Annotated in this window: 56 protein-coding genes and 3 tRNA genes (1 of these 59 running past the window's edge); 34 read left to right on the top strand and 25 right to left on the bottom strand. The window is 30.2% G+C overall.

Going from position 1 to position 57671, the window contains the following annotated elements; genetic code table 11:
• The 4 genes from HGB55_RS05690 to HGB55_RS05675 form a co-directional block, all read left to right on the top strand.
• Positions 1 to 302, top strand: partial view of a PD40 domain-containing protein gene (locus tag HGB55_RS05690; protein WP_168815516.1) — the final stretch only. The gene continues 799 nt to the left of window position 1, outside the view; only the last 302 of its 1101 coding nucleotides appear in the window; its start codon lies off the left edge, out of view; the stop codon is at positions 300 to 302.
• A gap of 11 nt (positions 303 to 313) precedes the next feature.
• Complete coding sequence (locus tag HGB55_RS05685) at positions 314 to 1300, top strand: Gfo/Idh/MocA family protein (RefSeq protein WP_168815514.1); 987 nt, start codon at positions 314 to 316, stop codon at positions 1298 to 1300.
• A gap of 65 nt (positions 1301 to 1365) precedes the next feature.
• The gene (gene lepA / locus HGB55_RS05680) at positions 1366 to 3162 is read left to right on the top strand and encodes a translation elongation factor 4 (RefSeq protein WP_168815513.1); all 1797 of its coding nucleotides are present in this window, start codon (positions 1366 to 1368) and stop codon (positions 3160 to 3162) included.
• Between the two features lie 23 nt (positions 3163 to 3185).
• Positions 3186 to 3259 (top strand) — tRNA-Ala (locus HGB55_RS05675).
• Positions 3260 to 3311: 52 nt separating this feature from the next.
• On the opposite strand, the gene HGB55_RS05670 is transcribed toward HGB55_RS05675, so the two are convergent.
• Positions 3312 to 3662 (bottom strand): 4Fe-4S binding protein, encoded by a 351-nt coding sequence (locus HGB55_RS05670; RefSeq protein ID WP_168815511.1) that lies wholly within the window; start codon positions 3660 to 3662, stop codon positions 3312 to 3314.
• A 187-nt stretch (positions 3663 to 3849) separates the two neighbouring features.
• Between HGB55_RS05670 and HGB55_RS05665 the strand changes: the two genes are divergently transcribed.
• Both HGB55_RS05665 and HGB55_RS05660 read left to right on the top strand, forming a co-directional pair.
• Positions 3850 to 5706, top strand: coding sequence for a 2-oxoacid:acceptor oxidoreductase subunit alpha (locus HGB55_RS05665; RefSeq protein WP_168815509.1), 1857 nt, complete (start codon positions 3850 to 3852; stop codon positions 5704 to 5706).
• A complete protein-coding gene (locus HGB55_RS05660; RefSeq protein ID WP_168815507.1) occupies positions 5706 to 6719 on the top strand; it encodes a 2-oxoacid:ferredoxin oxidoreductase subunit beta in 1014 nt (337 codons plus the stop codon). The genes HGB55_RS05665 and HGB55_RS05660 overlap by 1 nt, the downstream gene beginning before the upstream one ends.
• 11 nt (positions 6720 to 6730) lie before the next feature.
• On the opposite strand, the gene HGB55_RS05655 is transcribed toward HGB55_RS05660, so the two are convergent.
• The 6 genes from HGB55_RS05655 to HGB55_RS05630 all read right to left on the bottom strand — a co-directional run bounded on the left by HGB55_RS05655 (position 6731) and on the right by HGB55_RS05630 (position 11439).
• Positions 6731 to 7771: a glycosyltransferase family protein gene (locus tag HGB55_RS05655; protein WP_168815505.1), complete on the bottom strand. Its 1041-nt coding sequence runs from the start codon at positions 7769 to 7771 to the stop codon at positions 6731 to 6733.
• 32 nt (positions 7772 to 7803) lie between these two features.
• The gene (locus tag HGB55_RS05650) at positions 7804 to 8670 is read right to left on the bottom strand and encodes a UDP-2,3-diacylglucosamine diphosphatase (protein ID WP_168815503.1); all 867 of its coding nucleotides are present in this window, start codon (positions 8668 to 8670) and stop codon (positions 7804 to 7806) included.
• A 107-nt stretch (positions 8671 to 8777) separates the two neighbouring features.
• Positions 8778 to 10592, bottom strand: coding sequence for a sodium:proton antiporter (locus HGB55_RS05645; RefSeq protein WP_168815501.1), 1815 nt, complete (start codon positions 10590 to 10592; stop codon positions 8778 to 8780).
• Positions 10593 to 10651: 59 nt separating this feature from the next.
• Complete coding sequence (locus HGB55_RS05640) at positions 10652 to 11122, bottom strand: CYTH domain-containing protein (RefSeq protein ID WP_168815499.1); 471 nt, start codon at positions 11120 to 11122, stop codon at positions 10652 to 10654.
• Positions 11123 to 11247: 125 nt separating this feature from the next.
• A tRNA-Arg gene (locus tag HGB55_RS05635) sits at positions 11248 to 11319 on the bottom strand.
• Between the two features lie 46 nt (positions 11320 to 11365).
• A tRNA-Asn gene (locus HGB55_RS05630) sits at positions 11366 to 11439 on the bottom strand.
• Positions 11440 to 11745: 306 nt separating this feature from the next.
• Between HGB55_RS05630 and HGB55_RS05625 the strand changes: the two genes are divergently transcribed.
• From HGB55_RS05625 to HGB55_RS05605, 5 genes are all read left to right on the top strand, one after another.
• Positions 11746 to 14487 carry a 2-oxoglutarate dehydrogenase E1 component gene (locus tag HGB55_RS05625; RefSeq protein WP_168815497.1) on the top strand — a complete coding sequence of 914 codons (2742 nt, stop codon included), beginning with the start codon at positions 11746 to 11748 and terminating at the stop codon, positions 14485 to 14487.
• Positions 14488 to 14603: 116 nt separating this feature from the next.
• Entirely contained in the window at positions 14604 to 15815 is a 1212-nt protein-coding gene (gene odhB / locus HGB55_RS05620; RefSeq protein ID WP_168815495.1) for a 2-oxoglutarate dehydrogenase complex dihydrolipoyllysine-residue succinyltransferase, read from the top strand.
• A 124-nt stretch (positions 15816 to 15939) separates the two neighbouring features.
• Positions 15940 to 16314, top strand: coding sequence for a hypothetical protein (locus HGB55_RS05615; protein WP_168815493.1), 375 nt, complete (start codon positions 15940 to 15942; stop codon positions 16312 to 16314).
• Between the two features lie 39 nt (positions 16315 to 16353).
• Positions 16354 to 18729 carry a TonB-dependent receptor gene (locus HGB55_RS05610; protein WP_168815491.1) on the top strand — a complete coding sequence of 792 codons (2376 nt, stop codon included), beginning with the start codon at positions 16354 to 16356 and terminating at the stop codon, positions 18727 to 18729.
• A 76-nt stretch (positions 18730 to 18805) separates the two neighbouring features.
• Complete coding sequence (locus HGB55_RS05605; protein ID WP_168815489.1) at positions 18806 to 19540, top strand: transporter; 735 nt, start codon at positions 18806 to 18808, stop codon at positions 19538 to 19540.
• On the opposite strand, the gene HGB55_RS05600 is transcribed toward HGB55_RS05605, so the two are convergent.
• Entirely contained in the window at positions 19537 to 19989 is a 453-nt protein-coding gene (locus HGB55_RS05600; protein ID WP_168815487.1) for a retropepsin-like aspartic protease, read from the bottom strand. The two genes, HGB55_RS05605 and HGB55_RS05600, sit on opposite strands and share 4 nt — an antisense overlap.
• Positions 19990 to 20039: 50 nt before the next feature.
• On the opposite strand from HGB55_RS05600, the gene HGB55_RS05595 reads away from it, so the two are divergent.
• The gene (locus tag HGB55_RS05595; RefSeq protein ID WP_168815485.1) at positions 20040 to 20807 is read left to right on the top strand and encodes a TatD family hydrolase; all 768 of its coding nucleotides are present in this window, start codon (positions 20040 to 20042) and stop codon (positions 20805 to 20807) included.
• Positions 20797 to 21279 carry a methylated-DNA--[protein]-cysteine S-methyltransferase gene (locus tag HGB55_RS05590; protein ID WP_168815483.1) on the top strand — a complete coding sequence of 161 codons (483 nt, stop codon included), beginning with the start codon at positions 20797 to 20799 and terminating at the stop codon, positions 21277 to 21279. The genes HGB55_RS05595 and HGB55_RS05590 overlap by 11 nt, the downstream gene beginning before the upstream one ends.
• Before the next feature lie 63 nt (positions 21280 to 21342).
• Here the strand turns inward: HGB55_RS05590 and HGB55_RS05585 are convergent, their stop codons facing one another.
• Positions 21343 to 22884, bottom strand: a complete 1542-nt coding sequence (locus HGB55_RS05585) for a glycine--tRNA ligase (protein WP_168815481.1) — start codon at positions 22882 to 22884, stop codon at positions 21343 to 21345.
• A gap of 109 nt (positions 22885 to 22993) precedes the next feature.
• Positions 22994 to 23878 (bottom strand): hypothetical protein, encoded by an 885-nt coding sequence (locus HGB55_RS05580; protein WP_168815479.1) that lies wholly within the window; start codon positions 23876 to 23878, stop codon positions 22994 to 22996.
• Positions 23879 to 24043: 165 nt separating this feature from the next.
• Here HGB55_RS05580 and HGB55_RS05575 point away from each other — a divergent pair, with 165 nt between their 5' ends.
• The 3 genes from HGB55_RS05575 (at position 24044) to HGB55_RS05565 (ending at position 27329) form a co-directional block, all read left to right on the top strand.
• On the top strand, positions 24044 to 24781 hold the full coding sequence (locus HGB55_RS05575) for a ComF family protein (RefSeq protein WP_371807805.1): 738 nt from the start codon (positions 24044 to 24046) through the stop codon (positions 24779 to 24781).
• Positions 24782 to 24854: 73 nt separating this feature from the next.
• On the top strand, positions 24855 to 26453 hold the full coding sequence (locus HGB55_RS05570; protein WP_168815477.1) for an Ig-like domain-containing protein: 1599 nt from the start codon (positions 24855 to 24857) through the stop codon (positions 26451 to 26453).
• 117 nt (positions 26454 to 26570) lie between these two features.
• Positions 26571 to 27329 (top strand): glutamate dehydrogenase, encoded by a 759-nt coding sequence (locus HGB55_RS05565; protein ID WP_168815475.1) that lies wholly within the window; start codon positions 26571 to 26573, stop codon positions 27327 to 27329.
• On the opposite strand, the gene HGB55_RS05560 is transcribed toward HGB55_RS05565, so the two are convergent.
• The 3 genes from HGB55_RS05560 to HGB55_RS05550 are packed head-to-tail and all read right to left on the bottom strand — an operon-like array spanning position 27321 to position 30206.
• Positions 27321 to 28466, bottom strand: coding sequence for a cystathionine gamma-synthase (locus HGB55_RS05560; RefSeq protein ID WP_168815474.1), 1146 nt, complete (start codon positions 28464 to 28466; stop codon positions 27321 to 27323). The genes HGB55_RS05565 and HGB55_RS05560 overlap by 9 nt on opposite strands.
• Positions 28467 to 28510: 44 nt before the next feature.
• The gene (locus HGB55_RS05555) at positions 28511 to 29749 is read right to left on the bottom strand and encodes a sodium:proton antiporter (protein ID WP_168815471.1); all 1239 of its coding nucleotides are present in this window, start codon (positions 29747 to 29749) and stop codon (positions 28511 to 28513) included.
• 1 nt (position 29750) lies between these two features.
• A complete protein-coding gene (locus HGB55_RS05550; RefSeq protein ID WP_168815469.1) occupies positions 29751 to 30206 on the bottom strand; it encodes a DinB family protein in 456 nt (151 codons plus the stop codon).
• 78 nt (positions 30207 to 30284) lie between these two features.
• Here HGB55_RS05550 and HGB55_RS05545 point away from each other — a divergent pair, with 78 nt between their 5' ends.
• Both HGB55_RS05545 and HGB55_RS05540 read left to right on the top strand, forming a co-directional pair.
• Positions 30285 to 30617: an arsenate reductase family protein gene (locus HGB55_RS05545; RefSeq protein ID WP_168815467.1), complete on the top strand. Its 333-nt coding sequence runs from the start codon at positions 30285 to 30287 to the stop codon at positions 30615 to 30617.
• A gap of 107 nt (positions 30618 to 30724) precedes the next feature.
• A complete protein-coding gene (locus HGB55_RS05540) occupies positions 30725 to 31627 on the top strand; it encodes an outer membrane beta-barrel protein (RefSeq protein WP_168815465.1) in 903 nt (300 codons plus the stop codon).
• A gap of 63 nt (positions 31628 to 31690) precedes the next feature.
• Here HGB55_RS05540 and HGB55_RS05535 read toward each other — a convergent pair whose 3' ends face one another.
• Genes HGB55_RS05535 through HGB55_RS05520 form a run of 4 tightly spaced genes read right to left on the bottom strand, consistent with a single transcriptional unit; the run spans position 31691 to position 34712 of the window.
• Entirely contained in the window at positions 31691 to 32161 is a 471-nt protein-coding gene (locus tag HGB55_RS05535; RefSeq protein WP_168815463.1) for a DUF4252 domain-containing protein, read from the bottom strand.
• Between the two features lie 58 nt (positions 32162 to 32219).
• A complete protein-coding gene (locus HGB55_RS05530; protein WP_168815461.1) occupies positions 32220 to 33326 on the bottom strand; it encodes an LOG family protein in 1107 nt (368 codons plus the stop codon).
• Positions 33327 to 33359: 33 nt separating this feature from the next.
• On the bottom strand, positions 33360 to 33962 hold the full coding sequence (locus HGB55_RS05525; RefSeq protein WP_168815459.1) for a DUF4254 domain-containing protein: 603 nt from the start codon (positions 33960 to 33962) through the stop codon (positions 33360 to 33362).
• Between the two features lie 27 nt (positions 33963 to 33989).
• On the bottom strand, positions 33990 to 34712 hold the full coding sequence (locus HGB55_RS05520; RefSeq protein WP_168815457.1) for a hypothetical protein: 723 nt from the start codon (positions 34710 to 34712) through the stop codon (positions 33990 to 33992).
• Between the two features lie 181 nt (positions 34713 to 34893).
• Here HGB55_RS05520 and HGB55_RS05515 point away from each other — a divergent pair, with 181 nt between their 5' ends.
• From HGB55_RS05515 to HGB55_RS05500, 4 genes are all read left to right on the top strand, one after another.
• Complete coding sequence (locus HGB55_RS05515) at positions 34894 to 35511, top strand: thymidine kinase (RefSeq protein WP_168815456.1); 618 nt, start codon at positions 34894 to 34896, stop codon at positions 35509 to 35511.
• Positions 35501 to 36610: an alanine racemase gene (gene alr, locus HGB55_RS05510; protein WP_168815454.1), complete on the top strand. Its 1110-nt coding sequence runs from the start codon at positions 35501 to 35503 to the stop codon at positions 36608 to 36610. The genes HGB55_RS05515 and alr overlap by 11 nt, the downstream gene beginning before the upstream one ends.
• Before the next feature lie 64 nt (positions 36611 to 36674).
• Positions 36675 to 37079 (top strand): large-conductance mechanosensitive channel protein MscL, encoded by a 405-nt coding sequence (gene mscL / locus HGB55_RS05505; RefSeq protein ID WP_211047353.1) that lies wholly within the window; start codon positions 36675 to 36677, stop codon positions 37077 to 37079.
• Positions 37080 to 37214: 135 nt separating this feature from the next.
• Positions 37215 to 38420 carry an IS256 family transposase gene (locus tag HGB55_RS05500; RefSeq protein ID WP_168815449.1) on the top strand — a complete coding sequence of 402 codons (1206 nt, stop codon included), beginning with the start codon at positions 37215 to 37217 and terminating at the stop codon, positions 38418 to 38420.
• Between the two features lie 170 nt (positions 38421 to 38590).
• Here HGB55_RS05500 and HGB55_RS05495 read toward each other — a convergent pair whose 3' ends face one another.
• The 6 genes from HGB55_RS05495 to HGB55_RS05470 form a co-directional block, all read right to left on the bottom strand.
• A complete protein-coding gene (locus HGB55_RS05495) occupies positions 38591 to 39142 on the bottom strand; it encodes an MOSC domain-containing protein (protein WP_168815447.1) in 552 nt (183 codons plus the stop codon).
• A 4-nt stretch (positions 39143 to 39146) separates the two neighbouring features.
• A complete protein-coding gene (locus HGB55_RS05490) occupies positions 39147 to 40643 on the bottom strand; it encodes a GH3 auxin-responsive promoter family protein (protein WP_168815445.1) in 1497 nt (498 codons plus the stop codon).
• 2 nt (positions 40644 to 40645) lie between these two features.
• Positions 40646 to 41515, bottom strand: a complete 870-nt coding sequence (locus HGB55_RS05485) for a M23 family metallopeptidase (protein ID WP_168815443.1) — start codon at positions 41513 to 41515, stop codon at positions 40646 to 40648.
• A gap of 86 nt (positions 41516 to 41601) precedes the next feature.
• A complete protein-coding gene (gene nadD / locus HGB55_RS05480) occupies positions 41602 to 42183 on the bottom strand; it encodes a nicotinate (nicotinamide) nucleotide adenylyltransferase (protein WP_168815441.1) in 582 nt (193 codons plus the stop codon).
• Entirely contained in the window at positions 42180 to 42755 is a 576-nt protein-coding gene (gene gmk / locus HGB55_RS05475) for a guanylate kinase (RefSeq protein WP_168815439.1), read from the bottom strand. The genes nadD and gmk overlap by 4 nt, the downstream gene beginning before the upstream one ends.
• A gap of 12 nt (positions 42756 to 42767) precedes the next feature.
• Positions 42768 to 43625: a YicC/YloC family endoribonuclease gene (locus tag HGB55_RS05470; RefSeq protein WP_168815437.1), complete on the bottom strand. Its 858-nt coding sequence runs from the start codon at positions 43623 to 43625 to the stop codon at positions 42768 to 42770.
• A 139-nt stretch (positions 43626 to 43764) separates the two neighbouring features.
• Between HGB55_RS05470 and HGB55_RS05465 the strand changes: the two genes are divergently transcribed.
• On the top strand, positions 43765 to 44802 hold the full coding sequence (locus HGB55_RS05465; protein WP_247649185.1) for a glycosyltransferase family 9 protein: 1038 nt from the start codon (positions 43765 to 43767) through the stop codon (positions 44800 to 44802).
• A 44-nt stretch (positions 44803 to 44846) separates the two neighbouring features.
• On the opposite strand, the gene lysM is transcribed toward HGB55_RS05465, so the two are convergent.
• The gene (gene lysM, locus HGB55_RS05460) at positions 44847 to 45314 is read right to left on the bottom strand and encodes a peptidoglycan-binding protein LysM (RefSeq protein WP_168815436.1); all 468 of its coding nucleotides are present in this window, start codon (positions 45312 to 45314) and stop codon (positions 44847 to 44849) included.
• A 123-nt stretch (positions 45315 to 45437) separates the two neighbouring features.
• Between lysM and upp the strand changes: the two genes are divergently transcribed.
• Complete coding sequence (gene upp, locus HGB55_RS05455) at positions 45438 to 46088, top strand: uracil phosphoribosyltransferase (protein ID WP_168815434.1); 651 nt, start codon at positions 45438 to 45440, stop codon at positions 46086 to 46088.
• On the opposite strand, the gene HGB55_RS05450 is transcribed toward upp, so the two are convergent.
• The gene (locus HGB55_RS05450) at positions 46083 to 47006 is read right to left on the bottom strand and encodes a DUF6427 family protein (RefSeq protein WP_247649184.1); all 924 of its coding nucleotides are present in this window, start codon (positions 47004 to 47006) and stop codon (positions 46083 to 46085) included. The two genes, upp and HGB55_RS05450, sit on opposite strands and share 6 nt — an antisense overlap.
• Before the next feature lie 40 nt (positions 47007 to 47046).
• Between HGB55_RS05450 and HGB55_RS05445 the strand changes: the two genes are divergently transcribed.
• From HGB55_RS05445 to HGB55_RS05400, 10 genes are all read left to right on the top strand, one after another.
• On the top strand, positions 47047 to 47244 hold the full coding sequence (locus HGB55_RS05445) for a hypothetical protein (protein ID WP_168815430.1): 198 nt from the start codon (positions 47047 to 47049) through the stop codon (positions 47242 to 47244).
• Between the two features lie 49 nt (positions 47245 to 47293).
• Complete coding sequence (gene trmB / locus HGB55_RS05440) at positions 47294 to 47965, top strand: tRNA (guanosine(46)-N7)-methyltransferase TrmB (protein WP_168815428.1); 672 nt, start codon at positions 47294 to 47296, stop codon at positions 47963 to 47965.
• A 17-nt stretch (positions 47966 to 47982) separates the two neighbouring features.
• On the top strand, positions 47983 to 48318 hold the full coding sequence (locus HGB55_RS05435) for an MGMT family protein (protein WP_168815426.1): 336 nt from the start codon (positions 47983 to 47985) through the stop codon (positions 48316 to 48318).
• 111 nt (positions 48319 to 48429) lie between these two features.
• Positions 48430 to 49554: an Mrp/NBP35 family ATP-binding protein gene (locus HGB55_RS05430; RefSeq protein ID WP_168815424.1), complete on the top strand. Its 1125-nt coding sequence runs from the start codon at positions 48430 to 48432 to the stop codon at positions 49552 to 49554.
• Between the two features lie 7 nt (positions 49555 to 49561).
• On the top strand, positions 49562 to 49810 hold the full coding sequence (locus HGB55_RS05425; RefSeq protein ID WP_168815422.1) for a NifU family protein: 249 nt from the start codon (positions 49562 to 49564) through the stop codon (positions 49808 to 49810).
• A 102-nt stretch (positions 49811 to 49912) separates the two neighbouring features.
• Positions 49913 to 50719, top strand: coding sequence for a DUF3108 domain-containing protein (locus tag HGB55_RS05420; protein WP_168815420.1), 807 nt, complete (start codon positions 49913 to 49915; stop codon positions 50717 to 50719).
• A gap of 78 nt (positions 50720 to 50797) precedes the next feature.
• Entirely contained in the window at positions 50798 to 52063 is a 1266-nt protein-coding gene (locus tag HGB55_RS05415; RefSeq protein WP_168815418.1) for a peptidoglycan DD-metalloendopeptidase family protein, read from the top strand.
• Positions 52064 to 52066: 3 nt separating this feature from the next.
• Complete coding sequence (gene pgi, locus HGB55_RS05410) at positions 52067 to 53638, top strand: glucose-6-phosphate isomerase (RefSeq protein WP_168815416.1); 1572 nt, start codon at positions 52067 to 52069, stop codon at positions 53636 to 53638.
• Positions 53639 to 53848: 210 nt separating this feature from the next.
• Complete coding sequence (locus HGB55_RS05405; RefSeq protein ID WP_168815414.1) at positions 53849 to 56365, top strand: carboxypeptidase-like regulatory domain-containing protein; 2517 nt, start codon at positions 53849 to 53851, stop codon at positions 56363 to 56365.
• Positions 56366 to 56385: 20 nt separating this feature from the next.
• Positions 56386 to 57489, top strand: coding sequence for a hypothetical protein (locus HGB55_RS05400; protein ID WP_168815412.1), 1104 nt, complete (start codon positions 56386 to 56388; stop codon positions 57487 to 57489).
• Positions 57490 to 57671: the final 182 nt, after the last annotated feature.

The following is a 57671-nucleotide window of genomic DNA, read 5'->3' as shown; positions in this document are numbered from 1 at the left end:
TTTGCAATGTTGACGGAAGTGACTTGCGAAAAATTACCGATTTAGGAAGTGCAAACTGGGCACCATTTTTTCATCCTTCAGGCAAAAAAGTCATTTTTTCATCAAATCACAAATCTAAAAGAAGTTTTAATTTATTTATGATTAACGTTGATGGAACAGGTTTAGAACAAATAAGCTACGATGCTGTTTTTGATGCTTTTCCAATGTTTTCACCCGATGGTAAAAAGCTCGTATTCTCATCAAACAGAAATAATAACGGAACACACGACACCAATTTATTTATAGCAGATTGGGTTGACTAAAAATATAAATCATGTTAAAAACATACAATTGGGCAATTTTAGGTTGTGGTAAAATTGCTAAAAAATTCGCTTTAGAATTGAAAGCATTACCAAATGCAACATTATACGCAGCTTCTTCAAGAAATTTAGAAAATGCTAAAAGTTTTGCAAATGAATTTGGTTTTGAAAAAGCTTTTGGCTCATACGAAGAAATGGTAAAAGACCCTAAAGTTGATGTTGTTTATATTGCAACGCCTCATTCATTTCATTTTGAACATACGTTGCTTTGTCTCAACAACAAAAAAGCTGTTTTATGCGAAAAGGCTTTTGCCATGAACTCTAAAGAAGTGAAACAAATGATTGAAACTTCTAAAAAAAATAATACCTTTTTAATGGAAGCTTTTTGGGTGGCTTTTAGACCTAAATTCAAAAAAGTATTGGAAATAATAAATACTGAAGATTTAGGAAAGTTAAAATTCGTTAAGTCCGATTTTATGTATTATGGAGAATACAATCCTGAAAGCAGACTTTACAATCTTGATTTAGGTGGCGGATCGTTGTTAGACATTGGTATTTACCCTATTTTTACTTCGCTAATGCTTTTAGGAAAACCCGAAACTATAAAAACACTGCCAAGTTTTAGCCCTACAGGTTCCGAAAAAAGTATTTCTATGCTTTTTGGCTATAAAAATGGTGCTTATGCTGTTTTAACATCCAGTTTTGAAACTAGCTATAAAAACGATACCGAATTATGTTTTGAAAAAGGATATATAAAATACGACAGGTTCTCTAATGATTCTATCCTTTTAAACCTTAACGGCACTACTAAACAAATTGATTTTAATGCCGGTCCAAATATGGGGTATCAATTTGAAGCCATTCATGTAATGGAATGTTTGGATAAAAACCTTATTGAAAGTCCTGTTTTAGATAATAAATTTAGTTTAGACCTAATGGAAATTTTAGATGCTGTAAGAAAAGATGCATCAATTGTTTACCCAAACCACGACTCGTTTTAATTTTCATTTTTAGAACAAATATTTGGTTATATTTGCGCCAAATAAAGTAGACAGGAATACGAAGAATGAAAAATATTAGAAATTTTTGCATTATTGCACATATCGATCACGGTAAAAGCACTTTAGCCGATAGATTATTAGGCTTTACCGGTACAGTAACTGCACGTGAAGAACAAGCTCAGTTATTAGATAATATGGATTTAGAGCGTGAGCGTGGTATCACTATAAAAAGTCATGCCATTCAAATGGATTATATATATGAAGGCGAAAAATATATATTAAATTTAATTGATACTCCGGGTCACGTAGATTTTTCATACGAAGTTTCCCGTTCAATTGCTGCCTGCGAAGGTGCTTTATTAATTGTTGATGCTGCACAAAGCATACAAGCACAAACCATTTCCAATTTATATTTGGCATTAGAGCACGATTTAGAAATTATTCCTGTTTTAAATAAAGTTGATTTACCTAGCGCAAATCCTGAAGAAGTTACAGATGATATAGTAGATTTAATAGGCTGCAATCCTGATGAAGTAATTCATGCCAGTGGAAAAACCGGTTTTGGTGTAGAAAATATTTTAAAAGCCATTATTGAAAGAGTTCCGGCGCCAAAAGGAGATATCAACGCTCCATTACAAGCACTTATTTTTGATTCTGTTTATAACTCTTACAGAGGTGTTGAAACTTATTTTAGAGTAATGAACGGTGAAATAAAAAAAGGGCAACGTATCAAATTTATGGCAACTAAAAGAGAGTATTTTGCCGATGAAGTTGGTACATTAAAATTAAATCAAGTTGCAAAACAAAGCATAAAGGCAGGTGATGTAGGCTATTTAATTACCGGTGTTAAAACTGCCAGTGAAATTAAAGTTGGCGATACCATTACTGATGCTTTAAATCCAACCAAAAATAGAATTGAAGGTTTTGAAGATGTAAAACCAATGGTATTTGCCGGTATTTATCCTGTAGATACTGAAGATTATGAAGAACTTCGTAATTCTATGGAAAAATTACAACTAAACGATGCTTCTTTAGTGTTTGTTCCAGAGAGTTCTGCAGCATTAGGATTTGGTTTTAGATGTGGTTTTTTAGGAATGTTACATTTGGAAATTATTCAGGAACGTTTAGAACGTGAATTTGATATGACAGTTATTACAACTGTACCAAACGTATCATATCATGCCTTTACAAATAAAAATCCTGATACTGTACTTTTAGTAAATAACCCTTCCGATTTACCGGAACCTTCTAAATTAAATCGAGTAGAAGAACCTTTTATAAAAGCCACAATAATTACTAAAGCTGATTTTGTTGGCCCTGTAATGAGTTTATGTATTGAAAAAAGAGGACAAATAACCAACCAAACCTATTTAACACCTGAAAGAGTTGAGCTAACTTTTGAAATGCCTTTAGCTGAAATTGTTTTCGATTTTTACGATCGACTAAAAACAGTATCAAAAGGGTATGCCTCATTTGACTATCATCCAACAGGAATGAAAGCTTCAAAATTAGTTAAAGTTGATATTTTATTAAACGGACAATCGGTTGACGCGCTTTCAGCATTAATTCACGCAGACAATGCATATAGTATTGGTAAAAAAATGTGTGAAAAATTACGCCAGTTAATACCACGCCAACAATTTGATATACCTATACAAGCAGCAATAGGTGCTAAAATTATATCACGTGAAACTGTTAAAGCATTGAGAAAAGATGTAACAGCAAAATGTTACGGAGGTGATATTTCTCGTAAACGTAAATTGTTAGAAAAACAAAAGAAAGGTAAAAAACGTATGCGCCAAGTAGGTAATGTTGAAATTCCTCAAGAAGCGTTTATGGCCGTTTTAAAACTAAACGATTAATTTTTTACTTTTACAATATTATTGGGGATGTAGCTCAGTTGGCTAGAGCGCTTGGCTGGCAGCCAAGAGGTAGTGGGTTCGAGCCCCATCTTCTCCACAAAAAAAGCACCGAAAAATTGGTGCTTTTTTTATCTGTTTTTAAAACAAACTTATTCTCCGTGTAACCAAGCTTTTTTAGCAAGTAATTGTTCTTCGGTTTCTTCGTGGTCTTCATCAGGCACACAACAATCAACCGGACAAACAGAAGCGCATTGTGGCTCGTCATGAAAGCCCTTACACTCAGTACATTTATCAGTTACAATAAAATAAAATTCATCTGATAATGGTTCGTGCATTTCATCAGCATCAGCATCACCGCCACTAGGTAAAGTAATTGATCCGCTTAATGAAGTTTCGTCTGAATATGCCCACTCACTATCTGGTTCATAAATCGCATTATTAGGACACTCTGAAATACAAGCATCGCAGTTAATACATTCGTCGGTTATTTTAATAGCCATGTTTAAAAAATTTAATATTTATTTATTTCTTATTTACTTGTATTACAAAATTAGTCATTTTTACACAAGTGTATGTGACAAAAGTCATTTACCAGTTTAAAAAGTAAAATTATATTTGATAACTTTACATAAAAGTATAAAACTATTTTTAATAAAATAAAAAAACATTTAATAACTAGCATATATTATGATTACAGCTAAAAAAAATCACCAGCCGAAAACATTGGAAGCGGTAGTTATCCGATTTGTTGGTGATTCAGGTGATGGAATGCAGTTAACAGGAACTCAATTTTCTGACACTTCTGCAATGTTTGGTAATGACATTGCCACATTCCCTAATTACCCATCAGAAATTAGAGCTCCACAAGGAAGTTTATATGGAGTTTCAGGCTTTCAAGTTCATATTGGAAGTGTTGAAATTAGCACACCCGGTGATAATGTAGATTTATTGGTTGCAATGAATCCGGCAGGCTTAAAAACGAATCTACATGCTGTAAAACCAGGACATACAATTATTGTAGATACTGATGCTTTTACAAAAAAGAATTTAGAAAAAGCTCTTTATGAGACCAACCCTCTAAGAGATGGTAGTTTAGAAAATTACAGAGTTATAGAAGTAGATATGACTTCTTTAACAAAAGAGGCTTTAAAAAATGTTGAAGGATTAGATAATAAATCCATTACTCGAAGTAAAAATATGTTTGCTTTAGGTATGGTTTATTGGATGTATGGAAGATCCAAACAACATACCATCGACTTTTTTAATAAAAAATTCAAAACTAAACCTCATTTAATAGAAGCGAATACTAAAGTTTTAAATGCCGGTTACTTTTTTGCCGAAACCTTAGAATTAATTCCAAATTCATATACAATTTCTCCTGCAAAAATGCCTTCAGGTTCCTATAGAATAATTATGGGTAATACAGCTACTGCATGGGGATTTTTAGCTGCTGCTGAAAAATCAGGATTAGAATTATTTTTGGGTTCTTATCCAATTACCCCGGCAACAGATATTTTACATGAACTGGTAAAACATAAACATTTTGGTGTAAAAGCTTTTCAGGCAGAAGATGAAATTGCAGGAATTGCATCAGCAATTGGAGCTTCTTTTGCCGGTGATTTAGCCATTACTACAACATCAGGACCTGGATTAGCACTAAAAGGTGAGGCTTTAGGTTTAGCAATGATGATAGAATTACCTTTAGTAGTTGTTGATGTGCAAAGAGGTGGTCCTTCTACAGGTTTACCAACTAAAACTGAACAATCTGACTTGCTACAAGCACTCTATGGAAGAAATGGTGAAAGCCCTGTAATTGTTATAGCTGCAAGTACACCTGCCAATTGTTTTAATTATGCTTATATGGCTTCAAAACTTGCCTTGGAACACATGGCTCCTGTTATACTTTTAACCGATGGTTACATTGCAAACGGTTCAGCTCCTTGGAAAATTAAAACTGTTTCTGAAATGCCTGATATTAACCATAAAATGGTTAAAGAAGCGAAAACTGATTGGCATCCATACAACAGAGATGAAGAAACTTTAGCTAGAGATTGGGCTATACCTGGTACACCTGGTTTAGAACATAGAGTTGGTGGCTTAGAGAAAGACAGTTTAACAGGAAATGTTTCTTATGTTCCAGAAAATCATGAGTTAATGACCAAAACAAGAGCCGAAAAAATTAAAAGAGTTCAAAATTATATTCCGAATTTAAATGTTGAATTTGCTCAAACCGGCGACTTATTGGTTGTGGGTTGGGGAGGAACTTATGGTACACTTTTATCTGCGGTAAAACAATTAAACGAAGAAGGCTGTAAAAATATTGGTTTTGCACATTTCAATTACATAAACCCATTACCAAAAAACACTAAAGAAGTTTTTAGTAAATTTAAAAAGGTTATTGTATGCGAATTAAATAATGGTCAATTTGCAAATGTTTTAAGAATGAATTTTAGTGGTATTGAATTTTTACAATTCAATAAAATTCAAGGTTTACCATTTGGAAATACTGAATTAATGGATAAATTTAAACAATTAGTAAAATAATGGAAACGACAGCAGAAAAAAAATATACGTTTAAAGATTTCACAAGTGACCAAGAAGTTAGATGGTGTCCGGGTTGTGATGACTATGTTATTTTGAGATCTATGCAAAAAGCTCTTCCTGAAATGGGTGTAAAAAGAGAAGATGTGGTATTTATTTCAGGTATTGGTTGCTCTTCACGTTTTCCATATTATATGAATACTTATGGAATGCACAGTATTCATGGTAGAGCTCCCGGAATTGCATCTGGAGTTAAATTGGCAAACCCTGATCTAAGCGTTTGGATTATGACAGGTGATGGTGATGCTATGGCAATTGGAGGAAATCATTTTATACATATTTTAAGAAGAAATATCGATTTAAATATTGTATTATTTAATAATGAAATTTACGGATTAACCAAAGGTCAATTCTCTCCAACATCATTAGTTGGACAAAAAACAAAATCATCTCCTTACGGAAATACACAACCACCATTTTCTCCAGGTGAATTAGCTATAGGAGCTCAAGCTCGTTTTTTTGCCAGAATTGGAGGTAATAACCCTAAAGATATGACTCAAATATTTATTGAGGCACATAAATTTAAAGGAACATCATTAATTGAAGTTTTACAAAACTGCGTAATTTTTAATGATGGTTGTTATACGAAATATACCGATAAAGATGTAAAAGAAGATAAACAAATTTATTTGGAGCATGGAAAACCAATGATATTTGGTAAAAACAAAGACAAAGGTTTAGTATTAAATGGTTTAAAATTAGAAGTAGTAACTATTGGCGAAAATGGTATAACTCAGGAAGATATTTTAGTACACAATGCTAAAGAACAAGATCCTACTTTACACCAAATGCTTGTTAGATTAGCATATCCATTAGCTACAGGTATTATCAGAAGTTTTGATGATGTAACTTTAGAAGAAAGAGAAAATGCATTAACTGCTCAGGTTAAAGCCAATTCTAATTTTAGGAAGACAGATGATTTGTTCTTTTCCGGAGAAACTTACGAAGTAAAATAAATTTTAAGCGCCTATTGGTCTACACTAATAGGCGTATTTTTTATACTAATAACATCTCTTTCTTCAGCTATGTAATCATATAAAATATGATCAATAATTTGCTGTGTTTCATTAGGAAATTCTAATTCAATTTTCTTATCACTTTCAATCCAACTTCTAATTTCAGGAACGAATTTCTTTTTTAAAGATTTTAAAACAGGAACTCCTAATTCTTCTAATGCTTTTGCATTAAAATGTTGCTCGTACTGATTTTTCATAGGAATTACCATCAATTTCTTTTTTAAATAAATAGCTTCAGCAGGTGTTTCAAATCCTGCTCCACATAAAATACCTTTACTTGTTGCTAAGCTTTTTTCAAATTTTTTACTGTTTACAGGTTTTATATAAACATTCTTTTTTTGATAATATTTTAGGGTATGTTTTGAGAAAACTTTCCATTTAATACCTTTAATTTTTGACAATACATTAATAAGTTTTTCGTCAGAATAAGAAGGTAGATAAACCGTATAATGATCTTTCTCAACTCTTTTTAACAACCTTATATCACTTCTAATAATTGGAGTGTATATTTTGCTGTTGTACTTTTGAAAATGAAAACCATAATTATCCTTACATCTGGCATAATTTTTAATTATAAAACTTCCTAACAAATCAAGATGTGAAGGTTTTGGAACATTTTTACTAAACAATGCACTTTGATGACTTAAAGAAATACTTTTTGCTCCTTTAAAATAACTGGCCCAGGCAGATATTGGCTCGAAATCGTTGATTATTAAATCATATTCTTTTACAGGACAGCTTTTGATTTCTTTTATAACTCTGAAAATATTATTTTTTTTTATAGTTTTAAAAATATCTACACCACCGTTTTTCCCAAAATAAAAACTTAAACCTTTATATGCATATTTTATATCGTAAGGCAATGTTATTTCGGCTTGAGTTCCACTAATTAAAACATCAACCTGAGCGCGTTTTAATAATGCCGGTATAATTTCCTTTGCTCTACTTACATGGCCGTTTCCTGTACCTTGAATGGCATATAATATTTTCATTTTTATTTATATAATTTACTAATAAACTAACACTACACTTTAAAATTAAAATCTGCCACTAATTGTCCAAAAATTTCTTTAGCTGTTTTATCAACAATATCAAGTTCTACTTCAATTGATTCAAGTTCAACTTCTTTTTGAAAATCAGCTTCAATATATTTATATAAGCTCCATTTTTTTTTACTATATTCTAAAGCTGTTAAATTTTCTATCCAGTCACCAGAATTTAAATAGGTTACCTCGCCTGAATTTGTTTTTACTTTTTTTATTATTGGCTGATGAATGTGGCCACAAACTACATAATCAAACTTATTATCTACTGCAATTTCTGCAGCAGTTTGCTCAAAGTTGTTTATAAACTTAACTGCTGATTTTACACCGTCTTTAATTTTTTTTGATAATGAGATTTTACCTTGTCCAAAAAAGTTACTTATATAATTTACTACAGTATTTATAAGAATTAACGAATCGTAGCCAATGGCTCCAAGTTTTGCCAACCATTTAGAATGTTTCATTGTAACATCAAAAACATCACCATGAAAAAACCAGGCTTTTTTTCCGTTTAACTTTAATACAACTTTGTTTTTTATGGAAAATGAACCTATTTTAAATCCTTCAAATTTTCGAAGCATTTCATCGTGATTACCGGTAATGTAGTAAATTTCTTTCCCTTGAGAAATCCATCCTATTAAATACTTTATTACTTTCATATGAGATTTTGGCCAATATCGTTTACTAAATTGCCAAATATCAATAATATCACCGTTAAGTATTACTGTTTTAGGATTGATACTTTTTAAATATTGAAGGAGTTCTTTTGCGTGGCAACCGTAGGTTCCTAAGTGTACATCGGAAATAACAACTATATCTAGTTTTCTTTTCTGTTTTTTAGAATTCACACAATATAAATATTATATTCAACTTAAAGTGAATAATTTACAGTATGCAATAACCGAATTATTTGTTATTAAATAGTTTCGATAACCTTATATATAAGTTAATCTTTTTAAATAATTTTTTTACCTATATACATTATTTGGTTGCCTTTTTCAATTTTTACAGATTTATCTATTGAAGAAATTATATGTATTACGCCATTATTGTCTTTTAAAAATAATGGTATCGAATTACTTTTTTCATTAATTTCTTTGAGTAAACTTTTATAGTTTCCTAAAGAATTAACTTCTACTTCATGAACAAAAGGATAATCTCTCACTACTTCGCTTAAATTGATATAATCGTCTTTATGTGTAAATAAATTACCATTCAGCATATCTCCTTTTTTCATCTCATCAGTTGAGATAAGTCTAAACGAACCATGTTCACCAAAAATGTGCGAAAACTTATCCAACACATATTCATTTACTGATGCGCTTCCTGTTAGAGCTAATAAATAACCTACGTCATTTAATTCAATATCATCTAATAAATCGTCAGAATATACATTTTCTTCAATAGCTTCCAAACCTAATTCACGTGCTTTTTTTATGTTTTCTAAATTACTATCAATTAAAACAACTCTTCTATTATTATTTTTTAAATACGTTGCTATTAAACGTGCAAAATTAGAAGCTCCAACCATTAATATACCATTAGATTTTTTCAAAAACACACCTGCTATTTTAGCAAACATACGAGCTGTTGTAGCATTTAAAAGTACCGTTCCCAATACAATCATAAACACAAGTGGCGTAATATATTCTGCACCCGGCTCTCCTCGCATAGATAATTTTAATCCAAATAACGATGCTATACCTGCTGCTACTATCCCTCTTGGACCCACCCAACTTATAAATAGTTTTTCGTTAAATTTTAATCCGGAATGTGTTGTACTTATAAATACAGACAATGGCCTTAAAATAAAAATCACGATTAAAAACAAGAGTAACGTCTCCCATCTATAAAGAAGTAATAAATCTTCAATATTAATATTTGCTGCCAAAACAATAAATAAGATTGAAATTAATATTACACTTAATGATTCTTTAAAATATAAGATATCTTTTAACTGATTTACCTTTCTGTTACCTAAAACCATTCCCATTACCACAACTGATAATAAACCTGATTCATGTGCAAGCACATCGGACAATACAAATACTGCCAATACACTTGCTAATACAACTACATTTAACAAATAATGTGGTATAAAATTTCTCTTTATTGAATAATACAAAGCATACGCAGAGGTATAACCTATGGTTAAGCCAACTATTACTATTTTTCCAAACTCAATTAAAGCATCTAATGTATAGTTATACCCTTCGCCAACACTAATAAACTCAAACACCAAAACGGCAACCAAAGCTCCAATTGGATCAATTAAAATTCCTTCCCATTTTAAAACTGCCGAAACATCTTTTTTTAATGGAATATTTCTAAGTATTGGCCCTATTACTGTTGGACCGGTTACAATTATTAAAGCTGAAAATAAAAATGATATTTCCCAAGTTAAGTTGAAAATATAATGTGCTGCTATACCGCCTCCTAAAAAGGTAATGATTGAACCAATTGTAATAAGTTTTAAAATTGCAGGACCAACATTTAAAATTTCTTCTTTTTTTAAGGTTAAACCTCCTTCAAAAAGAATAATACTAATTGCCAGTGATACAAAATTGAATAAACGCTCACTTGGAAATAAACCTTCACTACCATTCCAAACAGGCTCTAACCATTTGGTTCCATCATTAGTAAATAATGTAGAAATTGGCCCCACCAATAAACCAATTAATATAAGTGGTAAAATAGCCGGTAATTTAAATTTCCAAGCTACCCATTGTGCGATAATTCCTAAAATTATGATACTGGCGAGTTCTACCATATAGTAATATTTACGTTTTCAATTTTTTAAATTAAGAATCTCCGCAATATAGCCATATTTTACCAATTAATAAACGGCCTTTTTGATAACATAGAGTTATAGTATTTTACCTGTCCGGTAACTTCTTCTCCTAACCAGCTTGGTCTTTCAAAAAAGGTATTTTCGTCAGGTAGTTCAATTTCTGCAATAAAAAGTCCTTTGTTTTCTCCTAAAAACTCATCAACTTCAAAAAATAAATTATTATTTACCGGAACAATATGCCTGATTTTTTCAATAATTGTTGGTTCGCATAATTTTAGTAAATTTTCTGCATCTTCAACAGAAATTTCCTTTTCCCACTCAAAACGTATTGTTCCGGAATCATTACTAATTCCTTTTACCGTTATAAAGCCTTTGTCATCTTTTATTCTAATACGTACTGTTCTCTCAGTTACTGTAGATAAAAATCCTTGTGCTATTTTAGAGCTTTTTATAGCTTCCTTTTTAAAATTTCCTTTTACTAAAAATTTTCTTTCAATTTCTAAAGCCATATATAATTTTTTAGCTCATGCAAAATACAATAAGAATTTTATATGATTACAACTTTTTTATTGAAGTATCCAAATACCTTTAAATTATAAGTATAACTAAAATAATTCAATTTTAATATTTTTTGTGACTCCACCAGGATTCGAACCTGGATCAAAAGTTTAGGAAACTTTTATTCTATCCCTTGAACTATGGAGCCCTTAAACAAAAAAAGAGCTACAATTACTTGTAACTCTTTGCTTTTGCTCCCCCTCTTGGGCTCGAACCAAGGACCCTCTGATTAACAGTCAGATGCTCTAACCAACTGAGCTAAGGAGGAATTTCTCTTTTGCGAGTGCAAATATACAAGCTTTTCTACTTTTTGCAAGTTTTTTTTACAAAAAAATCACTCTTTTTAAAAATATTTTTATTCCTCAAAAAAATAACCAAGTACAAATAAATACCAAACAACTCTTATAATAAATAAGTTTTAATATTTAAAACAAAAATACCTCACATTTTTAAATGCTTTAGTCAAATTTTACTAAAAAAATAATTCTTTCAAAAAAAAAATAATTAAAATGGTGGTTTTAGTAAAAATTGTATTTTTACCAATTAAATAAAACATTGACTACTAACATACAATATGGATAAATTTTCATTTTTAAATACTGTACATACAGGTTTTATAGCCGATTTATACGACCAGTATTTAATGAATCCTGATACGGTTGAACCTAGTTGGAGAAGTTTTTTTCAAGGATATGATTTTGCAAATGAGAAATACAACCCAACAGAAGAAACTACTGAATTTAAAGTTCCTGAAAACGTACTTAAGGAATTTAAAGTAATAGATTTAATTAATGGTTATAGAACCAGAGGTCACTTATTTACCAAAACCAACCCTGTTAGAGAACGCCGTAAATACTCACCCACATTAGCTATTGAAAACTTTGGTTTATCAGAAAATGATTTAGATACCGTTTTTGATGCCGGTGAAATTGTTGGTTCCGGAAAAACTACTTTAAGAAAAATAATTGAACATCTGGAAACTGTTTATTGTGATTCTATTGGAGTTGAATACATGTATATTCGAAATCCGGAAGAAATTAAGTGGCTTCAGCAAAAATTGAATCAAAACTCAAATCATCCTAATTATTCTGCCGAATCAAAAAAATACATTCTAAAAAAACTAAATCAGGCAGTTACATTTGAAAGCTTTTTGCAAACCAAATATGTTGGCCAAAAACGTTTTTCATTAGAAGGTGGAGAAACATTAATTCCTGCCATGAGCACCATTATTAGAAATGCTGCTGAAGTTTATGGTGTAGATGAATTTGTATTGGGAATGGCTCACCGTGGACGTTTAAATACGCTTACCAATATATTTAGAAAACCAATTCGAGAGCTTTTTAGTGAATTTGAAGGTAAAGATTTTGAAGATGAAAACATTGACGGAGATGTAAAATACCATTTAGGTTTAACTACCCATAAAACTTTAAGAAACAATAAAGAACTTAAAATGAATTTGGTTCCAAACCCTTCTCATTTAGAAACTGTTGGACCTGTAGTTGAAGGTATTGCACGAGCTAAAATTGATAGAATTTACAACGGAGATAACTCAAAATTACTACCAATAATTGTTCATGGAGATGCTGCTATTGCAGGGCAAGGTGTTGTATATGAAGTTACTCAAATGAGTAAATTAAATGGATATACTACCGGAGGCACAATTCATATTGTTGTAAACAACCAAATAGGTTTTACCACCAATTATTTGGATGGCCGTTCAAGTACTTATTGTACCGATGTTGCTAAAGTAACACTATCTCCTGTATTACACGTAAATGCTGATGATGTTGAAGCTGTAGTACACGCAGTTGAAATAGCATTAGATTTCAGAATGAAATTTAAACGTGATATTTTTATCGATTTATTGGGTTACAGAAAATATGGACATAATGAAGGTGACGAACCTCGTTTTACACAACCAAAACTATACAAAGCCATAGCTAAACATTCTAACCCTAGAGATATTTATGCTAAACAATTAATAAATGAAGGTGTAATTGATACTGACCATTTAAACAATTTAATCACAGAATTCAAAAATCTATTAGAAGAAGAGTATGAAAACTCTAAAGAAGTTGAAACTTCAAAAGTAAGAGAGTTTATGCAAGATACCTGGAAAGGCTTTGTACGCAAAGGTGTTGAAGCTATGCTTTTTTCAGAAGATACAACATATCCAAAACAAGAATTAGAAAATATTGCTACTATAGTTTCTACTGTTCCTGAAGGAACTAAATTTTTACGTAAGGCCGAACGTATTTTGCGAGACAGAAACAACATGGTTTTTGAAACGGATAAAATTGATTGGGGTATGGCTGAAACTTTGGCTTATGGTAGTTTGTTAAAAGAAGGGTTTGATGTTCGTATTTCCGGTCAAGATGTTGAAAGAGGAACATTTAGCCACAGACATGCTATTTTACGTGATGAAATTTCTGAAGAACGCATTAATTTATTAAATACATTGAGTGATAATCAAGGAAAAATGTATATCTACAATTCCTTATTGTCAGAATATGGTGTTCTTGGTTTTGATTATGGCTACGCTATGGCAAATCCAAATACCTTAACAATATGGGAAGCTCAGTTTGGCGATTTTAGTAATGGAGCTCAAATAATTTTCGACCAATATTTATCGGCAGCAGAAGATAAATGGAAATTACAAAACGGAATAGTTGTTTTATTACCTCACGGATACGAAGGTCAAGGGTCTGAACATTCATCTGCAAGAATGGAACGTTATTTACAATTGTGCGCAACTGATAATATGATTGTAGCAGATTGTACTACACCTGCTAATTTCTTTCATTTATTACGCAGACAAATGAAACGAGATTACAGAAAACCTTTAATCGTATTTACACCTAAAAGTTTATTACGTCATCCATTAGCTGTTTCATCATTAAATGATTTATCAAATGGAAGTTTTCAAGAAGTAATTGACGACTCTATAAATCCAAAAAATGTAACTAAATTAGTATTTTGTACAGGTAAATTTTATTACGATTTAGTAGCAGAACGCACTAATTTAGAAAGAGATGATGTTGCTTTGGTTAGAATTGAACAATTATTTCCTTTACATTTAGATAAATTACAACAAATAATTAACAAATACCCAAATGTTAAAAATTATGTTTGGGCTCAAGAAGAACCTGAAAATATGGGAGCATGGAGTTATATGCTACAAAGATTTAGAATAGTAAATCTTGAGGTAGCTTCACAACCATTTTATTCAGTGCCGGCAGCAGGTTCCGCTGCTCGATTTAAACGAAGACACCAACGTGTAATTGATAAAGTATTTGAAACTAACGAAACTAACTAATAAAATAAAAATATCATTCTGAATGAAGTGATAACGAAACGAGGAATCTCTTAAAATGATTACCAAAGTTTGTTTGCTCTCACTCAAATTGATAAGTGTAAAAAAAAAGTAAAAAGATGATTTTAGAAATGAAAGTTCCCTCACCGGGAGAATCTATAACAGAAGTAGAAATTGCAACTTGGCTTGTACAAGATGGTGATTATGTTGAAAAAGATCAGCCAATTGCCGAAGTTGATTCTGATAAAGCTACCTTAGAACTACCAGCTGAAGAAAGTGGTATTATAACTTTAAAAGCTGAAGAAGGGGATGCTGTTGCTGTTGGAGCAGTTGTTTGTTTAATTGATTTAGATGGGGAAAAACCTGAAGGTAACTCAACTAAAAAAGAAGAGCCTAAAGTTGTTTCTGAAGCTCCAAAAGACGAAAGCAAACCTGAAGAAAAGAAAGAAACCTATGCAAGTGGAACTGCTTCGCCTGCTGCAAAAAAGATTTTAGCCGAAAAAAATATTGACCCGTCTGAAATAAAAGGAACCGGTAAAGATGGTAGAATTACAAAAGATGATGCTGTAAAAGCTGTACCAAGCATGGGAACACCTGCAGGTGGATCTCGTAGTAGCGAACGTAAAAAATTGTCAATGCTTCGCAGAAAAGTAGCTGAACGTTTAGTTTCTGTTAAAAATGAAACCGCTATGCTTACTACTTTTAATGAAGTAGATATGAAACCTATTTTTGATCTTCGCTCAGAATTTAAAGAAGATTTTAAAGAAAAACATGGTGTGAGTTTAGGCTTTATGAGTTTTTTTACATTAGCTGTAGTGAGAGCCTTAAAAATGTACCCAGATGTAAACTCAATGATTGATGGTGATTATAAAATTACCCACAATTTCCAAGATATATCTATTGCGGTTTCCGGACCAAAAGGATTGATGGTTCCTGTAATCAGAAATGCTGAAAATTTATCATTTAGAGGTATTGAAAATGAAGTAAAAAGATTAGCAATTAGGGCTCGTGATGGTCAAATTACCGTTGATGAAATGACCGGAGGTACTTTTACCATTACTAATGGAGGTGTTTTTGGTTCAATGCTCTCCACCCCAATTATAAACCCACCTCAAAGCGGTATTTTAGGTATGCATAATATTATTGAACGTCCTGTAGCTGTAAATAGTGAAGTAGCTATAAGACCTATGATGTATGTTGCACTATCTTATGACCATAGAATTATTGATGGAAAAGAATCTGTAGGATTTTTGGTCGCTGTAAAAGAAGCTTTGGAAAATCCTGTTGAAATTTTAATGGATAACAATCCTAAAAAGGCTTTAGAGCTATAAAATAATTATAAAAAAACGTAAAGCCGAGTTTAAAACTCGGCTTTTTTTATGTAAAATGATATTTGTCATTTTTATTTAGACTAATTCTAAATACTTTTAACAACATATTAATTCTACAACTTTTATGTTAAAAATCATTAACAATACCTCTACTAAAATCATAAGTATTTTATGGATTTTGGCATTGTTTATAAACATTTTTAACTTAAGTGTTAATTTACATTCACATAAATTAGATGATGGAACTATAGTAACTCATGCACATCCTTATAATAAAACAGGTGATACACTTCCTTTTAAATCACATAAACACACTAAATTAGAACTTTTATTTCTAACACATTCTCAGTTACTTTTTTTATTATTCTTCACTTTTACTTTACTTACTTTTAGTATTAAAACACAAATATTTGTAAAATATAATAACAGCTTAATTTATAAGTTTTTTCATTTAAAAATTCGAAATAAAGCTCCACCTTTTCTAAATATTTTATCATAATAGTTTAAAATAATTTTATAAAATATTTAAAATAATAAAATGAAAAAAATAATTTTATTAATAGGATTTCTATTAATATCTATAACCATTTATACCCAAGAAAAACCAAAAAGTGCTACAATTACAGGAAATGTTGTAAGTGAAAGTAAAAGTTTACCCTACGCTACTATCCTTGTAAATGGCACTACACTTGGCACAACAACAAATTATGATGGGAATTACACTCTGTCAAACCTAAAACCTGGCACATACACCATAACAGCTCAGTCTAACGGGTTTAAACCCTATGAAACAACAATAACTATAAAAGAGAACGAAACGTTAACCCTTAAATTTGAATTAGAACCTGATATTTTAGGTTTAAATGAAATAGTAATTACAGGGAACAGAAGTAAAATTAAGCGAAAAAAAGCTTCCACCATTGTAAATATAATAAATACCGACATATTTGAAACAACACAGTCTGTTACTTTAGGTGAAGTATTAAATTTTTGTCCTGGTTTACGTATGGAAAACGACTGTCAAAACTGTGGTTTCAGTCAAATACGAATGAATGGTTTAGAAGGTCCGTATTCTCAAATATTAATTAACAGTCGCCCAATTTTTAGTGGTTTAGCTGGTGTTTACGGCTTAGAGCTTATTCCATCAAATATGATTGATAAGGTTGAAATAATTAGAGGTGGAGGCTCGGCACTATACGGCAGTAATGCCATAGCGGGAACTATCAATTTAATTTTAAAAGATCCTACACAAAATTCATATGAAATTGGTTTTAACAGCAGTATTATTGGTGTAGGTGTTGATGATTCAAAAAACACTTCTGAAGATTATTCTGTAAATTTTAATACGTCCGTAGTTTCAAATTCAGGAAATACAGGATTAGCCGTTTATGGATTTCACAGAGATAGAGACCCTTTTGATGCCAACAATGATAGTTTTTCTGAAATTGCTTCATTAAAAAATACAACAATAGGAAGCAGATTATTTCAAAAAATTGGTACAAAAGCGAAATTAGCAATGGATTTCTTTCATATAAATGAAGACAGAAGAGGTGGTAATAAATTTAGTTATCCGAATCACGAAGCAGATATCTCTGAAGCAGTAAAGCATAATTTAACTACAGGAGCTTTAACTTTTGAGCAATATTACAGAGAAAAAGATTTATTCTCAGTATTTGCCTCAGCACAAAAAATTGACAGAGATTCCTATTACGGAGCAAATCAGTCACTTAGTGATTATGGAAATACTAAAGATTTTACTTATAATACAGGTATTCAATACAATGCTTTTTTTAAAAATTCTAATTTAATTTTAGGAGTTGAAAACACAGGATCTACTTTAAAAGATAAAAAATTAGGATATTTAGATTACGAAAATGCACTAATTATTGATAATGAAATTGTAGAAATACCACATACTGAAAACACTATAGTTGCTAACCAAAGTATTTATACAACTGGTGTATTTTCACAATATGAAATCAAAAAAAACAAGTTAACTATATCCTTAGGAGCTCGTTTAGACTGGTATAAAGTAAAAGACAAACAAAAAAATAATGCCGATAAAACCGGTGATGTTTTAAGTCCTAGAATTTCATTTTTATATGATATTCAAAAGAATTTACAAGCACGCTTAAGTTATTCGAAAGGATATAGAGCTCCACAAATTTTTGATGAAGATTTACATATTGAAACTTCTGGCTCACGACAAGTAATTCATGTAAATGATCCTGACTTAAAACAAGAAACGAGTAGCAGTTATATGGCTTCTTTAGATTATAGTGGCATTATTGGAAATACTAATTTTGGCTTTTTAGTAGAAGGGTTTTATACCAAATTAAATGATCCTTTTTCTAATGAGTTTTCTGAACCTGATGAAAATGGAACAGTTATTTATACTAGAATTAACGCTAAAAAAGGGGCAAAAGTACAAGGACTAAATTTTGAATTAAATATAGTTCCTAATAATAAGTTTTCATTAAAAGCAGGGTACACTTATCAAAAAAGTGAATATGAAGAAGTACAAGAATTTAATGAAAAAACCTTTTTTAGAACACCTGACAATTATGGTTATATAGCACTTGATTGGGAACCAACAACTAAATGGTGTTTTTCGACAACCGGAAATTATACCGGAGAAATGTTAGTTCCTTATTTTGGACCAACCATAACAAATCCTGATGAAGGAGAACTTAGAAAATCAGACACATTTTTTGATTTGGGCTTAAAAATCAGACATAACATTAAAATTAAAAACAGTACACTTCAATTATATTCCGGAGTTAAAAATATATTCAATTCCTATCAAGATGATTTTGACAGTGATATTGATAGAGATCCAGCTTATGTTTATGGTCCTATGAACCCAAGAACCATTTATTTTGGATTAAAATTTGGAAATTTAATTAGCCTATAAAAACCAATTAAAAAACTTATTTATTTAGACTTATTAAAAATAACTTTGCGTTATATTAAATTAAGTTTAAATAAAAATGCAACGTAGAGTTTTAATTTCACTATTAATTATAAGTCTATTATCTCTTAAATTAAATGCACAAACGGTTGAGCCTTCCTCAGGAATAGAAAAAAATAATATTCAATTGGAATTTGAAACACTTTACTCCGTCGAAAAAATAAATTCAGAAAAAAATACATCATGGAGTATTCCCAATATACTTATTAGATATGGTTTATCTGATAATGTAGAATTACAACTACATACTCCTTTTACTAAAGAAAGGTGTTATGAAAATAATAAGTTAACATCTAATGTTTTTAAATTTGAAGAAGTTGAAATAGGCCTGTCTGTTAATTTATGGAAACAAAATAACTTACTTCCGGAAGCTGCCTTAATGGGAAGAATTATTTCTTCAACCGATACTTTTAGCTTTAATAAATTGGGAAATATTATATCACTAAATCTATCTAACCTAATTACAGAAAAAATAAGTCTTAACTATAATATAGGTTCAACTACTAACTTAGATAAAGACACTACAGGGTTCTATATTGTAAATATTAGTTATGAGCCAAATGATAAGTTTCATTATTTTATAGAAAATACAAGTGATTTTACTTTTGACACAACCGAATCAAACTGTTTAGGTACAGGCTTTGGAGTAAATTTAATAGATAATTTTGCAATTGACTTATCGGTTTCAAAAAGTTTAAAACACAATATGTTTTATACAGGAGCCATTATAACTTGGGTTTTAAATTCAAACTAAAATTTATAAACCAGTTTTTTTAAAAACAACAATTTGTTTTTATAATCAATAATGGCATTCCCTTTTTCTAAAATATCGGCACCAATAATACCGTCTACAGCTTCACTTTTGTGTTCGGTTAAAGCTGTATTTACATGAGTTAAATCGAGCAAAACAATAGAAAAATTTTTATAAATCCATTTTTTTAAACCAATTTCATTATTAACCGAAACTTTAGTTTCCATACCAATAGCTCCTGCTCCCGCTGCTTTTGTATCAGAATCTGAAACATTAAGTTTAAATTTATCGGCTAATGCAATATCTAAACAAGAATTTGAAGCTCCTGTATCTAAAATAAACCTTCCCTTTATTCCATTTACTTTGGCTTTAACCTCAAAATGATTTGTATTTATCTTTTTGAGTTTTATTTTAGCATATCCTTCTCTTAAAAGAATGTTGTCTAATTTCATTCGATTTAATTTTGCCTCAAATCTAATGCTTTTTTAGCTATTTTTGCTTTATGATTATAACGGATACTCACACACATTTATACAGCGAACAATTTAATGAAGACAGAAATGAAATGATACAACGTGCAATTGATGCAGGTGTTTCTCGATTTTTTATTCCGGCAATTGATTCTACTTATCTAAATGCTATGTTAGATTTGGAAAAAACATTCCCTGAAAATACTTTTTTAATGATGGGATTACACCCTACACATGTTAAAGAAAATTTTGAAGAAGAGTTAGCCTTTGTGAAACATTGGATAGATAAACGAAATTTTTATGCTGTTGGTGAAATTGGTATTGATTTGTATTGGGATACCTCATTTTTAAAACAACAACAAATTGCTTTTAAAACTCAAATACAATGGGCCAAAGAAAAAAACTTGCCTATTGTTATACATTGCAGAGATGCTTTTGATGAAATTTTTGAAATTTTAGAAGAAGAAAAAGACGATAAACTTTTTGGTATTTTTCACTGTTTTACAGGAACTTTAGAACAGGCTAAAAAAGCGCTATCTTTTAATATGAAATTAGGTATTGGAGGTGTAGTAACTTTTAAAAATGGTAAAATTGATCAGTTTTTACACGAAATTCCCATAAAAAATATAGTACTGGAAACCGATGCTCCTTACCTTGCTCCCACTCCATTTAGAGGGAAAAGAAACGAAAGCAGTTATATTACAAAAGTATTGGATAAGTTGGTAGATATTTATAACTTAAGTCCGCAAGAAATTGCTGAAATAACCACTAACAATTCAAAAGCAATATTTGGAATCTAATCAAACAGCATATTATAAAACACCTATTGGTACAGCAAAAATTACAGGTGATATAAACGGAATTTCATCAGTTACAGTTATTGATGATGTTATAGAAACCTCAATAATAATTCCTGAATATTTGCAAGAATGCGTACAGCAATTAGATGATTATTTTAAAGGAATACGCAAACAATTCAACCTAAAACTAAATCCACAGGGAACAGACTTTCAAAAACGTGTTTGGGATGAATTATTAAATGTTGAGTACGGTAAAACCCGAACATATTTAGAACAAACTAAAAAATTAGGAGATGTAAAAGCTATTAGAGCTGTAGCATCAGCAAATGGAAAAAATCCTATTTGGATTATAATTCCTTGCCATAGAATTATTGGAAGTAATGGAGATTTAACAGGATATGCCGGTGGTATTTGGCGTAAAAAATGGCTTCTGGAACACGAAAATACTTCAACACAACAATTATTGTTTTAGATTATAAAGCGTAAAAAAAATCCAAGCATATGCTTGGATTTTTTTATTTAAATATTTTTAATACTACATTTTCATCAACCAGTTTTTAATGTCAACTTCTTCTTTTATAATAGAACGAAGTTCTTCAATTTTTACTCGTTTTTGATCCATAGTATCTCTATAACGAATGGTAACAGTATTATCATTCAATGTGTCATGATCAACAGTAATACAAAATGGAGTACCGGCAGCATCTTGTCTTCTGTATCTACGTCCAACAGCATCTTTTTCATCATAAGCAACATTAAAATCCCATTTTAAATCTTCAACTATTTTACGTGCAATTTCCGGTAAACCGTCTTTTTTTACTAAAGGTAAAATTGCCGCTTTTGTAGGTGCTAAAACAGCCGGTAATTTTAAAACAGTTCTTGTTGTACCGTTTTCTAATTCTTCATCTTGTAAAGAGTGTGAAAAAACAGCCAAAAACATTCTGTCTAAACCAATTGAAGTTTCAACTACGTATGGCACATAACGCTCATTCAATTCCGGATCGAAATATTGTAATTTTTTTCCCGAATATTTTTCGTGGCTCGACAAATCAAAGTCTGTACGAGAGTGAATTCCTTCTAATTCTTTAAATCCGAAAGGAAACTTAAACTCGATATCCGCAGCTGCATCAGCATAATGTGCTAATTTTTCATGATCGTGAAAACGATAGTTTTCTTCACCCATTCCTAATGACAAGTGCCACTTTAAACGCGTTTCTTTCCACTGTTCGTACCATTCTTTTTGAGTTCCGGGACGTACAAAAAATTGCATTTCCATTTGTTCAAATTCACGCATACGGAAAATAAACTGACGTGCAACTATTTCATTTCTAAATGCTTTTCCGGTTTGTGCAATTCCAAAAGGAATTTTCATTCTACCTGATTTTTGCACATTTAAAAAGTTTACAAAAATACCTTGAGCAGTTTCAGGGCGTAAATATAAATCCATTGCTGTATCTGCAGAAGCTCCTAATTTTGTGCCAAACATTAAGTTAAATTGTTTAACCTCAGTCCAATTTTTTGAGCCTGACAAGGGACATGCAATTTCTAATTCTTCAATTAAAGCTTTAACATCGGCTAAATCTTCATTTTCTAAAGATTTTCCCATGCGTTTTAAAATTGCTTCTCCTTGTTCTTTATAACCTAAAACTCTTGGGTTTGTAGCTAAAAATTGTTCTTTGTTAAAAGTTTCACCAAAGCGTTTTTCTGCTTTAACAACTTCTTTTTCAATTTTAGCATCGAGTTTAGCAACATAGTCTTCAATTAAAACATCAGCTCTATATCGTTTTTTTGAATCTTTATTATCAATTAATGGATCGTTAAAAGCATCAACATGCCCTGAAGCTTTCCATGTAGTAGGATGCATAAATATTGCAGCGTCAATACCTACAATATTCTCATGCATTTGTACCATGGCTTTCCACCAATATTCTCTAATATTTTTCTTTAATTCTACACCGTTTTGTGCGTAATCGTATACTGCACTTAAACCGTCGTAAATTTCACTTGATTGGAAAACATAACCGTACTCCTTTGCGTGTGAAACTACTTTTTTAAATTGATCTTCTTGATTTGCCATTCTGCAAAAATAGTAAAGATTTGGTTTTATAAAATAAAAAAGGTGGAAATAGCATAAACTATTTCCACCTCTAAAACATCAAATTGTGTCTAAACTTGGAGTGTTAAAATTATTTTAATATAATTTTAGTTGTACCTGCCAGTTTATTTTCTATATAAATATTAACTGCATATACTCCGGCTTCAATTAAATCTCTATCAACTTCTACTAAAGAAATAATATCAACCGGCTCATTTATATAATTTACAATTGTTTGATCGCTGTAACTTATTGAAGTTTCATCAAACAATACAAGTTCACCTTTACTTGCAACAGTATTGCCTTTAGTATCTAGTATTTGAATATAAACCTGACGATCGCCTTGATCTGCAATTTCATTTTTGGCAATTGTAAAGTTAATTCTAAAAGCATCTGTATTTCTTGATTTAGATGTCTCCACCAATTTACCATTACTTCGCTCTCTCATGGCAATAACTTTTGCTTTATTTAATCTTAAAGTAGAGCCAATAGCTACTTTTTCAGCTAACGTTAAATTTTGCAACGCTAACGTATCGTTTTTAGCTATTTGCTTAGAAATTTTAACATTTGCACTATCCAAATGAATAGCTAGTATTTCATTTTCGTCCTTCAACGCTTCATTTAATGTAAATAATTTTTTATTAGTTTCTTCTAAACTTGCTATTTGATTTCTATATCTACGTATTAAACTGTAATTTGTGGCTTTTATATCTTTTAAAGAGTCTCTTAAAGCAATAATTTTATCTCTTTCCAATGCCAAATCATTAGACATTGAAGTTTTTTGAGCAATAGCATTTTCATATTTAACAATCATACTATCTAAATTTTGCTCTATTTCTTCTTTTTCCTGTTCAATAGCATTGGTTAACGTTTTATATTCTTTATTATTATAATATGTATAAGCCAATACACCAAGTAATAATATACTTAAAATTATAAGTATAATCTTGTAATTTGAGTTTTTAGTTTCTTCCATTTTTAAAGAGTTTAATTGTTTTAACGTAACGTAAAAGATTAAATTAAATTATAAAAAACATATTAAATAATTTTGAGGCTGAATAAAATAAGGGTGATTTTATGGAGTATTATAAATTTATAAATTATTTTTTAATAAAACATATTTATTTTATAAATTTTGAATTTGCTTTATTTTAAATTATTTTTAAAATCAAAAATTGCTGTTTATACTACTATGAAATTTATTGGAGATATTTTTAATCTTTTTTATCCTGATGTATGCTTATGTTGTAACGAATATTTGACTGAAAATGAAAGTGATATTTGTATAACTTGCAGGCACGACTTACCATTAACCAATTTTAGCTTTGAAAAAGATAATTTAGTTGAAAAAACATTTTATGGAAGAATACCTGTTGAAAATGCTACCGCTTTGTTTTATTATTTGAAAAAAGGAAAAATTCAGCAATTAATTCATCAACTTAAATATAAAAAACATCAGGAAATTGGTGTTTTTATAGGAGATTGGTTAGGTGATGAAATGAACGAAAGCAATAGATTTAATACTATTGATTGTATTATTCCGGTACCTCTACATTCAAAAAAACTTAAAAAAAGAGGTTATAACCAAGTAACCTCTTTTGGAAAAAGTTTATCAGAAAAATTAAATATTCCTTATTTTGAAAATATTTTAGTCAGAATTTCATCAACAAAAACCCAAACTAAAAAATTGCGTTTTGAAAGGTGGAAAAATGTTGAGGAACTTTTTTCGGTAGAAAATAATTCAACTTTAGAAAACAAACATATTTTATTAATTGATGACGTAATTACAACAGGAGCTACACTCGAAGCCTGTTATAAAGCTTTAAGCAACATTAAAAACTTAAAAATTAGTATTGCTTGCATGGCTTACACTAAGTAAACTTTATAAGTACAAATTTTAATATGTATTTTCCATAAATTAATTGTTATTTTGTAGTATAAAATAATAGTTTATGAGGTTTACTGTATCTACATTTTTATTTTTAATACTATTCAGCATTTTTTTTAGTTGCGCAAGAAGAGGTTCTCCTACAGGAGGACCAAAAGATTCAATTCCTCCTATATTAGTTAAAGCTATACCGAATATTGAAACTGTAAATTTTAAAGAAGAAAAAATTAAAATTTATTTTGATGAATATATCAAATTAAAAGACCTAAAAAAGAAATTAGTTATTTCTCCTCCTCAAAAAACTGACCCTATAATTACGCCTCTTGGTACTGCAAGTAAGTTTATTACAATAAAAATATTAGACACTTTAGAGGCAAACACAACATATACTTTTAATTTTGGAAACAGTATTGTTGATAATAATGAAGAAAATGAATTGGGAAATTTTAAATACGTTTTTTCTACCGGCACCTATATAGATTCTTTAACCCTTACCGGTTCAATTTACGATCCTACAATTAAAGAATCAATAAAAAATATAGACGTGATGCTTTATGAATATAATGAACGTTATACAGATTCAATTATTTATAAAGAAAAACCCCGATACTTAGCAAACACTTTAGACAGCACTTTATTTGATTTAACCAATTTAAAAGGCGGTAAATATTTACTTATTGCTTTAAAAGATGCTAATAGCAATAAAATTTACGAACCAAAAATTGATAAAATCGGATTTATTGAAGACACCATTTCTCTACCAACAACTTTAAGCTACGAATTTCCTATTTTTAAAGAAATCCCAGAGTTAAAAGTTTATCCACCTAAAGAAGCAAGTAAAGGACACATTATATTTGGTTTTGAAGGAAATGCAGATAATTTGGAACTTGAATTGCTAACTCAAACACCAGAAAATTTCAACTATGTTGTTAATTATGAAAAAGATAAAGACACGTTAAATTTTTGGTATAGCCCTTTTGAAGTAGATTCTTTAAACTTCTCTGTTTCTAAAGAAGACTATTTTCAAAATTTAAGCGTACGGTTGCGCAACTCAAAAATTGATTCGTTAAAAGTTCAAAAAAGCACCTCAAGTGTATTGCATTTGTTAGATACTTTCTCAATTTCAACTAACACTCCTATTATAAAAGTTGATACATCATTAATTAAAATTTTTGATAAAGATTCTCTTTTAGTTGATTTTAATACCATACTTTCAAAATCTAAAAACAAGTTGTACATCAATTTTGACAAAAAACAAAATTCATCATACAACTTTGAAATATTGCCCAATACCATAACAGATATTTATGAAATTTCTAACGATTCTTTGTTCTTTAAACTAACAACAAAATCTCTTGAAGACTATGGAAATATATATCTGAATTTAGTTAGTGATAAACAAACATCGTTTATTGTTCAATTGCTTGATACAAAAAACACATTAATTAGAAGATCAATTATAAAAAATCCTCAAATTGTTGCATTTAAAAACTTGCTCCCCGGAAATTATTTAATACGGGTTATTTTAGATGAAAACAATAGCGGAAAATGGGATACCGGAAGTTTTTTAAACAGAAGACAACCGGAAACAATTATGTATTTTAATAAAGAACTTGAACTAAGAGCAAACTGGGATTTAAATGAAACTTTTATAATAAACTAAGCCTATTTTAGTTAATACTATAAATTTTATAAAGATTTTGTTACATTTAACTTGTTTAAAACTAATTATTTGAACTATCTATTTAAAATACTAATTTCATTCTCAATTTACTTTTTTTTGGTAAACCTAAAAGCCCAGCATTCTGGTAAAAGCCATGAAATAGGAATTATTGCCGGTTCTGCATCATTTACTACAGATTATGGACAGCGAAATAATTTTATGAGTAATGTTGGTGGTAATGTTGGTATGGGAATTGGTTTGGTTTATTATATGAATTTTACAAATTACCGTTATAAATGGAACCAAAGAACTCGCTATTTTAATGAGCATTTTAGAATTAGAGCCGAACTGTCGTACATGTCAGCTAAATTAGATCATTTTGGCAAATATGTTGATAAAAGTGAAACCTCTTATGGCGCTGATCAATTACGTGCTCACCATGGAGAAACAAAGTTAATTAATGTAGGCGCCCAATTAGAATTTCATTGGGTTGATATTGTAGATTTTGGCTCAAGAAGAATACCAGACCTTAAATGGTCTCCGTATTTAAGTGCCGGTGTTTTTGTCGATTTTTACGATCCAACCATTTCATCCGATTTGGGTGATTGGAGAGATCCCGATATTCTTTACCCAAAATGGGATCCAAATATAGATCCTAAAGCTGCCCGAGACGACTCCGGTATTACACTATCGGCAACATTGGGTATTGGAACCAGATATAAACTAGGTGAATATTCCGATATATTAATTGAATCGCGTTGGCAATATTTCTTTTCAAATTATGTTGATGGACTTAACTCTAGACCCGATCCTGCCAACAAATACAACGATTGGCTTTTGTGGGTACACGTTGGCTATGTTTATTACCTAAATTAAACTTAACGCCTGCTCTAAATCGGCAATTAAATCATCTTTATCTTCAATACCAACACTTAACCTGATTAACGAATCTACCACACCTGTTTTTTCACGTTCTTCTTTTGGAATGGAAGCATGTGTCATACTTGCGGGATGCCCACAAAGAGATTCTACTCCACCTAAAGACTCAGCCAACGTAAATATTTCTAAGTTTTCAACTATTTTAAAAGCATCGTTCATTTTATTTCCTTTAACAACAAAAGAAACCATTCCTCCAAAATCTTTCATCTGTTTTTTTGCAACTTCATGGTTTGGATGACTTTCGAATCCGGGCCAATATACCTTCTCTATTTTAGGATGATTTTGTAAAAATTCGGCAACAACTTTACCATTTTCACAATGGCGTTGCATACGTACATGCAACGTTTTTATTCCTCTCAACACCAAAAAACTATCCATTGGTCCACAAACTGCACCACATGAATTTTGTATAAAATACAGTTTATTAGCCAATTCTTTATCATTAACAATTAAGGCACCCATTACCACATCAGAATGGCCACCTAAATATTTTGTTGCAGAATGCATTACAATATCAGCACCTAAATCTAACGGATTTTGTAAATAAGGTGTTGCAAAAGTATTATCAACAACCAATAAAACATTATGCTTTTTTGCTACTTGAGAAGCAGCTTCAATATCAATAATATTCATCATTGGATTTGTAGGAGTTTCAACCCAAATTAATTTTGTTTTTTCTGAAATATAATTTTCGATATTACCGGCATTTTCCATTCCAATAAAATGAAATTTAATGCCATAATTTTCAAATATTTTAGTGAAAATTCTGTACGAACCACCATATAAATCATTTGTAGAAATCACTTCATCGCCCGGACTTAATAATTTCATTACACAATCTATAGCTGCTAAACCTGATCCAAAAGCTAAACCAAATTTTCCATTTTCAATACTTGCAAAAGCATTTTCAAGAGCAGTTCTTGTTGGGTTTGCAGTTCTTGAATACTCATACCCTTTATGATTTCCCGGTGATGCTTGCGCATACGTTGAAGTTTGATAAATTGGAGGCATTACCGCTCCGGTTGAAGGATCGTGCTTTTGGTTTCCGTGTATAGTTTTAGTATTAAATTTCATTAATTGTAATTTTATTTTCAAAATAATTTAAGTCGCAAATGTACTTATTCTTTACTAAGTTTTTTAATTAAATTACCAACTGTTAATCCTTGTACTATAATTGAGAACACTACCACTATATAGGTAATTACCAAAAATAAATCACGCTCCATATTTTGTGTTAAACTTAATGCTAATGCAATCGAAATTCCTCCTCGCAAACCTCCCCAAGTCATAATTAAATTGGTATTTGGTACAAAATCCAGTTTTTTGGCAAAGAACTTAATAGGTAGCATTAACGATAAATAACGAGCTAATAACAATACAGGAATACATAATAAACCGGCTAAAATATACTGATTATCAAATGTTAAAACTAACATTTCCATACCTATCATTACAAATAATACGGTATTTAAAAGGATGTCTACCAATTCCCAAAATTTATCAACATATTGCTCGGTTACTTCGCTCATAGTACTTTCTCTAACGGTATCATTACCAACAATTAAACCTGCAGTTACCATAGCTAATGGAGCCGATAAATGAAAATGCTGTGCCAAAACTGTTCCTCCCATAACTGTTGCAATTGTAATAATAACCTCTACATCATAATCATCAATAGATTTTAACAATCTATAAGTAATCCATCCTAATAAAATACCTAGTAAAATACCTCCACCTACTTCAACCAAAAACATTTCGGCAACATGTCCAAAAGTAATATCACTACCTCCTTTAGCAATTTGATAAATGGTTAAAAATACGACTACTCCTACTCCGTCATTAAACAATGACTCTCCTACAATTTTGGTTTCCAATTTTTTAGGCGCTTTTGCTTGTTTTAAAATTCCTAAAACAGCAATTGGATCGGTTGGAGAAATTAAAGCCCCAAATAGTAAACAATAAATAAAATCTACATCTAAATCCACTAATTTTAACACGTAATACACAAAAACTCCTACTAAAAAAGTTGAGGTTAACGTACCAAAGGTTGCGAATGTTAAAATAGGTTTTCGCTGTATTTTTAACTGCTGAAAATTGGTATGTAAAGCACCAGCAAACAGTAAAAAACTCAACATTACATCGAGCAGAACAGTTTTAAAATCTATTTGAGCAATTAATAATTTTTCATGTTCTAATAATGTGTTATCAAATGAACTTACTGCTAATACAATTAATGTAAAAACCAGTGTTATCACCATTAATCCAATAGTAGTTGGTAATTTTAAAAAACGAACATTTATATACCCAAATAAAGCTGATATAACAATTAAAATTGAAGCGACTACATATAAGCTCATATTAAATAAATTTTAAAAGCTGAAGAATAACGCCTAAATGAATTCCTTCATGGTAGGTATTAAAAATAATGGCATCATCAATATTTTGTAAGGTAACATTAACGCTGGTAGTATATTCGTTATAATTTTTAAAAACCGCGTTATTGTAGTCTTGTTCAAGTTTTTCAGGTAATTCAAGAAACAATTGTTTAATGATTTCAAACTCATCTTTCTCTACAGTATATGTAGGAGCTGTCCCTTTTTGGAAACCAGCAATCAAAGTGTCAGAAATTAAACAATTTAACCCGGATAGTTTGTAACAAAGTAACTGTTGTGTTACAACTAAATGTGCTATATTCCACACTATATTATTTTTAAAATTTTGTGGTATTTTATTTAATTGCTCTATTGAAAGGTTTTCAACTATGGTTAAAATTAATTTTCTGGATTGTTTTAATGTGTCGAAATGTTTTTGCATTATACTTGTATTTTTGTTAAAAATATTCAAATTTAACTTAAAAACACATTAATTAATCTTTATTATAATTTAAAAATCATGAAAAAAATATATTACCTAAAAACTTGTGATACTTGCAGAAGGATTTTAAAAGAAATGGATACAACCGGTTATGTTTTACAAGAAATAAAATCAGAACCTATAACCGTTAAGCAGTTAGATGAGTTGTATGCTTTTACCAAAAACTATGAGGTTTTATTTAGTAAAAGAGCCAAAAAATACAAGCAAATGGACTTAAAAAGTCAGAAGTTGACAGAAAAAGATTATCGTCAACTACTGTTAGATGAATATACATTTTTGAAGCGCCCGGTAATTATTAATGAAAAAGGAATTTATGTTGGAAATACTCAAAAAAAAATAATTTCTTTTTAATAAATATCTGATTTACATTAAGTTATTAAATTGTGAATTAAATTTTAATAAAAGTTTAAAATAAAGTTAATATATTGTCACGAAAATTAAAAAACCCTTTAATAATTATGAAAAACTATTTTTTATTACTATTTGCTATGTTAGTAGCAACAAGTGCTAGTGCACAATTTTATGTGTCAGGTAGTACAGGATATGCTACAGGAAGTGCTAAAACTAAATTTGGTGAAGAAATAACTGCAACAAAAACTAAAAACGCTTATGGAAGTTACGGAGAAGGAATAAACTTCCAAGTTAGAGGTGGTTACTACTTTAATGAAACTTTTGGTGTTGATTTAGGTATTGCATATTTACATGGAGATGACCAAACTGTTACAAAAGTTAACATCCCTAACTACAGAATTACTGACGCTAAAGCAAGAGCACGTGCTTTTGGTTTCTCTCCTTCATTAGTTTATAAATTTACCAATAAAATTTATGGTAGATTTGGTGCTTTAATTAAAGTAGGCGGTAAAACTGAAGCTGTAGTATCTGACAAAAATTATATGTATGATGAAGCTAATGGTATTACAATATCTCAAGCCTTAAGTTTACCTGAAGGATCTTATACACAAACAAATTACAAAGCTGATTTTCATGGTAAATTACCACTAGGTTTTGTAGGTGCTTTAGGTTATAAATACGATTTTAATGATAATTTTGGCTTATTTATTGAGGCAGAATATATGGGAATTAGTGTAAAAAGAGATGACTCTGAATTAAGTGAATTTAATACTGACGTAATGTTACCTGATGGCACAGTTGCTGTTGCAGGACTTTATACAATGGATAATTTACCTGATGGGTATGTGAAAAAAACTAAATATGTTGATACTTTAGATAATGCTACTATTGCTAGTAACGGTGATGCTCCTTACCCAGCTAAAAAACTAGCTGAAAGAGTTCCTTACTCATCATTTGGAATTAATTTTGGTTTAACTTACACTTTCGCTAAAAGTAAAAGCAAAGAATAACTTATTTTTATTATCATAAAAAAAGCCGTTTGCTAATGCAAACGGCTTTTTTATTTTAAATTTTTATATCCCTACAACTTCTATTTCTGAATTTTCGAGAATTTCATACAATTCACTTTCCAAAAGCTTAGTTTTTCCATCAATCAAAACATAATCGCCTTCACTTTTCACTTTCATAAGTATTTCTTTAATTAAATCTCCTTCTTTTAGAAGATATAAATTCACTTTATCTCCATTTTCTGAAACTGTTATAAGTGATGAGTACTTATTTTCCTTAACAAAATCATCAAATTCAGCATCAATTTTATCATTTTCAGCAAAAACCATCAAACGGTAATACCTAAATTTTCGTAATAATTTTTTATATGCTCCCAAGTCTTCTTTTGGGATAAATGCATTCGCTATAAAAGCAGAAGCACCAAAAGAAAAATCGGCTTCTTTTTTATTTTCTTTATAAAATGAATAAAAATTTGAATGGGTTGCGCAAGAAGTTAGTAATATACCAATTCCTAGAATAATAATATATTTTCTCATAATAAATATCTTTAACTAAAGACGATTAAAGACCTTTTTTGTAACTGTTTTACAAATTTTACTCTGTAAATTTTTTTATCTCATCAACTACTTCTTCACTTGTATCACATAATGATAAAATCATGTTTTGATATTTACCTTCATCAGCCAAACTTTTTAGAAGCGGATATACCGGCCTTTCTTTATTCCAGTAATTACTGTTAAAAAACACCATTGGACTGGCAAAACCAAAACTTAAATAATGATTTTGAGTAGCATCCTGAAAAATTTCTTGAATGGTTCCTGCACTGCCCGGAGTATAAATTACACCACCTTTTGCAATAGCTAAAAGACCATCTTCTCTAACACTGTTTGCGAAATATTTTGCAATGTGCGTAGCAAAAGGTGTTGGAGGTTCATGCCCGTATAACCAAGTAGGTATTCCCAAACTTTTATAGTTAGAAGCAGGATATTTTGACAGCACTTCAAAAGCTTTATCAACCCAATATTCACTGGTATAAACAGGTGCTTCTGCAAGAATCTCAACTGCCTTTTTCAAATCAGTTTCTTCTTTATCGGCAAACCAGGCACCCAAATGTGTAGCTTCCATGGCTCCGGGACCTCCACCTGAAATCATTAAATAACCTTGCTCAGTTAATGTTTTACTTATTTTGGCAATTTCATAAAAACCATCTTCATTTCTAGAAAGATTATGGCCACCCATAATAGCTACAATTTTCTTTTCATCATAATCATTTAAAAAATCATACAAAGCATCGGTAATTGAATGATCGTGAAGTCGCCTTGCTAAAGTTTCTTTTATATCGGTAGCTTCTTTTCCGTTTTTAATGTAATGATTGTATACTATTTTATCTAACGTATTTTCATAACTGGCCGGATTTCCTAACTCGTAATTATTAAAAAGCGTTTCTTTTGTGTATAAACAATTTATGAATGAATTAAAAGGAACATCAATTGAAGGAAATATTAAACTGTTTTTAATTTTTGCTTTTACCTTTTTGGGTAATTTACAACCTAAAAACAAACATTTTTTAAACGTTCTTTTTTTAACTAAACCATCTAAATTAGAAAAATCTAAGTTTTGAAATGCTTTGTATGTAATTATTTCTGTATCCTTAATTACTTGTATTAAATCTTCTTGAGATTCAACTTCAATGTAATTCATATCGTTCTTTTTAAAATTGCACCTAAATAGTAATTATTTTTTTGCGTATAACATTGGGTTGGTGTCCTCATCATTATACATTTTCATTTGTTTGTACACTTTCATATACTTTTCACCTGTTGCAATATCATTTAACAAATCGTCTATTGCAGTAGATAGGTCAATGCGTTGTTCTAACAGTACGTCTAATTTCTGTTGACATTTAGCTCTATGTTCTGTTGAAGCCGACTCTCTGGTAGCTTCTTCTCTCATGTGATAAATTTTTAGAGCTAAAATTGAAAGTCGATCAATAGCCCAAGCAGGAGTTTCCGAATTAATTTTGGCGCCTTTTTTTACAGTCACATTTTTATATTTATTTAAAAAATAACTGTCGATATACTCAACCATATCGGTTCGATCTTGGTTAGAAGCATCAATCTTTCGTTTTAAAACAAGTGCTTCTGTAGGATTAATATCCGGTAATCTTATAATATCTTCATAATGCCATTGCACGGTATCTATCCAACTTTTTCTGTATAATAAATGTTCAAATGTTGTTTTTTCGTAAGGATTTTTAAAAGGTTGATCAACATTGTCTACAACATGGTATTGCTTTATAACCTCATCAAAAAGTTGATTGTATTGTTTTGAATTCATTTTTTGTTGTTTTATATTAGGTTTTATTTATAAAAATTTACGTTCAATTAAAGCAATCAAACGCTTTTCGTATTCTTCTTTTTCGCTCCAATCATAATCAGGTTTTACAAACTTTGTAAGAAAATTTTTGGCTTCTTTTTCTGTTTTAAAAGAATTTAATTGAGATAAAACACGGTTAAAATCCTCTTGACTTCCATCAAATAAGTGTTTCACAAAAGCAATTCTATCATTTAAGCCAACCTGTAAATTATTTTTTAAAATATCGTTTAACGATCTTTTTTTGTTTTCTATTTTAGTATCTATTACAGGATTTTGTTTGGTTGTATTTTCAAAAAGTTGTGTTGCAACATCGGCAGAAATTGCATCTTTAAACTCATCTTCCAATGAAATTTTAAGTGACGGTATTTCTTCTATATCATCTTTAACCATACTGCTTTTTTGCTCAAAAATTTCTTCTATTTTTTCTTCTGAAATAATTTCCTTTTTTTCACTTTTTTCAACAATCTCCTTTACTTCAATATGTTCTTCTTCAACATAATTAATTTCTGAATTATCAACTTTATGAAGTTCTTCTTTTTCTTCTGAAATAACAGAAGTTGCATTCATATGCTTATCAACAAATTTTAACACCGACAATTTTTCATAAATTTTACGTGCTTTTTTTTGCAATTCATTAATATCATCAGAATTTTTCATTTCTAAAATACTGTGTGCCAGGCTCACCAATTCGGCTTCAATTTTTTTGTGCATAAGTTGATGTATTAAATGATTTTTAGTGTGTTATTTTTAATAAATTTGTTTTTGATTTTAAAACAGATTTTATCTGTAAAAAATCCATTACAAATCAATGTTAAAAATATAACTATATTTTTATTGCATTATTTTTAATAACAAAAAAATTACAATAACCTTTCAAGCGTGAAATTACAAAATGTTTCTTGAAAATACAGTAAATCATACCGAACAATTTGGCTGGATTGAAGTTATTTGCGGATCCATGTTTTCCGGTAAAACGGAAGAGCTTATTCGCAGACTCAAACGAGCTAAATTTGCAAAACAAAAAGTAGAAATTTTTAAACCGGCTATTGATGTTAGATATGACGAAGAAAAAGTAGTTTCACACGATGCTAACGAAATAAGATCAACTCCGGTACCTTCATCTGCAAATATTAGAATTTTAGCAAATGATGTTGATGTAGTTGGTATTGATGAAGCTCAGTTTTTTGATGATGAAATTGTTGCTGTTTGTAATGACTTGGCTAACAGAGGTGTTAGGGTAATTGTTGCCGGTTTGGATATGGATTTTAAAGGAAATCCTTTTGGGCCAATGCCGGCTCTTATGGCTACTGCTGAATACGTAACTAAAGTGCATGCTGTTTGTACAAAAACAGGAAATTTAGCGCATTACAGTCACAGAAAAGCTGCCGGTAACGAACTGGTTTTACTAGGTGAAACACAAGAATACGAACCTTTAAGTCGCGCAGCATATTATAAGGCTATAAAGGAAGAAGAAATCAAAAAAGCTGAACAAAATAAGAATGGAAAATAATCATGTTACTGTACTAGAAATAGATTTAAATTCCATTGAATATAATTTTAACTATTTTAAATCTAAACTTCACCAAAACACAAAATTATTAGCCGTTGTTAAGGCGTTTGGCTACGGAAGCGACGCTACTGAAATAGCAAAATTCTTAGAATCGAAAGTTGATTATTTTGCGGTAGCTTATTTAGATGAAGGAATTGCTTTACGAAATGTAGGAATTAAAACTCCAATATTGGTATTACATCCTCAAAAAGTAAATCTTGAAAAGATTATAAAATACAATTTAGAACCTAATATTTACTCTGTTAATTTATTAACCGCATTTATTGAGATTGCTAAAAAAAACTCATTACAAAATTATCCTGCTCATATAAAATTTAATACCGGATTAAACAGGCTTGGGTTTACTTATAAAGATATAAATCAACTTTCTTCTTTACTAAAAGATCAAAATGAAGTTGAAGTGAGATCAATTTTTTCACATATTGCAGCAAGTGAAGACTTAAACGAAAAAGAATTTACTTTACACCAAATAAATTCATTTAAATTAATAGCTGAAGAATTTATTTCTCAACTAAATTACACGCCTTTTAAACACATGCTTAATACTTCCGGAATTATTAATTACGCCCAAGAAGCTCAATTTGATATGGTTAGATTAGGTATTGGATTGTACGGTTTTGGGAATGATGAAAAAGAAACCAATAAACTTAAAAATGCTATAACTTTAAAATCTGTTATTTCACAAATACATACTATTGAAAAAGGCGAAAGCGTTGGTTATAACAGAGCTTTTAAAGCTTCATCAATTATTAAAACAGCTACAATTCCTGTTGGGCATGCCGATGGTATTTCAAGACAATTAGGTAAAGGTGTTGGTTATATTTATATTCATAACCAAAAAGCACCAATTATTGGAAATGTATGTATGGATATGATTATGGTGAATGTAACTGATATCAATTGTAATGAAGGTGATGAAGTTATTATTTACAAAAATCAAGAACATATTGAAAGTTTAGCAAAATCTATCAACACTATATCTTACGAATTACTTACAGCAATTTCACAACGAGTGAAAAGAGTCTTAAAAAAATGTTAAAAAAATTATTTTTTTTTCATTACTTTAGCACCTATTAATTAACTAAAACAATAAAAAAATGGGAATGCTAAAAGAATTTAAAGACTTTGCAATGAAGGGTAACCTTATTGACATTGCGGTTGGTTTTGTAATGGGTGCCGCTTTTAAAGAAGTAGTAACTTCATTTACAGGAGGAATTGTTTCTCCATTAATAGGATTAATCTTTAATGCTGACTTTAAAGACCTAAAATATGTTATAAATGAAGGTGTTGCTGATGAGGCTGGTAAAATTACCGGTGAAGTAGCTGTTCTTTACGGAGATTTTTTAACTAATGTTATTGATTTTATTATTGTTGCGTTTGTAATGTTTATGATTGTGAAAGCTGTAAACAAAATGAAAAAGAAAGAAGAACCGGCTCCAGAAGCTCCAAAAGGTCCTTCACAAGAAGATTTATTAGTTGAAATTAGAGATTTACTATCTAAAAAATAAACCAAACTTTATTTAAAAAAGAGGGGTTCGCAATTGCGAACCGGTAGTATCCAAAAAACTGTGTAAATAGAATTTAAGGCGGGTTTTAAAACCCGCCTTAAATTTTTTAATAATTTTATAAACACAGTTTTTATTATGGACAAACAATTGCAAAAACAATTTTTAGAAAGTGGTCTTTTAGACGGTATAAAGACTCAGGAAGAGTTAGGTAAACTCTTACACGAACTTCATGCAACAGCATTGGAAGCATTGCTTCATGGGGAATTGGAAGCTCATTTGGGTTATCCAAAACACCAAAAAAGTGATAATCTTAATGCTCGTAATGGCACAACAACAAAACAGATTAAAACTACCTTTGGCAAATCAGAAATTAACGTACCAAGAGACAGAGATGGCAGCTTTGATCCCATTGTAGTACCTAAACATCAAAGTACAGCTACACCTGTAGAAAATATGATTATATCCCTATATGCAAAAGGCATGAGCGTATCTGATATTGAACAGGAACTCCATCAGATATATGGTTATAAACTCTCTACATCAGCCATATCTATTATCACTGATAAAGTCAACCAGCGCGTATTAGATTGGCAAAACAGACCTTTAGAACCGGTTTATTGTGTAGTGTGGATGGATGGTATTGTCTTTAAAGTCAGACAAGCCGGAAAAGTGATAAATAAAACCATATATCTTGCAGTAGGGCTTAATAGAGAAGGCTATAAAGAACTTTTAGGCATGTGGCTGGGGCAGAATGAATCGGCTTCTTTTTGGCAAGGTGTATTAACGGATTTAAAAGCCAGAGGTGTAGATGATATTTTGATTACAGTTACTGACAATCTTAATGGTTTTACACAGTCTATAAAGAATGTTTTCCCAATGGCTGATACACAAATATGCGTGGTACATCAAATCAGAAACTCTGCAAGATATGTGGTGTGGAAAGACAAAAAAGTCTTTACTGCTGATATGAAAAACATCTATAATGCCACTACTAAAGACATGGCAGCTCAGGAACTGAAGCGTTTTGCTGAAAAATGGAACGATAAGTATCCTTATGCCATACAGTCTTGGCAAAACAATTGGGAGGAACTTACTGTCTTTTTTGACTTTCCTTTAGAAATCAGAAAAATTATTTATACCACAAACCTTATTGAAAACCTTAATGGAAAAATCAGAAAATACACCAAAAACAAAATGGCATTCCCTACAGATGATGCACTAAAAAAGTCAGTTTATTTATCACTAATGCAGAGTTCTAAAAAATGGACGCAGCCAATACATAATTGGGGATTGATTCTAAATCAATTTTTAACTATATTTGAAAAAAGGGTCAAACTCTAATTTTTGAGTTAAACCCGTCTTAGCTATTTACACAAAATTTTGGATAGTGTCTGCGAACCCTTTTTTATTCTATTTTTTTAAGTATTCTCTTTAAGTGTCATTCCTGCGAAGGCAGGAATCTTAAACTAAATCAACACTTAGATTCCTGCCTTCGCAGGAATGACAAAAAACTACAATTTATCCTTCTTAGTCTCATAAACATCAGCAATTGAAAGAGGCTTTTCGGTAACACAAACCAACTTTAACTCGTCTCCCACTTCTACATTTCCGGTTTTTAAAACTTTAAAATAAACACCACTTTTTGTTGAGTTCCAAAATTGTTTAACAACCTTTTGAGTTCCGAATTTTATTCCTAATTTATAACAAGGCTCTCTTGGTTTTGTAACTTCTATTGTTGCTTCACCTAATTTATAAATACTACCTACATATATTTCGGTTTCATCTAAATTAGAAATGGTAAGATTTTCACCAAACATACCATATTGCCAATTTAATTGAGGATATAATTTTTTCCAATAACTATAATGATTTTCTGAATAAGCATATACGGCTTTTTCAATTCCGCCATGATATCTCCTGTCAACTACAATATCTTTTTCAACATCTTCCATGCCTAAAAAAATTGGTTGATTTACAGGATTTTTAAAAATGCCTGTTTCAACAATTTTCCCTTTCCAGTTTATTGATTTTCTTTCACCAATATTTACAGATACAACTTTCATTTTTTTAACTTTCAGTAAATTTTAAAAGATCATCAGCAATTTTTCTATCATTAGATAATCTTGGTACTTTATTTTGTCCGCCTAATTTACCTACAGATTTCATATATTTATTAAAACCACCTTTTTCAACCACTCTAATTTTTAAAGGTTGCAATATTTTACCGGTAATTAAATCAAAATAATAACTGTTCTGTTGCTGTAAAGATTCATCAACTTTTAAAGCAAAATCTTTTAAATCATCCGGCTTGTTTTCAAATTCAACAAACCACTCATGATATGGAAGTCCTTCTTTTGGAGTAATTTGAGGCGCTACTGTAAACTCACTAACCCTAATATTTGTATCAATTGTATTTTCATTTATTGCTGATTCTACTTCTTTGCCAATAACATGTTCGCCAAACGCAGAAATAAAATGCTTTATACGACCTGTTACAATAATTCTTGGTGGGTTTAACGACAAAAATTCAACTGTATCTCCAATATTATACGCCCAAAGACCCGCATTTGTAGTTAAAATAATTACATAATTAACACCTGTTTTTACATCGGCTAAAGAAATTCGAGTAGGATTTTCATTATAAAATTCATCAGCAGGGATAAATTCATAAAACATTCCGTTATCAATTAAAAGAAGCATTCCTTTTTCAGTTTGAGAATCTTGGTACGCAATAAATCCTTCTGAAGCCGGGTACATTTCAATAGAATCTACTTTTCTTCCTATTAAATCTTCAAATTTATTTCTATAAGGTTCAAAATTTACTCCACCATATACAAACAGATTAAAATTTGGGAAAATATCACCCACTTTTTTACCGGTACGTTCTACCAAACGTTCAAAATACATTTGTACCCACGATGGAATTCCGCTAATTAAAGTCATATCTTCATTAACTGTTTCATCAACAATTGCTTCAATTTTAGTTTCCCAATCTTCAATACAGTTGGTTTCCCAACTAGGCAACCTATTTTTAAGTAAATACTGTGGTACAAAATGAGCTGATATACCCGAAAGACGCCCTATTTTAATACCATTTTTTTCACTCAACTCCGGACTTCCTTGTAAAAAAATCATTTTTCCTCCCAAAAATTCAGATTTCTGAGTTTCATCTATATAGGCTAATAAAGCATTTCGTGCCGCTTCTATATGTGTTGGCATAGATTCTCTAGTTAAAGGAATATATTTTACACCTGAAGTAGTGCCTGATGTTTTTGCTAAATACAACGGCTTTCCTTTCCATAAAATATCCGATTCTCCTGCAACAACTTTTTCAACATAAGGTTTTAGAGTTTCATAATCTCTAATTGGTACCTGACTTTTAAAATCATTGTAATTATTAATTTTACTGAAATTATGATCTTTTCCAAAAGCAGTATTTTGAGCTTGTGAAATCAGTTTTTTAAATACTTTATGCTGAACTTCTACAGCATTGGTACTTTTTTTGTAAATTTTTGAAACTACAAACTTTGCAAAAGGTTTTGCTAAAATTGATTTAATATTCATTACTACTCAAAATCTATATAATTAACCGGATTTACAGGATATCCTTCATTCCATAATTCAAAATGCAAATGTGGTCCTGTACTTAATTCTCCCGTGTTTCCCGCAGATGCAATTACCTCGCCGGATTTTACTAAATCCCCCTGCTCTTTATGTAATGCCGTGTTATGCTTGTATATTGAAATAAATCCACCTGAATGTTCTACAATTATAACATGCCCGGTATCGGCAGTCCATTGTGCAAAAATTACTGTTCCGTCAGCTACAGATTTTACGGGCGTACCCATTTCTACAGCAATATCAACAGCAAAATGTTTTGTTTTAGGGTTATAACCATCGGTTAAGGTACCAACAACAGGTGCAAAAAATACAATTTCGGCTTTTTTGGTAGCTTCATTAAAAATACTGTATCTGTCTGCACTTTCAACTTCTTGCCTAAATTCCAAATCAATATCCGACGGATCTAAATTTACACTGTCCTTATCAAATTGAATGGTTTGTAAAACTGAGTCTTTATCAAACAAAACTTCAGAAACTTTACCGGTTAATAATTCTTTTACTTTTTGAATATACACATTATTAACTTCTAAAACTTGCTCTAAAGAGTCTACTTTATAAACTAATTGTGTGGCCTCTTTTTTTAATTTGGTAGATGAATAACCTGGAATATATTCTTTAAGTGGTGTAAATGCAATTAAAAATATAGTACCAACTATTAGTAACATTGAAAATAAACTCCCAAAAATAAAAACATTTAAACGATTAAGTTTAAATGTTAATTTTTCTTCAAAAGTATCTTCATTTAAAACTACCAATCGATATTTATTGGTTAATTTTTGTTTGAACTTCCTTTTATTTTTAGTTTTTTTTGTCATCGTTTTATGTAAAGCAAATATACAACGAAATTTTGTGTAATTAATTTTGAACAGTTGGGCTATTACTGTTAAAACTTCGCTAAAATTTAAGATTTATAAAAGTTCATCTCATCAATATAGCTCCAAACATTTGTTGGCAACATAGTACTTATATCTTTTTTTTGTTTGATAGCCTTTCTAATAAATGTAGATGAAATTTGAATAACAGGAGCTTTTGTATAATGAATTTTTGGATGATTTTTAAACTGATTTTCAGTTATTCCGTCAGAAATTCTTGGATAAACATACAACTCATAATTTGCAAGAATAGTTTCGTAATTTTTCCATTTCTGAAATCCCTTTAAATTATCTTCTCCCATTATTAAACAAAATTGATTATTTGGGAACTTTTCTTCAATATGAATAAGTGTATTTATGGTGTAATTTGGTTGCGGTAAATTAAATTCAATGTTTGAAGTTTTTAATTTTGGATAATCTTCAACAGCTATATTTGCAATTGCCAACCTGTGATGATTACTTAACATAGATTTTTTTTGTTTGAACGGACTCATAGGTGTTATCACAAACCAAACCTCGTCCAAATCTGAAAATTCAACCATATAATTAGCAATAATCATATGTCCGATATGAATCGGATTAAAAGTTCCAAAAAAAAGTCCTACTTTCATTTACTTAAAAAGTTTTCAACCAATTTGTATGCTTCTTGTTTTGTTTGTTCCAAATTATCATTCATTAAAATAATATCAAATTCTTCGGAATATTTTAATTCTTTTTCAGCTTTTTCAACCCGCTCTTTTATTTTTTCTTCACTATCAGTTTTTCTGTTTCTGAGTCTTCGTTCCATTTCTTCTATTGAAGGAGGTTGCACAAAAATTGCTAAAGTTTGTTCTGGAAATTTCTTCTTTATATTTAACCCGCCAACTACATCTATATCAAAAATTACATGTTTACCATTCTTCCAAATACGATTTACTTCCTCTTTTAAAGTTCCGTAATAGTTATCAGTATAAACTTCTTCCCACTCAATAAAGTCATCTTTTTCAATATGTTTTTTAAATTTTTCAGCTGAAATAAAATAATAATCTTTTCCGTGTTCTTCAGTTCCTCTTTTATTACGCGATGTTGCCGAGATTGAAAAATCTAAATTTAATTTGGGCTGATTGAGCAAATGATGTACAATTGTAGTTTTACCCGAACCTGAAGGTGCCGAAAAAACAATAAGTTTTCCCTCTTTTTTCACAGTTAACTAATTTTATAATACGTTTAAATTTTGTTCTTTTATTTTTTCGAGCTCATCTTTCATTTGAACTACCAACTTTTGCATATCTGCATAATTAGATTTTGAACCAATGGTATTTATTTCTCGTCCTATTTCCTGAGTAATAAACCCTAATTTTTTTCCATTTGAAATTTCTTCATCTAATTCTTTTATAAAATACTCCAAATGATTTTTTAAACGTACTTTTTCTTCGGTAATATCTAACTTTTCAATATAATAGATTAATTCTTGCTCAAATCTGTTTTCATCAATCTTAGCTTCCAACTCTGCAATAGATTTTTTTAATTTATCTTTTACTTGCTCAATACGTTTTGGATCTATTTCAATCACTTTTTCTAAAAGCTCTTCAATATTGGCAATGCGCAAAACAAAATCGGTATGTAACGATTTCCCTTCGTCAAACCTATAAACATTTATTTTTTCTACAGTTTCTTCAATTCCAAGCTGAATTTCTTTCCACTCTTCTTCATCTAATTCTTCTCTTTCAGTTTTTAATGAATCCGGTAAACGAATAGCCATTTTTAACAACTCCATTTCATCAGTATCAACAATGTTTTTTAATTGGCTCATATATTCTTTTACCACATTTTCATTTACTTTAGATGAAACTTCGCAACCGTTATCTTCAATATAAATTGAAAAATCTATTTTCCCTCTCACCAATTCATTTGCTAATTGTTTTCTAATATCCAATTCCTTTTCTCTGTAATAAGACGGAATTCGAATATTTAAATCTAAATTTTTGCTGTTTAACGATTTTAATTCTATCGTTATTTTTTTAGTAGGAAGTTGTAGTACGGTTTTACCGTATCCGGTCATTGATTGTATCATCTAATTTCAAAATTTACGCAAATTTACGTAATTTCTAAATAGTGCGTGTTTTTAATATAAAATACACCAAACTGCTATTGTTTTTTGTACAAAAACTATTGTGTACTTTTGCCTAAAGAATTATTCAATACGTTTTATTTTGAAGCAAAACAAGCATTTATTAGTAATCAGGCTTTCTGCTATGGGTGACGTTGCAATGACTGTACCCGTTTTAAGAGCATTTACCAAACAACATCCTGAAATTAAAATTACTGTCTTATCAAAACCTTTTTTAAAACCTTTATTTACCAATATTGAAAATGTAAATTTTTATGCTGCCGATGTAAAAGGAAAAAACAAAGGTTTTTTAGGAATTTTAAAACTTTTTAAAGAATTAAAACAACTAAATATTACAGAGGTAGTCGATTTACACAATGTATTACGTTCAAAAATACTTCGCACTTTATTTCGATTAAAGTTTACTAAAGTAGCTTTTATTGATAAAGGAAGAAAAGAAAAAAAAGCATTAACGCGCACTGAAGGTAAAATTTTCAAACAACTGAAAACTACACACGAACGCTACGCTGATGTGTTTAGAGAATTAGGATTTAAGCTAGATCTTTCTAATCCGGAATTTGTTCCAAAACAAACTTTATCAGATGAAATTGTAGCAATTACCGATATCAAAAACGAAAAATGGGTAGGTATTGCTCCGTTTGCACAATATAGTTCTAAAATGTATCCAATGGATTTAATGGAGCAAGTGATTTTAAAAATTTCTAAAAAAGAAAACATTAAAATTCTATTATTTGGCGGTGGAAAAAAAGAAATTGAAATTTTAAATAATTTAGCAAACAAGTATGCAAATACCATAAATGTAGCAGGGAAAATAAAATTAGAACAAGAGCTTACATTAATTTCTAATTTAGATTGTATGATTAGTATGGATTCCGGCAATGCGCATTTTGCAGCAATGTATGGTATTGAAACAATTACAATTTGGGGAATTACACATCCATTTACCGGATTTGCACCTTTTAATCAGCCTTTTAAAAACGCTATTTTACCCGATTTGGAAAAATATCCTAATATTCCTTGTTCTATTTACGGCAATAAAGTTTGTGAAGGTTATCAAAATGCCATGAGAAGTATTTTACCCGAAACAATAGTTGAAACAATTTTAACAAAATTGAATTAAAAAAGGCTTGCAAATTGCAAGCCTTTTTTATGATTTTTGAATCCTTAGTCTTCCAATACAGGAATTCTAAGAACTTGACCAGGATAAATTTTATCAGGGTCAGTTAACATTGGTTTATTTGCTTCAAAAATAATAGTATATTTCATAGCATCACCATAATATTTTTTTGCTATTTTACTCAAATAATCACCTTTTTCTACAGTATGAAACTGAGCTTCAGGCTCTTCAACAGCAACAGTCATTCTATCATCTACAGAAGCAATACCTTCAGTATTACCAATAACCAATACAACTTTTTCACGAACTTCTTGTGAAGCTGCTTCACCCCAAACAGTTGCGGTGTCACCATTAACTTCTATATTTAAATCCAACACCTCAAAACCTAAAGTTTCTACTGCATTTACAAGTTTACCGGCTTTTTCAGCAGATGCTTCTGCAGCTTCTTCAGCAGTCGTTTTACCTTTTCCAAAAATTTTTGCACCTGCGTTTTTAATAAACGAAAATAATCCCATGTCTTTTTCTTTTTTTAAATTAATTAATTGTTTTTTAAATCAAGCCTAATATACAAAAATTAACAATAATTACTTGCTAATTTTATAATAATATTGTGTTATTTTTGCTGAAAATAATTTATTATGACTATCAATATTTTAGATTCCAAAAATTCAATTTTAAATAAATTCATATCAGAAATAAGAGATGTTAAAATTCAAACAGATAGCATGCGGTTTAGAAGAAACATTGAAAGAATTGGTGAAATTTTAGCATATGAGATAAGTCAAACTTTAGAATACAAAAAAAACAGTGTTTCCACTCCTTTAGGAACCAAAATTATTGGATTACCCAAAAAAGATATCGTTTTATGTTCTATTTTAAGAGCCGGATTACCTTTACACAACGGTCTTTTAAATTATTTTGATGATGCTGAAAACGCATTCATTTCTGCCTATAGAAAACATATTAATGAAACTGAATTTGATATAAAAGTTGAATATTTTGCCTCTCCTGATTTAGATAATAAAATATTGATTTTAGCAGATCCAATGTTAGCAACCGGACAATCAATTATCAATGTTTATGAAGGTTTAAAAAAGAATGGAACTCCAAAAGAAATACATTTAGCTTGTATTATTGGTTCTACAGAAGGTGTAGAATTTATTCAAAAATATTTCCCCGAAAATACCAAATTATGGATTGCCACTGTTGACAATCATTTAAATAACAAAGGATACATTGTCCCGGGATTAGGTGATGCAGGAGATTTGGCTTACGGGTCAAAACTATAAAAAGTACACTACAACAGATATTGCAAAAAACACATACAAAACAACGTTTTTAAATATTACTGATCCACTTTTTTGAATAAAGTTAGCAATTATAATTGCTGCCGGAAATATTAAAAATAACATTTCCGATCCATTTTTAATTGGCGACAAAATAACTACTAACAAAGATATTGATACGTGATGTAGTAAAACAATCCAAGAGAATTTTAGTTTATTACTTACCATAACTATTTTGGGAGTAACACTAAATATAGACCATGTTATAGTTGCTAATAAAAAAGTTGCAGGAACTAGTATTTTAAACTTATTATACGAAACAAAATCTAAGCTGTAATCAAAAATAAATCTGTCGTAAAAAACCGATAAACTATCAAAATAAAAATGATAAGTGAAATATATAATTACCGGCATTATAAAACCTATTAACGGTATAAATAGGTTTTTTATATTTAACTTTCTATAAGCTATAATCCCTATATAAATTAAAATCAGGTAAAACAAACTCCAAGAATAAATCAAAGCAGCTATTCCTACCCAAAATCCTGCATCAAATAATTTCTTTTTTGTATTAGAATGCGTTCTTAAACTATAAATTTTCCTAAAACCCAATAGTAATGCAATGTTTGTAAAAATAATTCTATTAAAAAACATTGCTTCAGAAAATGTACCCAATAACAATACTATTATAAGTAATGCATATAAATTATCTTGTGTCAAATTATTTTTTTTAACTATAAAATTTACACTTAATAAAAAGAAGATAAGCCACAAAAAGAAACTAATTTTTTTTACCCAAATTAGTACCGTAAATCCTTCTGTATTTGATAAAAATAGAGAAATTAAATAGTAAACAAACAACAGCAATACTATGTTAAAAACGTTTTCAGGCTTAGTTTTTTTAAAAAAATTTGCTATCATTACTATATTTTATACTTTTGCCTGTAAATATAATTAAGTTATGATTGCAAACAATATTTTTAAAGCTATTGGTGATTTTTGTACTAATATTTTATTTGCTCCACACAATGCAATTAGATCTATGGATAACTGGTGGCTTCAAAATACAGTTAATTGGTTATTCATAATCATTTCATTTGGATTCTTTATCTATTGGCTAAGAGAGCTAAACAAATACAAAAAAGCAGGAAATCAATAGTTTAATAGATAATAAACCTACATAATTCTTTTCTTTTTAAATAAAACCCGTGGGGAGTAAAAACAAACTTAAAAGATTTCGTGAAAACGAAACTTTCACTAATGTAATTCAACCAACAAGACAAGAAGTACTTGATGGCTTCCCATTAAAAGGTGTTTGGAACACATATTTTAATAATAGTAACCCTATAGTTTTAGAATTAGGTTGTGGAAAAGGGGAATACTCCATAGATTTAGCAAGAAAAAACCCAAACATTAATTATATAGGTATCGATATTAAAGGTGCCCGATTTTGGAGAGGAGCTAAAACTGCTTTAGAAGAAAATTTAAACAATGTAGCTTTTTTAAGAACACAAATTGAATTAGTAGATTTGCTTTTTGGTGAAAATGAAGTTTCAGAAATATGGATAACTTTTCCTGATCCTCAAATAAAATATACACGTACAAAACACAGACTAACAAATACCGAGTTTTTAAAAAAATACCACCATATTTTAAATCCTGAAGGAATAGTAAATCTCAAAACCGATAGTGAATTTATGCATGGCTATACACTAGGTTTACTACACGGTGAAGGGCACGAAATTTTATATGCTCATCACGATATTTACAAAAATTATCACGCCCCAAAAGAAGTAACATCTACACAAACATTTTACGAAAGCCAATATTTGGAAAAAGGAAAACCTATCACTTATATTAAATTTAGAATTCGTTATTAATTTATTATTTTTAACGAATGAAAAAGTCAGCTAACTTTTTTGAAAAAGTATATGATGTAGCAAAACTGATACCTTACGGAAGAGTTACCAGCTACGGAGCTATTGCTAAATATTTGGGAGCAGCAAAATCTGCTCGAATGGTTGGTTGGGCAATGAATGCTTCTCATGGAAGAGACGACATTCCTGCACACAGGGTAGTTAACAGAAAAGGGTTACTTACCGGAAAACATCATTTTGAAGGAACCAATCTTATGCAACAGCTTTTAGAAAATGAAGGAATTCAAGTAAAAGACAACCAAATACAAAATTTTGATGTCTTTTTCTGGGATCCTTTTAAAGAATTACAAACATAACAAGCTTCTTTTTAATTTGTAACAAGTCCAACATTTCTTTTTAAATCTTCCCTTTTTATATTCAGTATAACTCTGTATATTTGTTGTTTAGAATGATTTTATATAAACAACATGTCATATACAAAAAAAGATATAACCAAGGCTCTTGAAACTATTACTGCACCTGGCGAAGGAAAAAGTTTAGTTGAAAGTAACGCTATAAAAAATATAGTAACTTTTGATAAAGAAATAATTGTTGATGTAACTATAAACAACCCGTCTTTACAAGCAAAAAAGAAGGTAGAGGTTGAAATTATGAAAGCCATTCACCTGCATGTAGATCAAAAAGCCGATGTAAAAGTGAATGTAACTTCAGAAGCCAAAAACGAACCTTTTAAACCCGAAAAACCAAAAGTTCCGGGAATTCAAAATATTATTGCTGTGGCTTCCGGAAAAGGTGGTGTTGGGAAATCTACTATTACTTCAAATATGGCTATTTCATTACAAAAAATGGGATTTAAAGTGGGTATTTTAGATGCCGACGTTTATGGTCCTTCAACACATTTAATGTTTGATGTTGCCAACGCAAGACCTTTATCAATAAATGTTGATGGCCGTTCAAAAATGCAACCTATTGAAAGTTATGGTGTAAAAATATTATCTCTTGGCTTTTTTACAGATGCAAACCAAGCTGTAATTTGGAGAGGAGCTATGGCTTCCAAAGCACTAAACCAAATGATTTTTGATGCACATTGGGGTGAACTGGATTTTTTATTAATTGATTTACCTCCCGGAACCGGAGATATTCATTTATCAATAGTGCAATCAATTCCAGTTACAGGAGCTGTAATTGTAAGTACGCCTCAAAACATTGCTTTAGCCGATGCTAAAAAAGGAGTTGCTATGTTCCAACAAGAAAATATAAACGTTCCTGTATTAGGTATTGTAGAAAACATGAGTTATTTTACTCCTGCTGAACTTCCTGACAATAAATATTATATCTTTGGTAAAGATGGTGCAAAAAATTTAGCTGCAGATCTAAATACTGCCTTTTTAGGAGAAGTGCCTTTAGTACAAAGTATAAGAGAGGCCGGCGATGTTGGTCATCCTGTTGCTTTGCAAGATAACACTCCTTTAGAAAATGCTTTTGCTGAAATTACTAAAAACACACTGTCTCAATTAGTAAAACGAAACAACGATTTACCTCCAACAGAAGTTGTAAGAATTACAACTATGAGTGGATGTAGCACTAAATAATAGTACTATGAATGATGAAGAACTAAAAATTAATGTAGAAGCTGCTTTACAAGAAATAAGACCTTATTTAGAAGCTGATGGTGGAAATATTTCATTAGTTGAAATAACCGACAATATTGTTAGCATACAATTAGAAGGTGCTTGTTTAGGTTGTGCAGTAAATCAAATGACCCTGAAAAATGGTGTTGAAGCCACCATAAAAAAATACGCGCCTCAAATAAAGCGCGTAATTGAAGTAAACGGAATTACCTTTTAAAAAAAATTAAAAAAAGCTTAACTTAAAAAAATTAAGCTTTTTTTATTATTTGGAATAATAATTGTATTTTTTGTGAGCTATAACAATTTATTCAATTTATAAATGAAAAAAATTACACTCGTATTTTTACTTATTGCATCAATGAGTTTACACGCTCAAACAGCAAGTAATATTCCTGCTACTTCAAATAAAGACTTTGCTTTTAAAAAAGGCGAATGGATTAGATTTAGAATGAGTTACAGCAACTTTCTAAATGCAGGCTTCGCTACTTTTGAAGTAAGAGAAACTACCAACAAAGGTAAAGAAGCATTTCATATTATTGGCAAAGGTAAATCTACCGGTGTTGTAAGTTTATTTTTTAACGTTAAAGATGATTACCAGTCTTTTATATATAAAGAATCTTTAAAACCTTATCGTTTTATAAGAAAAATTGACGAAGGAGGCCATACTAAAGATAAAGAGATTTGGTTTGATTATGATAAAAATGAAGCAACCGTAAAAAACAATAAACACAATACTATAGAAAAATACCCAATCCATAGTGATATACAAGACATGCTCTCATCATTATATTTTTTAAGAAATCGAAACTTAAATAGTTTAAAAGAAGGTGATGAAATTAAACTAAACATGTTTTTTGATCAAGAAGTTTATAATTTTAGACTTCGTTTTTTGGGCAAGGAGGTCATTAATACAAAATTTGGAAAGGTGAACGCTTTAAAATTAAGACCAATGGTACAAGCCGGCAGAGTTTTTAAAGAAGAAGAAAGTGTTACTGTTTGGATTAGTGATGATAAAAATAAAATACCCCTTAAAATAAAAGCTTCACTTGCAGTTGGTTCACTTAGAGCAGATATTGATGCCTTTAAGGGTTTATCGCACCCATTTAATATCATTTTTGATAATTAATTTAACATGGCTTTTAACAATTAAATTGTATTTTTGCGTTTTGATGAAAACCCTTATTAATTCGTAAATAAAAACCTTTTGAAAAATATAATTACATTACTAACCCTTATTTTAATTTTCTCTTGTAAAAATGATAAGACCGATACTAATATTGCTTCAACCATTGAGCCGGAAATAAAATATGAGTATGGTTATAACCTTAACAACTTCAAGGTAATTCATGATACAATTAAGCCTGGAGAAAACTTTAGTGAAATTTTAGACAGAAATCATATTGATTATCCTACAGTATTAGAAATTGTAAACAAAATAAGAGATACTTTTAATGTTAGAAAAATTAAAAGCGGGGTACCATATACTATTTTAGCAAAAAAAGATTCGACCGAAAAAGCTCAAGTTTTTATTTACAAATCATCAAAAGTAAATTATACAGTAATTGATTTTAAAGATTCAATTATTTCAGCATACAACGGTAGAATACCTGTAAAAACAGTTATAAAAACAGCTTCCGGGGTTATAACCAATAATCTTTCTGAAGCTATGGACGAACAAGGTTTAAGTTTATATTTAGCATATGAAATGTCCGATATTTATGCTTGGACTATTGACTTCTTCAGACTTCAAAAAAATGATAAATTCAAACTAATTTATGAGCAACTGTATATTAACGATACTATTCCTGTAGGTATTGGAGAAATAAAAGCAGCTTATTTTGAACATGGTGGAAAACCTTTTTACGCTTTTAAATACCTTGCCGATTCCACTTTAAATATTCCCGACTATTTTGATGATAAAGGAGATAATTTAAGAAGACAGTTTTTAAAAGCTCCGGTCAAATTCAGCAGAATCTCATCTCGTTATAATTTAAGAAGAAGAATCGCCTTTTACGGCAACAGAATAAGACCACATAAAGGTACCGATTTTGCAGCACCTGTAGGAACAGAAATTATGAGTACTGCAAATGGTACAGTTGTAGAATCTAGATACAAAGGAGGCAATGGAAACTATGTTAAAGTTAGACATAATGGAACTTATAGCACACAATATTTACACATGAGTAAAAGAAAGGTAAAAGTTGGTGATGTTGTAAAACAAGGAGATGTTATTGGCTATATTGGTATGACCGGAAACACTTCTGGTCCACATGTTTGTTATCGCTTTTGGAAAAACGGCAAACAAGTAGATCCCTTAAGAGAAAATTTGCCCACAGCAGAACCAATGAAAAAAGAAATAAAACCAACTTATTTGAAATTTATTGAGCCTTTAAAAATTAAATTAGACTCCATAAAATATCAAAAAAGAAAGAAAGAAATTATTATTCCTGTAGAAGAATTAAACTCATAGAAAATGGCATTAAAAAATATAAATCCGACAACTACAAAATCTTGGAAAGAACTTGCTTCGCATTATAATGATATTAAAGATGCTCACTTAAAAAATTTATTTAATAATGATAGTGAACGTAAAAATAAATTCACTATTAATTTCAAAGATTTTGAATTTGACTATTCAAAAAATAGAATTACAGAAGAAACATTAAAATATTTAATAGAATTAGCAAATGAAGTTGATTTAAAAAACGCGATTAACGCTTATTTTTCAGGAGAAAAAATTAATCAAACAGAAAAAAGAGCAGTTTTACACACAGCTTTAAGAAATCAATCTACTACTGAAATTTTTGTTGATGGTGTTAATGTTATACCAGAAGTAAAAGAGACTCTAAAAAAAATGGAGTCTTTTACAAAAAAAATTACGTCAGGCGAATGGAAAGGATATACTGGTAAATCTATTACGGATATTGTTAATATTGGTATAGGAGGATCTGATTTAGGACCGGATATGGTTGTGGAATCTTTAAAATATTACAAAAATCATTTAAACACACATTTTGTTTCAAATATTGATGGCGACCATGTACAAGAAATCATTAAAAATTTAAATCCTGAAACCACTTTATTTGTAATAGTATCAAAAACATTTACAACTCAAGAAACCCTTACTAATGCTACAACCATAAAAAAATGGTTTTTAGAATCAGCATCAGAAAATGATGTTGCTAAACATTTTGTTGCTGTTTCAACAAATTTAAAAGCTGTTGGTGGCTTTGGAATTGATAGTGATAATATTTTCCCAATGTGGGATTGGGTTGGAGGACGTTTTTCTTTATGGAGTACTGTAGGTCTTTCAATTAGTTTGGCTGTAGGTTTTAAGAATTTTCACGACTTATTGATTGGCGCTTTTGAAATGGATGAACACTTTAAAAATACACCTTTTGAAAATAATGCCCCTGTTATTGCTAGTTTAATTGGTATTTGGTATACCAACTTTTTTAATGCCGAAACCGAAGTAATACTTCCTTACACACAATACCTAAATAAACTAGCTCCGTACCTACAACAAGCTATTATGGAAAGTAACGGGAAAAGTGTTGACAGAAATGGAAATAGAGTTACTTATCAAACAGGTAATGTAATTTGGGGAAGTCCCGGAACCAATTCACAACATGCTTTTATGCAGTTATTACACCAAGGAACAAAATTAATTCCTGCCGATTTTATTGGGTTTAAAGAATCTCTCTATGGAAATAAAGAGCACCACGAAAAATTAATGGCTAACTTTTTTGCCCAAACACAAGCACTTGCTGAAGGGAAAACCAAAGAAGAAGCTCATTTAGATTTAAAAACTCAAGGTAAAATGGAGGAAATTGAAACTTTATTACCTTTTAAAGTTTTTGAAGGCAATAAACCAAGTACAACTGTTTTAATTGAAAAATTAACACCTAAAACTTTAGGCAGCTTAATAGCATATTACGAACACAAAATTTTTGTACAAGGTATTATTTGGAATATATTCAGTTTTGACCAGTTTGGTGTTGAGTTAGGTAAAGAATTAGCTCATAAAATATACACAAAAAAATAATTTCTTCTTAAATATAAAAGCAACTATATTATCTTATTAACATCTGTTAATAAAAACTGATATATTAAAAGTATAATTATCAGTTTAAAAGGTCTTTTTTGCTATTTTTAAAATCCTAATTATTTGTTAAAAGTTAACAATTAATTAAAGATCAATATAGTAAAATTCACCATTTTTGCACAAACATTTAATTCAAATTAAAATTAAACAATGAGAAAATTTAAAAATTGGCTAGTGGTAGTTATGTTAATTTCAACATCTATCATTTTTGCACAAACCAAACTTTCTGGTAAAATTGTTGACGAAACAAATCAACCATTACCAGGGGCTTCTGTAGTAGTTAAAGGAACTAGCTCAGGAGCTTCTTCTGATTTTGATGGAAACTTTTCATTTGAATCTTCAGTACAAAGCGGTACTATTTTAGTTTCATTTATTGGTTATGAGTCTAAATCATTAACTTTTAGCGGAGCTAAAAACTTTGGAACTATTTCATTAAGCCCTTCAGCTGAATCATTAGATGAAATTGTTATCACACAAACATCTTTTGCAATTGAAAGAAAAACACCGGTTGCAGTTTCTACAATTAAAGCTGATGTTATTGAGAATAAATTAGGAACACAAGAATTTCCTGAAATCTTAAAATCTACACCTGGTGTTTATGCTACTAAATCCGGTGGTGGTTTTGGTGATGGCAGATTAACGCTTAGAGGTTTTAATTCTGAGAACGTTGCGGTTATGATTAACGGGGTTCCTGTTAATGATATGGAAAACGGTAGAGTTTATTGGAGTAACTGGGCTGGTTTGGCTGATGTAACAAGTGCTATGCAGGTACAAAGAGGTTTAGGTGCTTCAAAAGTAGCCGTTCCATCAATTGGAGGTACTGTAAATATTTTATCTAAAACTACTGATGTAGAAAGAGGTGGTAGTGTATTTACAGCTGTAGGTAACGATAATTACCAAAAATACGGTGTAACAATTTCTACTGGGTTAATGGATAATGGTTTTGCTGTATCTGCTTCCGGTGCTAAAGTAAAAGGAGATGGTTATGTTGATGGAACCGAGTTTGAAGGTTACAACTATTTTGTGAACATTTCTAAACAATTAGGAGACAATCACAAATTATCAATTACTTCTTTTGGTGCACCTCAAAGACACGGACAAAGACAAAATAGAAGTACTATTTCTAAATATAGAAATGCAGAAAGTGAAATTAAATATAACCCGGATTGGGGTATTAAAAATGGAAATGTTGTTTCTGTTGAAGACAATTTCTATCATAAATCTCAAACATCTTTAAACCACTATTGGACTATAAGTGATAAATCAGATTTATCAACAGCTTTATATGCTTCTTGGGGTACAGGAGGTGGTGGTGGAACTGCCGGTAACTACGATTTATTTAAAGTTAGATATGGAGATTATGACCAGCCGATAGATCTAGATAATATTGTTGAAATTAACAGAGAAAGAGGTCAACAAGGTTTAGGAGCAGAATCATATTTAAGAGCTTCAAGAAACGATCATGAGTGGTACGGTTTATTATCTACATTTAAAACAGAACTAAATGATAATTTAGATCTTGTTGCAGGTATTGATCTAAGAACTTATACCGGAAAACACTTCTCTGAAATTACTGATTTATTAGGAGCTTCTTATGTTTTAGAAAATTCAGATGTAAACAACCCTAACAGAGCTGCAAAAGTTGGAGACAAACGTGATTATTATAATGATGGGGAAGTAGATTGGCAAGGTGCTTTTGCTCAATTAGAATATGCAACTGATAATTTAACAGCTTTTGTTTCTGGAGCAGTATCAAATACTTCTTATAAAAGAATCGATTATTTCCAATATTTAAAAGGAGATCCTTTACGCGAAACTGACAGTTATGACTTTACCGGTTTTAGTGTAAAAGGTGGCGCTAACTTTAACATTGATGAGCACCATAATGTTTTTGCTAATATTGGGTATTTTGAAAAAGCTGCAGGCTTTGATGCTGTATTTCAAAACTATGACAACGAACATATTAATAAAGATGCTGAAAATCAAAAAATATTCAGTGTTGAATTAGGGTATGGATATAAAAGTGAGAAGCTAAAAGCTGATTTAAACATATATAGAACACAATGGGATGATAGAACATTTACAGATAACTTTACAGAAGATGGGGTAAATTATTTTGTAAACTTACTTGGAGTAAATGCACTTCACCAAGGTGTTGAACTTGAATTAGTTTACAAACCTACTACAAAACTTACATTTAATGGTATGCTATCATTAGGAGATTGGACGTGGGACAGTGATGTAAAAGGAGCGCAAATTTATGATGAATCTAACAACCCTGTTGGAGATCCTATTGATTTATATATTGAAGGTTTAAAAGTTGGTGATGCTGCACAAACTACACTTGCTTTAGGAGTGGAGTATGAAGTAATGCCTAAAACATATTTTACTATTGATTACAACTATTTTGATGACTATTATGCAGATTATGATCCTAATGACAGAACTTCCAAAGGTCCTCAATCTTGGAAAGCTCCAGATTATGGTTTATTTGATGCAAGTATAAGATATGGTTTTGACCTAGGTGGATTTGATACAACATTAACAGCAAGAATGAATAATGTATTTGATACTGAATATATATCTGACGCTATAGATGGTGCTGATCCATTAGTGTGGTTTGGATATGGTAGAACATTTAATATCAGTGCTAAAATTAGATTTTAATCAAAAAAATTAAATTAAAAATGAAAAAAATAATTTATATACTAATGGTGCTAGGTGTAACATTTACATCTTGTGATCCAATGGATGATATCTATGATGATATTGATGCTCAAAATGAGGTAATAAGTGGTGAAATTGAGTTTACTTTATCTGATGATGATTATGAAGAATTAGATTTAAGCTATGGTAATTTTAACTCAGTTGATGATGCAAAATCTATGATTCCGGGTTTACTTGAAGATAAATATCCTGCATGGGGAGAAGGTTCTTTAGCAACTGTTACTTTTAAAATTTATGCTCCTAAAAAAACAGAGAAAAGCTTAATAGTTTATACTGTTTCATCTGAAGATTATGATACTTTAGGTTTTACCTATGGCAATTTTTCAAGTATGGACGAAATTGTTACGTTTTTAGATTGGAAATACCCAGACCCAGCAGATAGAGTATTAGTCTCTTTAACATATGAATATTATTCAGGAGGAGTAAGCACACTAAACAATGGTTTTCTTTATTTAAATGGAGCTTGGGAATTTATCCAAGGTTTTACTGCTGATGAATATAATACTATGGGAGAAAGTTACCCAAATTTCTCCAATCAAGATGAAGCAGAAAGTAAAATTCCTATTTTCTTAAAAGAAAAATTTAAATACGATACAAAAAAAGCTGGTGATATTGAAGCAATCATGTATAAGCTATACACTACTGATGTTGATGATTTAGATGGAGATGGTAAAACTGACGATAGTGCTACTTATAGCTATGTAAGCTATTACATATTTGACGGTGAAAACTGGTCTTTATACGATAATATAATCAATGAAACTGTTAAGTTTGGTCATGATGGTTCTACTTGGGTTCCTGATAACACTATTAAATATACATTAACTCAAGCGGATTATGAGTTAGTTGGCAATGGTTATTATGGTAATTTTGATGTTAGATCAGGAAAAGCTGAAGAATCTGTTGATGTTAGATTAGAAAAAATAAATACTATTTTATTAAATAACTTCCCTAATATGGAAGAAGGGCAAAAGTTTGTTGTTTCTTACAACGTATACTCTGGAGCCAATGAAGTTTGGGAAATGAAAGTTATCTTAGAAGCTGGTGCTTATGTTCTTAATTAACAAAAGAAAAAAATAATTAAATATTAATTAAAACCTTATAGCTAAGCTATAAAATAGCACTATCTCATAAACTGTGTAAATAAAAATATCGGGGGTTGCAACCCCCGATATTTTTTTGTTTAATTTTAAACTTTTATACAGTCATGAAGAAAGAAGATTTATTAAGTAATGATTTTCTGAAG

This window comes from Lutibacter sp. B1, assembly GCF_012524075.1.
Taxonomy (GTDB): Bacteria; Bacteroidota; Bacteroidia; order Flavobacteriales; family Flavobacteriaceae; genus Lutibacter.
The sequence above is the reverse complement of the archived record's forward strand: the minus strand, read 5'-3'. Positions and strand labels throughout refer to the sequence as shown.

Excerpts from the sequence above, each read along its gene's own strand:
- HGB55_RS05685 (WP_168815514.1), top strand. The coding sequence starts at position 314 with ATGTTAAAAACATACAATTGGGCAATTTTAGGTTGTGGTAAAATTGCT.
- lepA (WP_168815513.1), top strand. The coding sequence starts at position 1,366 with ATGAAAAATATTAGAAATTTTTGCATTATTGCACATATCGATCACGGT.
- HGB55_RS05670 (WP_168815511.1), bottom strand. The coding sequence starts at position 3,662 with ATGGCTATTAAAATAACCGACGAATGTATTAACTGCGATGCTTGTATT.
- HGB55_RS05665 (WP_168815509.1), top strand. The coding sequence starts at position 3,850 with ATGATTACAGCTAAAAAAAATCACCAGCCGAAAACATTGGAAGCGGTA.
- HGB55_RS05660 (WP_168815507.1), top strand. The coding sequence starts at position 5,706 with ATGGAAACGACAGCAGAAAAAAAATATACGTTTAAAGATTTCACAAGT.
- HGB55_RS05655 (WP_168815505.1), bottom strand. The coding sequence starts at position 7,771 with ATGAAAATATTATATGCCATTCAAGGTACAGGAAACGGCCATGTAAGT.
- HGB55_RS05645 (WP_168815501.1), bottom strand. The coding sequence starts at position 10,592 with ATGGTAGAACTCGCCAGTATCATAATTTTAGGAATTATCGCACAATGG.
- HGB55_RS05640 (WP_168815499.1), bottom strand. The coding sequence starts at position 11,122 with ATGGCTTTAGAAATTGAAAGAAAATTTTTAGTAAAAGGAAATTTTAAA.
- HGB55_RS05625 (WP_168815497.1), top strand. The coding sequence starts at position 11,746 with ATGGATAAATTTTCATTTTTAAATACTGTACATACAGGTTTTATAGCC.
- odhB (WP_168815495.1), top strand. The coding sequence starts at position 14,604 with ATGATTTTAGAAATGAAAGTTCCCTCACCGGGAGAATCTATAACAGAA.
- HGB55_RS05615 (WP_168815493.1), top strand. The coding sequence starts at position 15,940 with ATGTTAAAAATCATTAACAATACCTCTACTAAAATCATAAGTATTTTA.
- HGB55_RS05610 (WP_168815491.1), top strand. The coding sequence starts at position 16,354 with ATGAAAAAAATAATTTTATTAATAGGATTTCTATTAATATCTATAACC.
- HGB55_RS05605 (WP_168815489.1), top strand. The coding sequence starts at position 18,806 with ATGCAACGTAGAGTTTTAATTTCACTATTAATTATAAGTCTATTATCT.
- HGB55_RS05600 (WP_168815487.1), bottom strand. The coding sequence starts at position 19,989 with ATGAAATTAGACAACATTCTTTTAAGAGAAGGATATGCTAAAATAAAA.
- HGB55_RS05595 (WP_168815485.1), top strand. The coding sequence starts at position 20,040 with ATGATTATAACGGATACTCACACACATTTATACAGCGAACAATTTAAT.
- HGB55_RS05585 (WP_168815481.1), bottom strand. The coding sequence starts at position 22,884 with ATGGCAAATCAAGAAGATCAATTTAAAAAAGTAGTTTCACACGCAAAG.
- HGB55_RS05580 (WP_168815479.1), bottom strand. The coding sequence starts at position 23,878 with ATGGAAGAAACTAAAAACTCAAATTACAAGATTATACTTATAATTTTA.
- HGB55_RS05570 (WP_168815477.1), top strand. The coding sequence starts at position 24,855 with ATGAGGTTTACTGTATCTACATTTTTATTTTTAATACTATTCAGCATT.
- HGB55_RS05560 (WP_168815474.1), bottom strand. The coding sequence starts at position 28,466 with ATGAAATTTAATACTAAAACTATACACGGAAACCAAAAGCACGATCCT.
- HGB55_RS05555 (WP_168815471.1), bottom strand. The coding sequence starts at position 29,749 with ATGAGCTTATATGTAGTCGCTTCAATTTTAATTGTTATATCAGCTTTA.
- HGB55_RS05550 (WP_168815469.1), bottom strand. The coding sequence starts at position 30,206 with ATGCAAAAACATTTCGACACATTAAAACAATCCAGAAAATTAATTTTA.
- HGB55_RS05545 (WP_168815467.1), top strand. The coding sequence starts at position 30,285 with ATGAAAAAAATATATTACCTAAAAACTTGTGATACTTGCAGAAGGATT.
- HGB55_RS05540 (WP_168815465.1), top strand. The coding sequence starts at position 30,725 with ATGAAAAACTATTTTTTATTACTATTTGCTATGTTAGTAGCAACAAGT.
- HGB55_RS05535 (WP_168815463.1), bottom strand. The coding sequence starts at position 32,161 with ATGAGAAAATATATTATTATTCTAGGAATTGGTATATTACTAACTTCT.
- HGB55_RS05530 (WP_168815461.1), bottom strand. The coding sequence starts at position 33,326 with ATGAATTACATTGAAGTTGAATCTCAAGAAGATTTAATACAAGTAATT.
- HGB55_RS05525 (WP_168815459.1), bottom strand. The coding sequence starts at position 33,962 with ATGAATTCAAAACAATACAATCAACTTTTTGATGAGGTTATAAAGCAA.
- HGB55_RS05520 (WP_168815457.1), bottom strand. The coding sequence starts at position 34,712 with ATGCACAAAAAAATTGAAGCCGAATTGGTGAGCCTGGCACACAGTATT.
- HGB55_RS05515 (WP_168815456.1), top strand. The coding sequence starts at position 34,894 with ATGTTTCTTGAAAATACAGTAAATCATACCGAACAATTTGGCTGGATT.
- alr (WP_168815454.1), top strand. The coding sequence starts at position 35,501 with ATGGAAAATAATCATGTTACTGTACTAGAAATAGATTTAAATTCCATT.
- mscL (WP_211047353.1), top strand. The coding sequence starts at position 36,675 with ATGCTAAAAGAATTTAAAGACTTTGCAATGAAGGGTAACCTTATTGAC.
- HGB55_RS05500 (WP_168815449.1), top strand. The coding sequence starts at position 37,215 with ATGGACAAACAATTGCAAAAACAATTTTTAGAAAGTGGTCTTTTAGAC.
- HGB55_RS05495 (WP_168815447.1), bottom strand. The coding sequence starts at position 39,142 with ATGAAAGTTGTATCTGTAAATATTGGTGAAAGAAAATCAATAAACTGG.
- HGB55_RS05490 (WP_168815445.1), bottom strand. The coding sequence starts at position 40,643 with ATGAATATTAAATCAATTTTAGCAAAACCTTTTGCAAAGTTTGTAGTT.
- HGB55_RS05485 (WP_168815443.1), bottom strand. The coding sequence starts at position 41,515 with ATGACAAAAAAAACTAAAAATAAAAGGAAGTTCAAACAAAAATTAACC.
- nadD (WP_168815441.1), bottom strand. The coding sequence starts at position 42,183 with ATGAAAGTAGGACTTTTTTTTGGAACTTTTAATCCGATTCATATCGGA.
- HGB55_RS05470 (WP_168815437.1), bottom strand. The coding sequence starts at position 43,625 with ATGATACAATCAATGACCGGATACGGTAAAACCGTACTACAACTTCCT.
- lysM (WP_168815436.1), bottom strand. The coding sequence starts at position 45,314 with ATGGGATTATTTTCGTTTATTAAAAACGCAGGTGCAAAAATTTTTGGA.
- upp (WP_168815434.1), top strand. The coding sequence starts at position 45,438 with ATGACTATCAATATTTTAGATTCCAAAAATTCAATTTTAAATAAATTC.
- HGB55_RS05450 (WP_247649184.1), bottom strand. The coding sequence starts at position 47,006 with ATGATAGCAAATTTTTTTAAAAAAACTAAGCCTGAAAACGTTTTTAAC.
- HGB55_RS05445 (WP_168815430.1), top strand. The coding sequence starts at position 47,047 with ATGATTGCAAACAATATTTTTAAAGCTATTGGTGATTTTTGTACTAAT.
- HGB55_RS05435 (WP_168815426.1), top strand. The coding sequence starts at position 47,983 with ATGAAAAAGTCAGCTAACTTTTTTGAAAAAGTATATGATGTAGCAAAA.
- HGB55_RS05430 (WP_168815424.1), top strand. The coding sequence starts at position 48,430 with ATGTCATATACAAAAAAAGATATAACCAAGGCTCTTGAAACTATTACT.
- HGB55_RS05425 (WP_168815422.1), top strand. The coding sequence starts at position 49,562 with ATGAATGATGAAGAACTAAAAATTAATGTAGAAGCTGCTTTACAAGAA.
- HGB55_RS05420 (WP_168815420.1), top strand. The coding sequence starts at position 49,913 with ATGAAAAAAATTACACTCGTATTTTTACTTATTGCATCAATGAGTTTA.
- pgi (WP_168815416.1), top strand. The coding sequence starts at position 52,067 with ATGGCATTAAAAAATATAAATCCGACAACTACAAAATCTTGGAAAGAA.
- HGB55_RS05405 (WP_168815414.1), top strand. The coding sequence starts at position 53,849 with ATGAGAAAATTTAAAAATTGGCTAGTGGTAGTTATGTTAATTTCAACA.
- HGB55_RS05400 (WP_168815412.1), top strand. The coding sequence starts at position 56,386 with ATGAAAAAAATAATTTATATACTAATGGTGCTAGGTGTAACATTTACA.